Source organism: Komagataeibacter saccharivorans (genome assembly GCF_004348195.1).
Taxonomy (GTDB): Bacteria; Pseudomonadota; Alphaproteobacteria; order Acetobacterales; family Acetobacteraceae; genus Komagataeibacter; species Komagataeibacter saccharivorans.
In genome coordinates, this window is sequence record NZ_CP036404.1 from 1,434,827 (window position 1) to 1,492,497 (window position 57,671).

Consider the following 57,671-nt stretch of genomic DNA (forward strand, 5'->3'; position numbering starts at 1 on the left):
TTGGCAATGTCGGCGTCCTGCGCCTTTTCCATGCCCAGCGCCAGACCGGCGTTGTTGACCAGAACGTCCACATCGCGCCAGCCATCGGGCAGGCTGCCCGGCAGGGCCGCGATGGCCGCCGCGTCATCCATGTCGAGACGGAAGGGAAGCAGGTCCGGGCCAAGCTGCCCTGCCAGTTCATCAAGACGTTCCTGCCTGCGGCCAGTTGCGATCACGCGGTAGCCATCGTGGATAAGGCGTTCCGCAATCGCCTTGCCCAATCCGGCGGTGGCACCGGTTACCAGTGCAATCTGCTTCATCGGGATTCTCCTGCTTGCATGGAAGGTGGAAGCCCAGCCTTGCATATCGCCAGCCTTCCGTCATGGGGCATATCATCGCCACAAGATGCCCGCGATAGTTGCAAATATAAGGCGGATCAGGTTCTATGGTGGGGTATGGCTTCCTTCACAATACCTTCAGGCTGCAGCCTGACCGGCCACCTGCTGGTGGCAACCCCGGCCCTGACCGATCCCGCCTTTGCGCGCAGTGTCGTGTATCTGTGCGCCCACACGCCTGAGGACGGGGCGATGGGCCTTGTCGTAAACCGCCGCCTGTCACAGCCTGTTCTGGACGATGTGCTTGAACAGCTTGGCATCGCCCCCGTACCGCCACGCCGCCGCATCAACCTGTGCGCGGGCGGCCCGATGGATAACGGGCGCGGATTCGTACTTCATACGTCGGACTGGAGCGGGGATGGCAGCCTGCCGGTAGACCGCACCACCACGCTGACCGCCAGCCTTGACGTGCTGCGCGACATAGCCGACGGCAACGGCCCCGCCCACGCGCTTCTGGCCATGGGGCATGCAAGCTGGGAAGCGGGCCAGCTTGAAGACGAGATGCTGCACCACAATGCGTGGATCACCGCGCCGGCGACCGAAAACATCGTGTTCGGTCCCGACCATGACGCCAAATGGCGACAGGCGCTGGCCAGCGTGCGGATTGATCCCGCATGGTTCAGCGGGGCCGCCGGTCACGCCTGAACGACGCGCGCCCTTCCCTACCAGCGTAGGGAAGGCACGCAGGCCACAGGGGCGAGCCCCGCAGACGTCGCTTCGGCCACCGCAAGGTCATAATCGGCGTTACGGCCATGTTCCCAGCTACCGCCCAGCATTTCCTGATGGATGCCGCCCAGTACCCAGCAGCCATCAATGCCCACGGTGGCCGCACCCCGCATATCAGTTGCCAGCGCATCGCCAACCGCCAGCACGCGATCGGGCGGCACATCCAGCAGTGACAGCGCCAGACCATAAACTTCCGGATAGGGTTTGCCGATCCAGCGCACCGCACAGTCCCGGCTTTCATACCAGCTTGCCATGGCCCCGGCGCAGATCAGGCGCACGTTGCCGCGAATGACCTGCTGGTCCGGATTGGCGCAGATCATGGGCAGTTTATGGGCGGCGCACTGTTCCAGAATGGGAAGGTAGGGAGCAATGTCCTCCTCCCCCAGTTCCGCATCCGGCCCGGTGTTAAGAACAAAATCAGCATGGGCGGGATCGGTCACGATATCGAGGTCCAGCCCCGCATAGACATCCACATCCTTATCGGGGCCAAGATGCAGCATGCGCCGCCCAAGCCCCGCGAACCACGCATCCTTGCGGGCCGCCAGCATCCGGTGCGTACACTCGCCACTGGTCATGATCGCATCATACAGATCGGCCGTAACACCCATGCGGCGCAGCCCCGGCTCCACCGTGGCCGTGCGGCGCGGGGCGTTCGACAGCAGCACCACGCGGCGACCCGCCGCACGCAGCCGACCAAGACAGTCCAGCACGCCGGGATAGGGCGCGACACCGTTATGCACCACGCCCCACAGGTCCAGGATGAAGCCGTCATGCCTGTCCGCCAGACCGGCCATCCCGTCATGCCACTTCATGTCAGGGCGGTTCCCTTCGCATCGGCCAGGGTCTCGAACCCTTCAGCACGCAGCGCACGCAGGGTTTCCGCTTTCAGGCGGCGAAGGATACCCGGCCCCTCATAGATATAGGACGTATAGATCTGCACCAGATCCGCCCCGGCCCGCACGCGATCAAGAATATCGGCGCCGGTTTCGATACCGCCGGAGGCGACCAGCGCCACGCGCCCGTTGGCGACCTTTGCCACCCGGGTCAGCATGTCCTGCGCCAGTGCGCGCAGCGGGCGACCGGACAGGCCACCGCTTTCACCCGCATGGGGGCTGAGCAGCCCTGCGGGACGCGAAATGGTGGTATTGGACACGATCAGACCCTGCGCGCCACCTTCAATGGCGGCTTCGACCACGCCCGGCACATCGTCATGCGCGATATCAGGCGAAATCTTGACCAGCAGTGGCGGACGTTCGGGATGGGCGGTGTTGATCGCATCCAGAATGCCCTTCAGCCGCGATGCTTCAAGCAGGTCGCGCAGGCCCGGCGTGTTGGGGGAAGACAGGTTGATTACGATATAATCGGCATAATGCTTAACGCGCCCGACCAGCATGGGGTAATCGCGCTCGGGGTCCGCCCCGGTTTTATTGATGCCCAGATTCGCGCCCACCGGCACCTGCGCACCCGGCACGCGACGCGGGGAGGACACACGGTGCAGGCGCGCCAGACGCACGGCAAAGCGGTCGATGCCCTGATTGTTGAAACCCATGCGATTGATGATGGCGCGGTCTTCCGTCAGGCGGAACAGACGCGGCTGCGGATTGCCCGGCTGCGGACGCGGGGTGACGGTGCCCGCTTCGACAAAGCCGAAACCGGAACGTGTCAGGGGACGGACCACAAGGGCGTTCTTGTCAAAACCGGCCGCCATGCCGATGGGATTGGGAAAACGCAGCCCCATGGCGCGGACCGACAGGGCCGGGTCATCGTTACCGGGGCAGGATACGCCGCCCAGGCCAAGTTGCAGGGCGTCAAGGGCGATACGATGGGCGTCCTCGGGGTCCAGGCGCTGCATCAGGGGCAGGATCATACGCGACATGATATTCATGGGTGGGATTGTTGCCGCAATTCCGCCGCCGGGGAAAGGGGCAACTACTCACGCACCGTCTTTGTCGCGTCCACATGCGCGGGTGGATCGGCAGGAAAGCGGATCAGGTAATAGGGCGGCACGCGCAGGTCATGTCCGCCATTGAAGCTGGCTAACCGGTTCCACTGCCCCAATGTGCAGTAGACCATGCCACCATCGACAAATATGCCATCGGGCGACAGCACGCGCGGGTCATGCACCATGGTGTCAAAGCTGCCATCGACATTACGCCGGAAAATGGCGTCATGTTCAAAATTGGTGGTGTAGATGCGACCCTGCGCATCGGTTGCCAGACCATCGGCCACGCCCTTTTCGCCAAGGTCGCGGATACCGGCGCCAAGCTGTTCGTCGGTTCGGGAAAAATCGGCCAGCAGGCCGGTGGGAATGGCGTATAGCCGCCTGCTGGTCAGCGGGCTGTAATACAGTGTGGCACTGTCGGGTGACAGCGTGATGCCATCCACCCCGCCCGATACGAAACCGGGTGGATGCGCGGGCGGGTCAAACACAAGCGGACGCCCTTCCACCACCGCCATGAAGCTGCGTTCGGCCTGAATGGAAGGATGACTGGCCAGTACACGGCGCTGGCGGCCCGTGGCTACATCCACCACGACAAGGGCGGGCGACATCCCGAACGAAGAATCGGTAACGTAAACCGTGCCCTGCGCGCCATGCGTCAGGTCCACCCGCAGGTCGTTCATGTGACTGTCGGGCAGAAGGACGGGGGCACGCAGGACGATGCGGGCGAAGACACGATCGGTTGCAGGATCGATGCCAACAATCTTGGCGGCGCCGGGCGCAAGAGGCTGCCCCGCCAGCTTGCCATCATCAATCAGCCATAACCGGCCCTGTGTATCGGTGGTCATGCCATGAACGGACATGAGCCGCGTTGCGGGCGGACGATCGGAAGGCAGGCTCTGCGCCGCATCGGGATAGGGATAAAGACGCCCGTCCTTCAGTTCCCCCAGCGTGGCCCCCCGGTGATTGACCGCATGACGGGGGAAGCCCACAAAAATACGCCCGTGCGTCACCGCGATGCCGGACGGACCCGGACCATCGAACCGGGCCACGATCTCGAACGGACCGGACGGGGCCGCGCCATGGTCGTGATTGATGGCGTCACGCGCCGGTTCCGTCGCATGGGCGATGGTCCCCGGCCCCAATGCCAGCGGAAGGGTTGCAAGCAGCAGGCTGCGCCGGTGCATGGACATTCTTACGGCTCCCTTCCTTTACTACGCGCTTCATTCATGCCCCTTCCCCCGGTTCGGGCAACCGCAGGACATGGCAATGGCGCTTCACAATCAGTTCAGGGGCAGTGACGCCGGGGCCGCGCCACCGGTCGTCGTGCGCCTGACCGCCGCGACATCCGATGGACTGACCGGCGGTGCGTTGTTGCCCCATGCCGCGCGGATGAAGGTGACGGTATCGGCCACGGCCTGATCGTTCATGCGGGCGGCAAAACCGGGCATGACAAAGGCGGACGGTGTCTGTCGCGTTGCACGCAGGGTATTGCCAGCCAGCACGATGCGGATAAGCGAATCCGGTGTCGGGTCCATCACCACGGGGTTCCCGGCCAGTGGCGGGAACGTGGTGGGATAGGCCCGCCCGTCGGTCCGGTGGCATGCGGCACAGTTATCGACATACAGCCGCGCGCCACGTGCCGATACATCCCCCCCGCGCAGGGCATCAGCCGCCGCGGGATCGTAAGTCCAGCCTTCCGCCATAGGAGTAAGGGGCGAGAGGGTTTTCAGGTAGCGCGCAATCGCAAGCTGGTCCTGCGGTGTCATATGCTGCGTGCCATGGGCGATGGCGTCCGTCATGCCGCCAAAGGCCGCGCCCAGCGGCATGCGCCCCGTGGCGAGGAAGCGTACGATGTCCTGTTCATTCCACCGCCCCAGCCCCGTGCGGTTGTCGCCCCGCAGGCTGACGGGCCGCCACCCATCCACCGGTCCGCCACCCGACAGGTAGAGCGTGCCGTCCACAGCCGTCAGGGCCTTTTCCTGCATCGTCACGGCACGGGGCGTATGGCAGGCCCCGCAATGCCCCGGCCCTTCGACCAGATAGCTGCCACGCGCCACCAGTGGGTCGGGGAAAGTACGTGCCCCTGACTGCTGCAGTGCATCACGCGGGTTGGGTGCGAACAGCCAGCGCCATACCGCCAGCGGCCAGCGCATGGAAAACGGCCATGTCATGCCATCCTGCACCACCGCATGGGAAACCGGTTTCACGCCCTGCATGAAATAGACATACAGCGCATGCAGGTCCTCATCCGTCATGCGCGCATAGGACGGATAGGGCATGGCCGGGTACAGGGTCGCGCCATCGCGCCGGATGCCCTGCCGGACCGCACGGATAAATTCGGCTTCCGAATACCGACCAATGCCGGTCCGCGCATCAGGAGTGATGTTGGGCGCGTATAACGTGCCGGTGGGCAGGTGGAACTCAAGCCCACCGGCAAAGGGCGCTTGACCGGGCACGGTGTGACAGGCTTCGCAATCCGCCGTCCGGGCTACATACGCGCCGCGTTCGCGCACATCGTCATCCGCCCGCGCGGCCACGATCCCTAGCGCGAGGAACGCGATCATGCCCGCAACAGGCAGCCGCATCCATGACACAGTTACACGCCTCATCCCGCCAGCGGCCCCGGCTGGGCAAGATAGGTGGTGCGGATATGATGGGCCGCCCAGTATGCAAGGGCGGCGACCATGCCCGTGGGGTTATAGCCCGTCCCCTGCGGAAAGGCGTTCGCACCGATCACGAACACATTATGCACATCCCATGACTGCAGGTAGCGGTTGAGCGCGCTGGTCTGCGGATCTTCGCCCATCACGGCCCCCCCGCCCAGATGGGTTGTCTGGTACTGCCGCGTATCGAAGGGCACGCCGAATTCACGCCTGACAAGATGGGTGCGCCGCGCGCCCATGGCCTTCGCCACATCGCCAATCCGGTCAACCACATAACGGTTCATGCGGATGTCGTTGTCCTTCCAGTCGAAGGTCATGCGCAGGAGCGGCTGGCCGTAAGCATCTTTCCATGTCGGATCGAGATCGAGATACACATCCCGATAGGCCATGTTCGCCCCATGGGCATCAATGCGCAGGGAATGGCGGTACGTGTCGATCATCCCCGCCTTCCACGCGCTGCCCCAGCGCGGTGTCCCCGGCGGGCCACCGGCATTGGCGGCGGCGATGGCCCGGACCCCGGCCTGATTGACCCATACGGGCGATCCCCCCACGAAACCCAGTGGCCCGTGGTCGAAATTCTCGCTGTTGAAATCATCGAACGCCACGCCACCGCCGCCCGCGCCGATATACTGGTTGGTCTCGACCTTCGGGTCGAGCCAGACGGTACTGGTCGTCACGTTCTGGTAGACGAAATTACGGCCCACCACCCCTTCATTATGAACCGGGTCGTATGGCCGGCCGATGCCCGACAACAGCATGAGGCGCACGTTATGGAACTGGAACGCGGTCAGGATCACCAGTTCGGCGGGCTGGGTAAACACCTGCCCCTGCGCATCGGTATAGGTCACGCCCGTTGCGCGCCGTCCATCCGCATCCTTTTCCACCCTGAGCACATGACAGCGCGGGCGCAGTTCAAACAGCGGGTGACGCCGCAGCACGGGCAGGATGTTCACATTGGGCGATGCCTTGGAATACATGTAACAGGCATAGCCACTGCAATAACCGCAGAAATTGCATGGTCCCATCTGCACGCCATACGGATTGACATACTGCCGTGACGCATTGGCGGCAGGCAGGGAATAGGGGTGAAACCCCACCTCCGCCGCCGCCTTGCGGAACAGGTGGGCGGTGTAGACATCCTTCAGCGCAGGCAGCGGAAAAGTATCGGAGCGTGAAGGAGAAAAAACATTCCCGTTCCCCACCACCTTTCCGTCAACCATGTAGGCTTCGCCAGAGGTGCCAAACACCTTTTCCGCCTTATCGAAAAAGGGTTCGAGTTCCTCATAGGTAACGCCGTAATCCTGAAGGTTCATCCCTTCGGGAATGAAGCGACGGCCATATTTTTCGATCACGCGCGAACGCAGTCGCAGGTCATCGGGGGGCATACGGAAATGTACGCCCGACCAGTGCAGCCCCGCGCCGCCAACCCCTTCACCGGGCAGGAAGGCGGACATGCGCCGGTAGGGCAGCGCCGTCTGCTGGCTGTTGTTGCGGATCGTGACGGTATTTTTTGAAAGATCCTGAAACAGCCTGTACCGGAAATTGGCTTCAAGTTCGTCCAGCGAAGCAGGATAGGCACCATCCGCCGCCGTGCTGCGGTCCGCGCCGCGTTCAAGCATGACGACCGAACGCCCGGCTTCGGTCATTTCCTTCGCCATGATCGACCCGGCCCAGCCGCCACCCACGATCACCACGTCCACCGGCCTGAGCCTGCGTGCATCCGCGCTCATGCCGTCTCTCCCGAAATGGAAATGCTGCCCAGCGGGTAATGCGCGCCGTAGCGGTCCACCCAGTCCATGAAATCCGCCCGCGCGCCGGGAAAGCCCAGCATGACCCATCCACCCAGCCGGGTATTGCCGCCATGCACGGGATCGGAAAATGCCCCTTCCATCACATTGGCCAGCAACTGATCGAAGAAAACCCGGGACGGGATGTCACCAAACGCCAGCGTGCCTTTTTCCGCCGCCTGCAGCAGTTCATCCTGCACCGATGGCGCAAGGCTGGCGAACGGCCTGCCATGACGGGTTGCCGCATGCGCGTTCATACCCGCGATGCCGCGCCGGTACAGGGTGCGGGGATCATAGGGTAGCTGGTAGCCCAGATTGTCCGGCCCCTGCACGAAAGGCCCGTCCATAAACCACTGCGCGCCGTGGGCGTAGGGGGTATCCATCTGCATGTCGAGAAAACGCGGCACGTCCAGCGCCAGCGCGCCGGGGCCATTTTCATCGGCAGGGATCAGCCTGTCACATGCGGCGAGAAGGAAATCCCATTCCGCGCCATCGAAAAAACGCGGTGTGTAAGCCTTTGCGGGAGGGGTGGCGGCCCGCATGCGTGAACTGAGGAATGTACTGCAGGCCGCAACCCCGGCGACCCCCTGCATGAACCGTCGTCGTGACGAAATATGTCGTAAACCGCTAATACCCAAAAATGCCTTCCCGCCACGCCTTGCGTCTATTGGTATCGTGAACATTCACTATACCCGCATGGAACGGAGGGGTGCCTAGATCATTTTTCCACTATTTCCAGGCCCACAAGAAAATATGATCGGCAAACCGACCATCCTGCTATGACGATGCGGCTTTCTGCGCGGCCAGCCGTTCAAGGCGCGCCTGTTTGCGTGCGGCCCGTGTTTCCCGCCACGCATCCACTGCCGAACGACGGGGACGGGCGGAACCTGCGCTCCCTTTTGCCCCGGCTGCCTTACGGGGGCGTCTGGCTGGCGTATCCGCCCTGGCCGTCTTTGACGCAACGGTTGGGGATTTACGTTTCTTCCCTGCGACCGCCCCGGATTTTGCGGCCGCGCGCTTATTCCGTGCGGGGGATGTGACTTCTTTTTCCATCATGTCGGCTTTGGGAGCCGTGAGCCTGCCTCCGCCTGTTTCTACTGGCGGTGCATCGGCAATGCCTGCGTCAGCCTTTGCGCGCGACGTTCTGCTGACGCTTTTTGTGCCCACAGCCTTTGCGGCGGCGGCGGCTCCGCCCTTTCTCCGCCGCACGGCAGTAGTAGCGGGCGGTTCGGCGGCGACCGACGATCCCGCTTCCGGGCTGGCCTTGCGGCGTGAGGGAGCGGTTACGGGCTTTGCAGGCTTGCTCATGTCATGACCTCAAATACTGCGTTTAAATAAAATATCCTGGCCCGGCTGCCTGCTCTGGCAGACGGAAACACCGGTGCGCCGTGCCGCCCCGAAAGATGGAGTGGAGCGATGGATACACGACAATGTGAACCTTCCGGCAGGCCATCCATTCCTGTCAAGGCCGCACGGGGCGGAACCGGCTTTTTTCCGCCATTTCCCGGTCATGCCGGGTGGACCTGTATCCGTCGGTTATGGTCACGAATGCCACAATGCTGATGGTTATCAGGCTGCATGGCGCTGGCATGTTTCCATCTGACCGGGAAAGGGCGCAATCGGCCTGCAAAGCGCCCATTCCTTGACCCTGCACGGGGCGCGCAATATCCACATCCCATGCGCTTTTCCACTTTCCTGTATCGCAACATCAGCCTTGTCTGCATGGCATCCGTAACCGATGCCGCGATCGGCTATCCGCAGGCGCTGGTACGCCGCATCGGCCATCCGGTCATGTGGATTGGCGCGCTGATCGACAGGCTGGACCGCACGCTCAATACCCCTGACCGCACGCCATCGCAGCGCAGGGCGAACGGTTTTATCGCCACGGGCCTGATCGTTGCGGTCCCGACCGCCACCGCATGTCTGGCCGCACGACTGCTGCACCGCATCCTGCCGCGCTGGCTGGCCTTACCCGTAACCGCCATCATGGCCAGCGCATTCGTTGCGCAGCGTTCGCTGCATGATCATGTCATGATGGTGGCGCGCGACGCCGAAACCAGCCTGCCTGCGGCACGCAGGGCGGTATCGCATATCGTCGGCCGCGATCCTGAACAGCTTGATGAGGCCGGTGTGCTGCGCGCGGCGACCGAGACACTGGCGGAAAACTTTTCCGACGGGATCGTGGCCCCGCTTGCATGGATGGCGGCGGGTGGACTGCCGGGGGTAGTTTTCTACAAGGCCGTCAATACGGCAGACAGCATGATCGGCCACCGCACCCCCCGCCATGACGCTTTTGGTTTTGCCGCGGCTAGGCTGGATGACGTGGTCAACCTGCCTGCATCCCGCCTGTCGGCGCTATGGATCATCCTTGCCGCCGCCACCATGCCCGGCATGCGGGCGGGTGCGGCAGTGCGCATCCTCTGGCGCGATGCCCGCACCCACCGTTCCCCCAACGCGGGCTGGCCGGAAGCGGCAATGGCGGGCGCGCTGGGCATAAGGCTGTCGGGGCCACGCAGCTATAACGGTGTGATTACCCCTGAACCATGGGTGGGCGACGGCTCCGCCGACCTGCGCCCGCGTGACCTGTATCGCGCGCTGGCGCTATACCGTCGCGCCTGCCTGATCCAGACCGTGGCCGCCATGTCAGTTGTGGGTGCATGCGCACGCCGCCTGCGCCGCCGCTGACAGCGGACGTACCGGACGGGCCAGTCGCAGCAGGCCATCGATATCCAGATGGGTTTCCAGATGGTCGGCCAGCGCGTCCAGCGCGGCATCCACCGTCCAGTCATGATCGCAGCCATGCGACTGCGCGCCCAGCCGCGCCAGTAACGCCGCCCGCGCCGTGCCATCCGCCAGCAGGCCGTGGACATAAGTACCCCATACCCGGCCCGAAGGACTGACCGCCCCATCGCGCCTGTTGCCCAGATCAATCAGCGGGCGGCGATCATGGTCAGGGCCGTGCGTGCGGCCGATATGCATCTCATACCCCCGCAGGGCCGCGCCTTCGGGCAGAAGATGGCCGCTCACGTCTTCCAGCCGCTTGCTTCCCCCAAGTTCGGTCGTGACATCCAGCAGTCCCAGCCCGTCCACCGTGCAGGGCGGACCTTCGATCCCATCGGGATCGGCAATGCTGCGACCGAGCATCTGGTAACCACCGCAGATACCCAGCACATGACCGCCCCGACGCATATGGGCCTGAATGTCGATATCCCAGCCTTCCTGTCGCAGCACGGCCAGATCGGCAATCGTGGCCTTGGCCCCCGGCAGGATGATCAGATCGGCTTCCGGCAGCACCGTCCCGCGCGGAACCATGGTCAGTGATACGCCGTCTTCCGCCGCCAGCGGGTCCAGATCATCAAAATTGGCGATCATCGGCAGGCACGGCACCACGATGCGCACACGCCCCTTGGCCATCCTGCCGCCGGGGGCAAGATCGGCTGCGTCCTCCGCTGGCAGGTCACGCACACGGTCGAGGAATGGCACCAGCCCCACGGGCTGCCAGCCGGTCCGCCGGGCGATGGCCTCCATCCCCGCTGCGAACAGGGAAGGATCGCCACGCATACGGTTGACGATAAAACCCCTGATCCGCCGCGCATCATCGGGGGCCACCACCACGTCCGTGCCGACAAGGCTGGCGATCACCCCGCCCCGGTCGATATCGCCCACCAGCACCACGTCAATATCCGCCGCCTGCGCGAAGCCCATATTGGCGATGTCATCGGCACGCAGGTTTACCTCCGACGCCGATCCCGCCCCTTCCACCAGCACGATATCGGCCTGTGCGGCGAGTGTATGGAAACTGTCCAGCACTTCGGGCATGAGACCCCGTTTGAAGCTCTGGAAATCACGGGCGCGGACCTGTCCACGCATCTGCCCGCGCACCACCAGTTGCGATCCGGTCATGCCCTGTGGCTTGAGCAGGACGGGATTCATGTCAACCGACAGCGCCACCCCGCAGGCACGCGCCTGAAGGGCCTGCGCACGCCCGATTTCGCCCCCGTCAGCCGTGACGGCGGCGTTGTTGGACATGTTCTGCGGCTTGAAGGGACGCACGCGCAGGCCACGCCGGGTCAGCGCGCGCGCAAGTCCCGCCACCAGCACCGACTTCCCCACACTGGAGCCGGTGCCCTGAAACATGATGGCGCGCGGTGGCATCAGAACTCGATCCCGGCCTGCGCCTTCACCCCCTTGCGGAAGTGATGGGCAACCTGCGTCATTTCCGTGACCAGATCGGCGGCCTCGATCATGGCGGGACGGGCGTTGCGGCCCGTCACCACCACATGCTGCATGGCGGGACGTGCGGCGATATCAGCCAGCACCGTATCAATGGGCAGGTAGTCGTAACGCAGGGCGATATTGAGTTCGTCCAGTATCACCATCGATACATCCGGGCGCTTCAGCGCGGCGCGGGCCTGTTCCCATGCGATACGGCAGTTTTCGATATCGCGGGCACGGTCCTGCGTGTTCCACGTAAAGCCATCGCCCAGCGCATGCCATTCCACCTGATCGCCAAACAGTTCCAGCGCCTTGCGTTCCCCCGTATTCCACGCCCCCTTGATGAACTGGACCACCACGATCCGGCCGCCATGGGCCAGGGTGCGCAGCGCCATGCCGAAGGCGGCTGTAGATTTGCCCTTGCCCGCGCCGGTATGCACGGCAAGCAGTCCCTTCTCGATCGACTTGCTGCTGACCTCACGGTCCTGCACGGCCTTGCGTTTGGCCATTTTCTCGCGGTGGCGGATTTCTTCTTCGGGGGTAAGGGTCATTTCAGCTCCATCGGCAGGCCAGCTACCACAAAGACAACATGCGCGACCTCCCGCGCAAGGGCCTGATGCAGCAGACCGGCCTCATCACGAAAACGACGCGCCAGCGCATTATCGGGCACGATCCCCTGCCCCACCTCGTTCGATACCAGAACGGTTGGCCCCGTGCGGCGGGCGAGGGCCGCCAGCAGCGCCTGCGTCGCGGCTGCGATATCATGTTCCGCGAGCATGAGATTGGTCAGCCACAGGGTCAGACAGTCCACCAGCACCGGCCGGGCACCGGCGCCGTCAAGGGCTGCGGGCAGGTCCAGCGGCGCTTCGCGCGTATGCCAGCCTTCCCCCCTGCCCGCGCGATGCCGCGCCACGCGACGGGTCATTTCATCATCATGGGGCTGGCAGGTGGCGATATAGGTCCATGGGGTCGGCCAGCGGGTAAACAGCCCCTCCGCAAAGCGGCTCTTGCCCGAACGCGCGCCACCCAGCACCAGCGTGCAGGCCAGCATGCCGGTCGTTCCATCCTGCGGGGGAACCGCCTTCATTTTATTCTCCACCATCTTGCATCGGGACGCATAAGACCACACAACTCCTGCCATGCCATCCCGTCTTTCCTTCCCGTCCGACATGGCCGCGCTGCGTGCGCTGTGTCACGATCTTCCGCCACCCGATGGGGCGGCGCGGAGCGCCATTACCCACCGTGACAGCCAGTTGACCAAGCCCCCCGGCAGCCTTGGCCGGCTGGAGGAACTGGCCTGCTGGGCGGGCGAATGGCAGCATACGGCCCACCCCCGTGCCGAACGGGTGGATATCATCGTTTTCGCCGGGAACCACGGCGTAACCGCGCAGGGTGTGACACCGTGGCCCACCGATGTCACGCGCCAGATGGTGTTCAATTTCCGCAGCGGCGGGGCCGCCATCAACCAGATCGCCCGCGTGGCCGCCGCGCGGCTGCATGTGGTCGAAGTGCAGGAGCTGCGCCCGACCGCCGACCTGACCCATGCCGCCGCCATGGATGAGACCACCTTCATACAGGCCATCCATACCGGCATGCGGGCTGTCCGGCCCGATACCGACCTGCTGTGTCTGGGCGAGATGGGGATTGGCAACACCACCCCTGCCGCCGCCATTGCCGCCGCCCTGTTCGGTGGGGGCGGGATAAAATGGGCCGGGCGCGGCACGGGGCTGGACGACGCGGGCGTGCGCCACAAGGCGGAGGTCATTGATCGCGCCCTGATCCATCACGGCAATACGCTTGATGACCCGCTGGAGGTCGCCCGCCGCCTTGGTGGCCATGAGCTGGCCGCCATACTGGGGGCCACCATCGCCGCGCGGTACATGAACATTCCCGTGCTGGTGGACGGTTACATCTGCACCGCGGCCCTCGCGCCATTGCAGCAGATCAACCCGCAGGGCCTGGCCCATACCCGGCTGTCGCACTGTTCAGCCGAAGGGGGGCATGCACATCTGGCTGCGGCCCTTGGCATGGAACCCCTGCTGGACCTGCGCCTGAGGCTGGGAGAAGGGTCGGGCGCGGGGCTTGCGGTCCCGCTGGTGCGTGCGGCGGTCGCCTGCCTGTGTGGCATGGCCACCTTCGCGCAGGCGCAGGTCAGCGACCGGCGATGAGCACGCTGGCCCGCCTGCGCGCCGATCTGGTCTGCGGCATCGGCCTGCTGACCCGCCTGCCTACCGACTGGCTTGCCCGTGGCAGGCTGCCCTATTCCATGGCGCGCAGCATATGGTGCTGGCCGCTGGTGGGCGCATTACTGGGGGAAGCGGCGGCCATGGTGTACGCCGGCCTGCTGCAACTGGGCATAGCGCACCTGCCCGCCGCCGGGTGGAGCATCGCGCTGCTGCTTCTGGTATGCGGCGGCCTGCATGAAGACGGGCTGGCGGACATGGCCGATGGCTGCGGCGGCGGGTCCAATCGCGCGCGCAAGCTGGAAATCATGCGTGACAGCCGGGTGGGCAGCTATGGGGTCATGGCGCTGGGACTCGCCCTGCTGGTACGTGTCACCGCGCTGGCGGCCATGCCGGAACGCACCGCGCTGCTGGCCATGCCCGTGGCGGGCGCGCTGGCGCGGGCGTGCATGGTGGTGGTCCTGCGTCGCCTGCCCCCGGCCCGATCCGACGGGCTGGCAAGTTCCATGGCCTATCTGCCGGTTCAGGCATTCGTGGCCTGCCTGTGCCTTGCGGGATGCACGGCGGCCCTGCTGCTGCCCGCGCCGCGCATGACCGCAGCCTGCATCGTGGCGGCGCTGGCAGCCGCCCTCATGTGCCGGTTCGCGCGCTGGCAGCTTGACGGACAGACCGGAGATGTTCTTGGTGCAACGGCAGTTGTGGCGGAATGTGCGGTTCTGACAGCCCTGTGCTGAAGCGGGCATCACCCTGTTCGACCACACGTACCGACCCCATTGGGGGTGACGGGGCCAGAAGGCTGCCCGGCAGGCCATACATCATCCCCTGCATGAGCCGCAGCGGCCCGCCATGGGTTATGATCGCGCAGGACTGACCGAACTGCTGCATTTCGGTCCAGAAATGCCGCACGCGGGCACGGAGTTCACGCCCGCTTTCCCCACCCGGGGGCGCAAAGCCGCCCACATCGGCTGCCCATTCATCAAGTGCCGTGCGGGAGATGCCGTTCCACGGACGCCCCTCCCATTCCCCGAAACTGATTTCACGCAGACGTGAATCCACCCGCAGGTCCAGATTCATGAACCGCGCCACCCGTTCCGCCACCATCCGGCAGCGCCGGGCGGGAGAAGAGAACATGACGCGGCACCCCGCCCCCTGCATGACGGTCCGCAGGCCGTCGGCCATGCGCTCCCACCCATCGGCAAGGGCCACGTCCTGCTGGCCATAGCACAGGCCTTCCACGCCGGTTACGGCGGGATGGCGTGCCAGCACAACTGCAAAACGCCCCGTCATACGCACCTGCCTTCCAACATCACCCCATGAACATCCGCGAAGTTCATCAACATCGCCAGAAGATGGATAAAGGGGCAGCTACCCGGTGGGAACATGCCGCCCTTCCCCATCGCCACCGCGCATGCAGTGACGCCAGTACATACAGGACCGGAGAAAGCATGTTTACAAATACAACCGTGTTCTGCATATCGGCGTTCGTAGCGTCATATCTGTGAATCTGCTGATACCCTAGGTCTGCACCAGCGAACTCCAGACCGGAAGGATACAAAGCGCCATGCGCGTATGGGCCTGTGCCTGCCTGCTCCTGTACCTGCCAGCAAGCGCCAGCGCCGCCGGCCTGTACAGCGCGCCCCGTCCCACACTTGCGTGTGAGGATGATGCGGCCCTGCGCACCCTGTCCGACCATACCCAGATGGCAACGCAGTCCCCCGCACAGCGCCAGACGCTGATCCGGCAGGGCAACTGCCATGCCATCACCCCCGATATCCGGTGGGAGAAGATCGCCAACCGCAACGGGCTGCCGCTCATGCGCCGCGTGCCGCCCGAACCGGGGCTGCCGCCGCTCTATTTCATGACGGATGACATAGCCCCGCTGCCTGCCCCGCCCGCCAGCACGCAGCCCCATGCCGCCGGACATGATGCCGATCCCGTAGCCGCCGCTGCCCCACCTGCGGATCAGCCTGCCGCCCCCGATGCGCCCGCCGTTATCGTGCAGCCAATGGAAACGCCGCAGCCGACCGATCTGTTTTTCATGACGCGTGGATTCCAGAAGCTGGGTTCGCTGGTACTGACCCTGATGCTGGCAGGCGGCGCGGGCTGGGTCCTGATCCTGATCCTGCGTGCGGGACGCATCATGATCCAGCGACGCAGGGCGGTACGGATCTGCATGGAACTGGCGGAACGGCACCGCCCCATGCTGGCACGGTGGTACATGCAGGCCCGCACCACCACCACACTGCCGCGCAGCCGGACGCCGTGGAACACGCAGGTCGAACGCTTCATGCGCACCACCACCATTCCCGCGCTGGAAAGTCAGGGTCTCGGCCCGTTATGGCCCGCCATCCGCAAGCGGGTGCATGCCAGCATCACCGCCATGGCGGCAGGTGCCGCCACCAATCCGCCAGACCGCCCCGCGATAACACCCGGCACCTATCACAAGGGCATGAACCAGGCGGAATATGCCGCCTTCTGTTCCCACTGGATCGAGAAGGCCGGGTGGGAAACGCGCCCCCCCGTGGCCACGGGCCTTGGGTCAGATATCCATTGCAGCCGCAACGGCCTGAAAATGCTGGTCCATTGCTGGATTGACCACAAACCCGTGCATGATGACGTGATCTGGCAGGGCATACGGGGCAAGGTCGATGGCAGGACCGATATCGGTATCATCGTCTCCAACGCGCCTTACACGCAGGAGGCGCTGGCGCTGGGCAAGAAGCACCGTGTCTTCCTGCTGCATCATGAGGAAGTATTCAGGTTCGTATCGGGCATAGAAGTGCCCGATGTCGCCTGAGACATAGCCACCGCAGCGTTATTCGCGCGCCTGCGCCGCCGCCAGCGCATTGAAGCACATGGCGGTCGCCTGCGCCTGCGTCGGGCTGGCATCAAAAAAACTGGTGTCATCCACCCGCTTCTGCCCGGTCATGCGCTGGCTGCAGTAATCGAACAGCGAGCGGCTGTCGCGCACGCGCGCGCAGTTGAGCAGATGGGCAAAGCTGACATAACCGGCATGGCTGGCGCGGCCGGTCACATAGGCCGCGCAGTGCTGGAGCACGGGTGATGCGATCCTGCGGGCCATGATATCGGCATAGGCGGCTTCTTCGCGCGCGGTGCATGTGCTGGTACGGGCGGGATCACGGCCCGCTGCACAGTAATGCGCCATCGCCCCGTGCAGGTAGCCGCCCTCGGTCTCCGAATGGGCCCAAGGGGTGTCCGCCACACGCTGATAATGGAACACCGCCGCCGCGCGCCCCGGCAATATGGCGCGGAATGGCACGGGACGCGAACTACAGTACAGCGTCATGTCATAATGCCCGGCATCATCCTGTGGGGTCTGGAAATCCAGATAGAGCGGATTGAGCGGTGCGGGACACAGGCGCTGTCCCGATGGCATGACGGGGTTCTGCCCCTCATCCACGCGGTAGAGCAGATGGCCTTCATTCCCCTGGGCCAGGGTGACCTCGATCCGTTCGCCGTTGGTCAGGTCAATCCCGCTTTCCGACAGACGCAGTTCACCCGTCCCGTCCGCCGCCTGCCTGTCCTGTGGCTGCAGGACGAAATATTGCGGGGCATCCTGTGCCAGTTCGCTGCCTTCAAAACGCTCGTTATCGGCATGGGCGGGAATGGAAAGGCCCATGGCGGAAAGCAGCATCACTCCCGTCATCACGCTGGCGCGCAATGCCGCGTATCCGGAATCCTTTTCAAGCATGGCGACGCGACTCTTTTCATTGACTAAACTATAGGCAATTACTGCTAAAGTTTCAAAAATTTGGATTATTTTTTAGGCATGATACCTTTATTTGAGGCAGTCATGCTTGTCAGTTGCTATTCTGTCTGACAATGTCCGCGGCAAAACAACACCTGTGATGCTGCGTGGTATTTCTTTTTTGTCCCTTCCATATCAGACATTTAGGGCGACAGGCGTGCCAACCTTCCCTCAACTGCGGCAGGGCAGCCAGCATCCGCGACCGGAACCGTCCGGTTCCTGTACATTACTCTCCCCCACCCCGACAATGCCGGTGCCCGTCAGGGCGCGTGCCGCCCACCGTCCGCCGGGAATGGGCAGCGGGGTTTCCATCGTGCAACCGCCGCGCATCCGTGCCGGGGCGGCGCACGCCTTCCTCCCTCTATCTATGACCATCATGGCGGAGACCATAGCATGAGCAAACCGGACCCCGCGCTGGAAGACAGCACCCACATCCTGCCCGAACAGGATGACGACGGCTATCACAAGGCTCTGGGCGGTCGCCAGATCCAGATGATCGCCATTGGCGGGGCGATCGGGACCGGGCTGTTCCTGGGCGCGGGATCGCGGCTGCAGGCGGCGGGGCCGTCGCTTGCGCTGGTTTACCTGATATGCGGCGCCTTCTCGTTCCTCATCATGCGCGCGCTGGGCGAACTGGTGATGTACCGGCCCACATGCGGCAGCTTTGTGTCCTACACGCGGGAATTCCTCGGTGAAAAGGCGGCTTTCGTCGCGGGATGGCTGTCCTTTTTGAACTGGGCCATGACCGGCATTGTCGATATCACGGCGGTCGCGCTGTACATGCATTTCTGGGGCACGTTCGCCAGTGTGCCCCAATGGGTTTTCGCCCTTCTGGCGCTGTGTATCGTCACGACGCTGAACATGGTGGGGGTGAAATGGTTTGGTGAGATCGAATTCTGGTTCTCCCTCATCAAGATCGTGGCGCTGTGCCTGTTCCTTATCGTCGGCAGCATCGTGCTGGGGGTGCGCATGCCTGTTGCTGGTCATCAGACCGGCTTGCATCTGATTGCCGATAATGGCGGGCTGTTTCCACATGGGGCCATAGCCTGCCTGCTGCTGGTGCAGGGGGTGGTCTTTGCCTATTCCGGGATCGAGCTGATCGGCACCGCGGCGGGGGAATGCGCCGATGTCCGCACCGTTCTGCCGCGCAGCATCAACAGCGTCATCTGGCGCATCGGGCTGTTTTACGTGCTGTCCGTCGTGCTGCTGGTCAGCCTTCTGCCGTGGACGGCCTACCATGCGGGCACCAGCCCGTTCGTAACCTTTTTCCAGGCGCTGGGCGTGCCCGGCATAGACACGATCATGAACATCGTCGTGCTGACCGCGGCCCTGTCCAGCCTCAATTCAGGGCTGTATTCCACCGGTCGCGTCCTGCGGGCCATGGCGCTGGGCGGGGCGGCACCTGCCCCCCTGGCACGCATGAACGCAAGCTCGGTCCCGGCCAACGGCATCCTGCTTACGGTTGCGGTCTATCTTGTGGGTGTCGTGCTGAACTACGTGGTGCCGTCGCAGGTGTTCGAGATCGTGCTGAACATGGCGGCACTGGGCATCATCAGCACATGGGCCTTCATCCTGCTCAGCCAGATCCGGCTGCGGCAGGCGGTGCGTAGCGGGCGGATTGCGTCCAGCGGGTTTGAAATGCCGGGCGCGCCCTTCACATCGTGGCTGACGCTGGCCTTCCTTGGCTGCGTGGTCGTGCTGATGATGTTCGACTACCCCAATGGCACATCCACCCTTGCGGGCATGCCGATCGTGGCCCTGCTGCTGATGGTGGGATGGAAATACCTCAACCCCGCGCGCCAAGCGGCTGCCGGGGAGAGCGAACAGCCCGAAATCCCCACCACCTGAAACCGGCGGGAGAACTGCCATTCTCCCGCCCGTTCCCCAGCCATCCGGCCACGGAGTAACAGCAATGTCCTGACACCTTACCTGCCACACAGCATGTAGAAGGGCCGCACACCGCCTGCCCAGCACCAGTAGACCCGGCACGCACTGCCATGCGTGAGGGGACGCCCCGTTTCAGGAAATAACCTTCAGCCATGGTTTCCGTGATACGCGCCCACGCGGCAAAAGGCGTGGGCAATGCATCAGTCCGTACAGTACCTGCCATACAAAAAGATGCCGGTCGCCCCTGTCGGGCAACATTATACATTCCGATACCGGAATCAATATTATTCGTTACCTTTTCCATTCTTCTCTTGCTCGCCAGCATCTCCGCGGGCCGGGCGGAAGATACGGGAAACGGGCCACGTGCCGGATCGCAGGCCCTGCATGAGGAATATGAACAGTGGTATACCGGATCGCTGGTTTCCCCCTCCGGCGCGCTGACGAAAAAGGGCGTTTTCGCGTGGGAGCCGTATTTCTTCTACAACCAGCCCGTTGGCTATCTGGACAGTGCGGGACGGGGCATGCCCCTGTCGGACAAGGCGCATAGTGCCGCCAGCCTGACGCTGTACAAATACTCCATCACCAATTCCATCAGCCTGCAGATGACGCCGACCATAAGCTATGGCTGGCGCAGGGGGCACAGCACGACCAGCGGCCTGAAAATGGGCGACCTGCCGGTCGATGTCATGTGGCGCTATCTTGATGCCGATCCCAAGCGCTACATCCCCGCCCTGAGCCTGTTCGTGGGGGTGGGATTTCCCAGCGGTGACTACAGCAGGCTGGGCCGGTCGGAAGATGGCGTCGGCACAGGCACCTACACATTCCGCCTTGCCCTGACGGAACAGTCCACCTACGTCCTGCCCGGCCATCATGCGTTGCGGCTGCGCACGTGGGGCACCTTCCGCCGCGCGCTGACCAATGCCCATATCGCCGATGTCAGCAGCTACGGTACAAGTGCCGGTTTCCGGGGGCTGGCGCATCCGGGCATGTATGGGGAAAGTGGTTTCTCGCTTGAATATGGCGTCAACCAGCGATGGGTGATCGCCATGGATCTGGCGCGTGACTGGGCCAACGGTTCGGTCGTGCGCGGCCATAACGCGCAGGGCCGGTATCAGGACATACTGGGACAGTCCTCCGGCGACTGGCTGATCGCGCCCGCCATCGAATATAACTGGTCGCCCCGCTTCGGCGTGATCGCGGGCGTTTCGGCCCTGTTCGCGGGGCATAATACCAGTCAGGTCATCTCCCCGCAGGTGGCCTTCAACAGTATTTTCTGACGGGCTGCCCGATTTCAGGGCATGTCATACAGGCTCTGGATCGCGTCGGTATCCGCCCCGCACAGAAGGGCGAGGGCCAGAAGGATACGTGCCTGTTTCGGTCGCATGTGCCCGGCTGCCAGAATCCCGCGCTGCAGCAGTTCCTGCCGCCGCACTACGCCACCGCAATATCCGGCACTGGCCTGCACCACCACGATGCCCTGCGCCACGGCGGCGTCAAACGCGGCATTTTCCGCAGGCGTACACATACCCGGCAGCATGCCCGCCGAAACAAGCCCCCGCGCGCCCGCATGGGCAAAAGCACGGATCGCCACGCCATCCGCACCTGCATGGCTGTAGCAGATATCAACGCGCGGGATCTCTCCCCCCGGCCCATAGCCCTGTGGCCAGCCGATATGCCGACGCGGCCCCATGCCGCGCCCGAAGAAAACCCGGTTGGCCTCGATCATGCCGACTGGCCCGAAATCGGGGGAGCGAAAGGTTTCAAGCTGATAAGTGGACGCCTTTGTCACTTCCTGCGCTGCATGGATTTCGTTGTTGGACACGACCAGAACACCGCGCCCTGCCGCCTGTGGAGCGGAGGCGACCAGAAGGGCGGCATAGAGATTGGCCGGGCCATCGGCGCTGATCGCACTGGCGGGACGCTGCGCGCCCACCACAACGACGGGACAGGGCACATCCAGCACAAGATCGAGGAAACAGGCTGCTTCCTCCAGCGAGGAGGTGCCATGGGTAATCACCACGCCAGCGAGATCGGGCTGCGTTGCCACCGTCTGGCTGACCAGGGATGCCAGATCAAACCAGCGCGACAGGGTCATTTCCACACTATCGCAACTGGAAAACGGAATGCCGCGCACGACAAAGCGTGCCTGCACGTCCTCAGGCAGCGCGGCCAGCAGGTCGCTGCCGCCAAGGCTGGTGCCGATTTCCGCATAATCGACCGTATCGCGCGGGTCCATTGCCTGCCGGGCGATCGTGCCGCCGGTTGAGATGATGGCGATGACAGGACGGTGCATTCAGGCTTCCCCATGGATCAGGACAGGCTCCCGATCAATCACGCATGCAGCGGCCTGTCAAACCGTAACAGAACGGAAAATTACTGGTACAGTCCCGGTTCCGGTGCCCACCCGGTCAGCAGGTGACGACCGATTTCAGCATTTTTCCAGTCCACGGGATCATGCAGCGACAGGGTGCGCGCATCGCGCCAGTACCGGTCCAGCCCATTGACCGCATCCGTCCCCCGCGCGCCTGCCGCCGCCGGTGCATCCCCCGCCGCCCGCAATGCCGCACGCGTGGCCACCGATCGGGCTGCGCTGGCCGCCATCGCCACGGCATTGCGTGTCACGTGTCCCTGTTCATACCCGTCCAGCATCCGCCCCGCCTGCATCACACTGCAATACGCACCGAACAGATCCGCCCCGATTTCGCCCAGCAGGCGGCGGACATAGGGGTCCTGATCCGCGCTATCGACACCGGCGGTTCCCCATGGGCGCGCCCGTTGCGGCACGAACGCACAGACCGCGCGCAACGCGCCAATACCGATACCGGTCAGGATCGCGCTGAACCCGGCCTGAAACCGCAGGCTGACATGCTGCGGCAGGGGCGCATCTGGCGATAGCGCATTCCACCGATCATCCACCTGGACATCCTCCAGCGTGACCGTGCCAGAATCGGTGGCGCGCTGGCCCATCCGGTTCCAGTCATGGTGAAAGACAAGTCCCACCGTATCGTGCGGGATAATATCCATGCGCACGCCATCGCGGATGGAACCTGTCTGCTGGGCGCGAACCGGATCGAAAGACGAAACCGCGACCAGATCCGCACCCGATGCCCCGGTGGCATAAATCTTGCGTCCGGATATGAAATGCGTGCCCTCTGGCCCCGGTCGGGCAAGGGTCTGGAGGAAGCTGTCCGCCGTGCGGCCGTTTTCCGCCACGGCCATGCCGAGGATGGCATGACCATCCACCACCCGGCGCGCCAGCGGGCCACGGAATGCCGCGGGCGCGTAGACAAATATCTCCCGCAGCAGGTCGTCATGCACCTTGTATATCTGTGCCACGGCAGGATCGGCCATGGCGATGCGCAGCATGATTTCGAGGGAGAGTTCCTGCGCAATCCCCATCCCGCCCCATTCGCGCGGCACCGCGAGGGCAAGGATGCCGGTGCGCTTCAGCGCGGCAATGGCCTGATGGGGATAGCCCCCGGTTCGGTCCCGCTGGGCGGCCGTAGGGGCGATTTCGGTATCAAGGACGTGCTGCACATGCAGCAGCACCTCGCCCACCGACCCGGGAACGGACCGTGCGGGAAACAGGTCACGCAGTAAGGGGGGCAGCACGTGCCCTTCAGCCTGTGCGATGGTCATGCCGCACGATAGGAAGGTTGGGCCGACACATCAAGCGCCGTGCCCCCTACCCTTCCGGCGGTGTGTATTTATCAGCCGCCCGCCTGCCTGCGGGCGGCTGCGCGGATATCGCTCAGCGTCAGCAGCCACATCACGAAGCCGCCCATGGCAAGACAGGCCCCGACCCAGCCGACGGATTCCCATCCAAGCCCGAAACTGATCGCCATGCCGCCCAGCATCGGGCCGATGGCGTTGGCCAGGTTGAACGCACTCTGGTTCAGGGCCGCCGCAAGCGCCTGCGCATCAACGGCCACGGTCAGCAGCCGCGACTGGATAACGGTGCCCAGCCCGCCACCACAACCGATCATGAACACGATGGGCATCATGCCCCACACCGAATGCACGGAACCGGGAAAACCCGCCAGCGCCGCCGCATTGACCAGAAGCGTGCCGCCAATGGTCGGCATCATCTTGCGGTCCGCCGCCCACGCACACGCCATGGTGCCCACGGTCATGCCCACACCGAATACCGCCAGCATGACCGGAATCATGTAAGCGGGCGCATGCGTGACTTCCTGCAGGATGGACGCAAGATAGGTATAGACGCAGAAAATGCCGCCGAACCCGATAACGCCAATACCAAGCGTAAGCCAGACCTGACGGTTCCGCAGGGCGCGTATCTCCGTCAGGGCGCTGGCATGGGGACGCGGCGGATCGGTGGGAACGAAACAGATGATGAGCAGCATCGTGCACAGCGCCAGTGCGGCGATAAGGACAAAAGCCCAGCGCCAGCCGACAAGCAGCCCCAGTCCGTTCGCCATTGGTACCCCGCCAATCGTGGCGATGGTAAGCCCCAGCACGACCCGTGCCACGGCCTGCGTGCGCCGGTTCGGCGGCACGAGGGAGGATGCGACGATACCCGCCGTGCCAAAATAGGCGCCATGGGGCAGCCCGCTTATGAAGCGGCACAGCAGCAGCAGCCCGTAATTGGGAACCAGCGCGGTCAGTCCATTACCGATCACATACATCGCCAGCATGCCGATCAGCAGGTATTTACGGCTCTGTCTGGCGCCCAGCATGGCAATAAGCGGCGCGCCCACACATACGCCCGCCGCATAGGCTTCGATAGCATGCCCCGCCTGCGGCACGGTGACATGCATGCCTGCGGAAATCATGGGCACGAGACTCATGGCCGCGAATTCAGCCGTGCCGATGGCAAAGCCACCCATAGCCAGAATGAAAAAGATCAGGCCCGGATGAGGGGACGGACGAACAGGCGCGCTCACCCTTTTCCCGTGATGGGTCAGTGTATCGGTCATGCATTATGCTCTGGACAGAAATAAAAAAGGCGCACCTGAGTACGCCCGATATTTTTGGCCGATACACCCATGTCGGTCAGGCTACAACCCTGTCTGGTGCATTTCTGGTTACATAGAGTCCGTCACGCCAGCCCGAAAACATTTTGATGCGTCGTGACCGGAGGACAGTCATATGTCCACCATCGGTCATGCGGGGGCGGATATCCCTTCTGTCGAAGCGATGTTTCCCATTATCCGGGCATAAAAAAAGACGCCGGAGCGTCTGTCGTTCAACCTTATGTCCTGCTGCCGCCGGCCATTCCCGCATGATCGCGGGAATTCCGGCTGCATGGGTGTCAGGACAGACGCCCCCTGCTTCAGGCAGCGCGATCAGAAACGATCGTGGCAACCATCAGGGCAGCAATCATGGGCAGGAAAGCAACCATGGTCAGCGAGGACATGGTGTTGACGGAGTGAGCGATCATGGCGCTGACGTTTTCAATAAACATGCTTCAGTTCCTTGGGTGTTGTGTTGGTAAGCCGGACAGAACACCAGAACCGAAATACTATCAATAGAAATCCCCGGACAGTTTGGGTCTATTCTTCCTTAATTGCAGTATAAAAATAAAATACCTGATCAATAAGCAATCAGTTCCGGATGGTGACTATCCCTTCACTCTGGAACATCCGAAAAGATGCTGACAAAAACGGCAGAACGCACGCAGGACCACTCAGGCGCTGCCTCAACCTGATTAATCTTCAGGCAAATGCACATTTTTTAATCGGGGTATATCACGTTTTCGTGAACTGCTTTTATGGCTTTCATCCGACCATCAGGGGTGGACAGGCGGCAGGCAGATGGGAGCGATACCGACCCATCTAAAAAACAGTCGTATTTTCAATAGCCTGCACGGATGCTTCCGTCCAGCCTAAAAACACGTCATTGCCCATCGGGCGTAAAATGTGATCTCTCCCCGCCGCAATGCCCCGGTCAGGGCAGATCGGGGATATCGATTCCATAATCGTAGCGGCGCACGGCCTGCCCCATCACGGCCATGCCCGCAGGGGCATCCATGGGCGTAAAGCCGACTTCCACAAAGGTCAGGCCCTGATTCGCGGCAGCCTGATCCAGGGCAGCCTCCAGTTCGGCCGGGTCCTGTACACGCAGGCATAATGGCGCGGCCTCCCCACCCATGGCGGCTGGCAGGGCGACATAGTCCCAGTTGGCAATGTCGTTATATGCCGCCTGTGGACCAAGGATCATGCGTTCGATGGTGTAACCCCCGTTATTGATCAGAAACACCGTAATCGCGCATTTGTGCCGCAGCAGGGTGGACAGTTCCTGCGCCGTCATCTGGAACGAACCATCACCAATGAACAGCACATGCCGCCGGTGCGGTGTCGCCAGACACGCGCCCAGTGCGGCAGGCAGCGAATAACCGATCGCAGCCCAGACAGGCTGCACCAGCAGGCTGCATCCCGCAGGCAGGTGCGCATGCAGCATGGCCACCATGGATGAACCATTATCCGCCAGCACGACATCATGCGGACGCAGGAACTGTTCGACGCGCTGCCAGAATATGGCCTGTGTCCACCCGCCGCCCTGCGCTGACGCAACAGCAGGCGCGGTCTCCTGCTGCGCCCGCCACGGATTGCGGACGGGAGGTGTTACTGGAGTGCGGCCCTGCATTACGGCATCAAACAGGTCCTGCGCCCTTATGCCCTGAATGTTTCCCCCATCGCATGTCATGCTGAAGGGCTGGACATCCACCATCGCCCCCGGCGCGATCCGCTGCGAAAAATAGCCGGAAGTGGAATCAACAAACCGCACGCCCAGACCGATGACACAGTCCGCCCCGTGTACATACGCCGCCACATCGGGTGCGGAAGCTGCACCCCCGTACTGCCCAAGCCATAACGGTCCAGTTTCCGCCAGTTGCGTCCGGGCGGTGGACAGGGCGGCATAGGGAATATTGAAGTGCTGGCAGAACCGTTCGACCTGATCGTTCAATCCATACTGCCGCACCATGCCATCCACCAGCACGACGGGCTGGCGGCTCCGCGCGATCCGTTCCGCCAGCCGCCCTGCCGCGCGGACCAGAAGGGCCGGGTCCGATACCGGCATGGCGGGGGCCAGTGTGGGAATATCCGTTTCAACGTAACAGATGTCGGATGGAAACTGGATATAGACCGGACGTTTTTCCGTGTGCATCCTGTCCAGCACACGATCGGTTTCCACGCGCGCGCTGGCCGGATGCAGGCGCGTGCAGGCAGCGGTAAACTGCTGGTAACAGGTCATGACGTTATCAAAATCGCCATCAGCCAGTGTGTGATGCACCAGCGCGCGCGACTGCACCGCATGCAGCGGGGGCATGCCGGAAATCACTACCAGCGGTACGCCTTCGGCACAGGCCCCTGCTACCGCCGAAAGTGCCGAAAGATCGCCGACCCCATAAGTGACCAGCACGACCCCGACGCCCGAAAGCCGCGCATCCCCATCCGCCGCATAGGCCGCGTTCAGTTCATTGCAGGCGCCAATGAAGCGGATGCCGGGCGTACGTTCGATCAGTTCCAGAAATTCGAGGTTATAGTCCCCCGGCACACCATAAATGCGCGAAACACCGCAATGACGAAGCCTGTCCAGCAGCATTGAGCCGATTGATCCGCGCATGGTCCTGTCTTCCTATCCGTTCGCGCCGCACCAGGTGGTGCGCGCAGGGGAGTCAGTAAATATCAAAATCATTGTTCCCTGTAGAGGAGAACGCCATGCGCCGTTCGGTCATGTTCAGTATCCACGATGACATATCCGAACGTGTGCGGGGAAAGGGCAGACGGTGGAATATCGAGCGCATGCTGTAGAACTTACGATACATGTTCTGGATGCGCTGCTCCATCTGGCCCGGCGTACAGTTCTTGGGCCAGATATGACAGACCTGCCCGGGCCAGCGGTCAATGTCATCGGGATCAATGATCCGGCCCGCTTTCTTCATCCGTTCGAACAGGGCGGTGCCCTTTGTCGGGGTCAGGATATTGAAATAGGCCGCGGGGACCTTGTGCGCCTCAAGAAAGGAAAGGGTCGCGGCATATACATCGGGATGTTCGTCATCATAGCCGAAGATGAAATTGAGCGAGTAACTGATGTCGCGTCGGCGCAGGTTTTCAAACATCTCGCCATAGCGGCTGGATTTGTTCCACCCCTTCTTCATGCCCTGCAACATTTCGGCATCAATACTCTCGATGCCGATATTGACGTGCATCACCCCGCTACGGCGCGCAAGGTCGAGAAAGCCGGTATCAAGGCACAGGTTGGACGACCATAACGTGGACCAGCGGATGCCAAGCGGCACCAGACCTTCCATCAGTTCCATCGCACGGCTTTTCTTGCCGCCAAAATTACTTTCACCGAAGAAGAAATGACTGCCCTTGTTCTTTATCCGCTCCAGTTCAGAGACCATCTGGTCCACGGGCCGCCAGCGATAGCGGCCGCCCAGATAAAACCGTTCCGAACAGAAATCGCACACGAACGGACACCCGCGTGAGGACTGCACCGCAAATGTACGAAAAGGGCCGAACTTCTTCAGGTCCAGCAGATCATAACGGGGCGGTGGCAGGTCATTGAGTTCCTTCAGCGGCACGGCACGATAGATTTTCTGCAGCCGGTCGGCCGCCGCATCTTCCAGCATGGTCCGCCAGATGGGCTCGGCTTCACCCACGCCTACTGCATCGCAGTGTTCGGCGGCTTCATCGGCATAGAAAAAGACATGCGGACCGCCCATGATGACCTTCACGCCGCGCCTGCGGAATTCAGCCGCGATGTCATAGGCCCGGGGGGAATGCAGGGTCCACGCCGCCAGCGCCACGACATCGACCGGAACGTCAAAATCGATATCCTCAAGTTGCTCATCAAGCAGGGTGACCGTCCATTCGCGCGGCGTCAGCGCCGCGAGATAGGGCAGCGCAAGGGGCACCATCTGTCGTCGCTTCGTCTTGAAAATCGTTCTGTCAGTCTTGGATTTGTAATGCGACGGCTGGATGATCAGCAGCTTGAGATCAGTCTTGGACATAGTTCAGCTCTATGGACCCGGATATGAAAATTTTCTGGATAAGTAATCCTTTAAGCATATCGTACAATTCTGACCCCGTATGTCCACCATACGAAAGCACAGACCGCCTATTCATGCATTTTATATAAAGTGCATGTATCGGATATATCGAAAAAACTTATTATTATATATTTAATATATAATATCATTACTGTTTTTATATTATTTATTTACTTATGATCAGACTTTCATTCTCATCAAGAACCATCAAAGAACATATCTGCCTTAAGCCTGTCGCATGTCTTTCCCCTGCTCCAAACACCAGTTGCGGACAGGACTTCAGAAACCGCGACCTTCACGCACCAGAGGCCAATGGTCCCTACGCGGCGCAGGAATCATACGACAGGAGTTCTGATCAGAAAGCCATGTTTGAACATGTAGGCTGGCCCGGATTCCATCGACGTCCGGGAGCGTGAGAGAGGGAACCGACGATGTAAAACCCCATCATCCGGTTTGGCGACCATGGCCGCACCAGCGGCTTACGGCCCCTTATATATCAGGTTCCGCCACTTTGCGCGGAGCGCCGTCATGTTCAAGCATATCGATAATGGCTGCTGAGGTTTCTTCCACCGATCGATGCGTCACGTTGATGACCGGCCATTTATGCCGGGCGCACAGACGGCGCGCCCAATGCAGTTCCTCATGCACGTTTTCAGGATCGATATAGGGTTTGACCGAGGTTTCGGACATGCCGGGCGCGACAATGGACCGCCCCGGCAGCATCATGCCCACGCGGGAACGACGGATTTCAAGCAGTGTATGCGGATCGATCGTAAGCCCTACGACCAGCCCCCTGAAATCCTCAAGTCCGGCCGGCAGCGGCGCATGCGGCACCAGCGGGATATTGGCCGCCCGGATACCCCGGTTGGCCAGATAGAAACACGTGGGAGTTTTGGATGTACGCGAAACACCCACAAGCACCACGTCCGCTTTTGAAAGATCCGTGGTTTTCTGCCCGTCATCATGTGAAATGACGTACTGCATCGCATCAATGCGCCGCCGGTAGCTGTTATCCATCACATACTGGCCGCCGGGGTGACGTTCCGCCACGATACCGGTCTGCTGTTCCAGAAAATGTATGGTGCCATCAAGGATGTTCTTGACCTCCACCCCGACGCGCGCACACCCCTCACGCAGCATGACCTGAAGATCAGGAGAAGTAAGGGAGGACAGGACAGGTCCCGGTTCCGCCTCGATCCCCGCCAGCACGCGCGCCACCTGTACGCGGGTGCGGATCAGGTTCCAGCTACGGGGAGAAAATTCGGCGTCCTGAAACTGCGCGCCACAGGCACGCATAACGGCTTCGAGCGCCTGCCCTGTCGCCTCGGATACAAGATGCAGGATAATCGGCGGCTCACTCATTAGATTCTGCCTGACCGGACGCCCCGGCATGAAACCGGGACGTCCTTTTCACAGCGTTTAAGACCAACAGGCCGTTTCACGCGGCGGAGGAGGCAACCCGCTGCCGCGTGGCCAGTGCCGCCTGTGCCGCGGCAAGACGGGCCACCGGCACACGGAAGGGGGAGCAGGAGACATAATCCAGACCCACTTCGTCGAAGAACGCGATCGAGTCCGGATCACCGCCATGTTCACCGCAGATGCCCAGCTTCAGGTCGGGGCTGGTCTGGCGTCCACGCTCCACGCCAAGGCGGACCAGCGCACCGACCCCGTCGCGGTCAATGGACACGAACGGGTCGCGCGGCAGCAGGCCATGATCGACGTAATACGGCAGGAAGGAGCCTGCATCATCACGCGACAGGCCGAATGTGGTCTGCGTCAGGTCATTCGTGCCGAACGAGAAGAAATCCGCATATTCCGCAATCCGGTCTGCCTGGATTGCGGCACGCGGCAGTTCGATCATGGTGCCGATGTCATAATTGAGGTTTGTCCCCTCTTCCTTCAGCACCTTTGCGATCTCGTCTTCCGCCGCGCGACGGGTGACGGCAAGTTCCGCCTGCGTTGCCACCAGCGGGATCATGATTTCCGGGCGGATGGGCTTGCCCGTCTCCTTTTCCACCATCACGGCGGCCTGAATCAGGGCGCGTACCTGCATGGCGTAGATTTCCGGGCTGGTCAGGCCAAGGCGGCAGCCACGGTGACCCAGCATCGGGTTGGTTTCAGCCAGTGCCGCGCAGCGGGCGCGCACTTCTTCCGCCGTCTTGCCCAGCCCCTGCGCCACTTCCGCAATTTCAGCTTCGGCATGCGGCAGGAATTCATGCAGCGGCGGATCAAGCAGGCGGACCGTAACCGGCAGCCCCGCCATGATGCGGAACAGGCTGGCAAAATCCTCGCGCTGGAACGGCAGCAGGGCGGCAATGGCCTTCTGGCGCACGTCCTCGGCATCGGCGATGATCATCTGGCGCACGAAGCCGATACGGTCGGGACCAAAGAACATGTGTTCGGTCCGCGCCAGTCCGATCCCTTCCGCGCCGAAACGCCGCGCGGTACGGGCATCTTCCGGTGTTTCGGCATTGGCGCGCACGCCAAGGCGGCGCACCGCATCCGCCCAGCCCATAAGCGTGTTGAAATCATCCGACAGGGTCGGCGGGATGGTCGGCACGCGCCCCAGATAGACCGCGCCCGTGCCACCATCGAGCGTGATCCACTCACCCTGCGCCACGGTGTGGGCGCCAACACTCAGCGTGCCTGCGGCGTAGTCCACATGGATGCCACCGGCACCGGCCACGCATACGCGCCCCATGCCACGGGCCACAACCGCAGCGTGCGATGTCATGCCACCACGGGTTGTCAGCACACCCCGCGCCGCGTGCATGCCGTGTACATCCTCCGGCGATGTTTCGATGCGGACGAGGATCACGTCCTCCCCCTTCGCCGCACGGGCTTCGCATTCCTCCGCCGAGAAAACGACCGCGCCAGCCGCCGCACCGGGCGATGCGGGCAGGCCACGGGTCAGTTGCACGCGCTCGGCCTTGGGGTCGAGGGTAGGATGCAGGAGCTGGTCAAGCGAGGACGCGGGCACGCGCCGGATGGCGTCTTCCTGCGTGATCAGGCCCTCGCGCGCCATGTCGATGGCGATTTTCAGCGCGGCGGCGGCAGTACGTTTGCCGTTACGGGTCTGGAGAATGTACAGGACATTACGCTGGACGGTAAATTCGATGTCCTGCATGTCCTTATAATGTGTTTCCAGCACCGAGCGCACGCGCATGAGTTCACTGTAGGCTTCGGGCAGGACGGTTTCCATCGGCTGCTGCCCGGCTTCGGCGCGCACGCTGGCCATGGGCTGTGGCGTGCGGATACCGGCCACAACGTCCTCGCCCTGCGCGTTGATCAGATATTCCCCATAAAACACGTTCTCCCCCGTGGAAGGATCACGTGTAAAACAGACCCCCGTCGCACAGTCATCGCCCATGTTGCCGAACACCATGGACTGCACATTGACCGCCGTGCCCCAGGAAGCCGGGATCTCGTGCAGCTTGCGATAGGTATTGGCGCGCGGGTTCATCCATGAACCAAACACGGCCCCGATCGCACCCCACAACTGGTCATGCGGATCGGTAGGGAAATCGGTGCCCGCATGGGTGCTGATCAGGTGGCGGTAATCCGTAACGATCGTGCGCCACTGATCCGCCGTGATGGCCGTATCGTCCTCTGCACCATGGGCACGCTTGAACTGCTCCAGCACGTCCTCGAAATGGTGATGGGGAACGCCCATCACGACCGAGCCATACATCTGGATGAACCGGCGGTAGCTGTCCCATGCGAAACGCGCATCACCCGATGAACGGGCAAGCCCTTCCACCGTCTCGTCATTGAGGCCGAGGTTCAGCACCGTATCCATCATGCCCGGCATGGACACACGGGCACCCGAACGCACCGAGACAAGCAGCGGGGCTTCGGCATCGCCAAAACGCAGGCCCATCGACTGCTCGACCCGATGCAGGGCTTCGGTCACCTGCGCTTCCAGCGCATCGGGATATTTCCGGCCATTTTCATAAAAGGCCGAACAGACTTCCGTCGTAATGGTAAAGCCCGGCGGTACGGGCAGGCCGATCGAGGCCATCTCCGCCAGGTTGGCACCCTTGCCGCCCAGAAGGTTGCGCATATCCGCGCGCCCTTCGTTCAGGCCATCTCCGAAGCTGTAAACCCATTTGGTCATGTCTGTTCGATCCTACGCACGTCTGTCTGTCATAAATGACGCCTGCTCCGGAACAGGGATAAAACAGACAGCCACGCTTTAATATTGTTGTTGTTGGCAGGTCCGGCAGCTGAATTTAACCGCCACGGACGGGCGCGGGCAATCACTATTTTTTCATGCGGAGGTGCATGCAGTTGCCGCAATGCAGCATGAGGCGCGACATGCGCGGATTTCGATCATCAATTAAAACCGTTTATTTACATTATGTTAATTGAAAAACATGAAGACCAGACACGCTGCTTCCTCCAGAGGATGGCAGATTGTGTAATTTATTTTATTGAAGTTATTTATTTTATTTATGTCATTTTCACTACCGCCAAAGGTGGCATTCATCTGGAAATTAATTGTGCAATGCAGCAAAATCATTGCGCGCTGCACAATAGTTTAAATGAAATAACGGAACTATTTTTCCATTCTGGAATAAAATACTTTACTTTTACCTAAATTATGTTGACACGCGGCCGTACATTCCAGAAACATTCCACCCGGCCACACCAGAAAAACAAGAAGTACGGTCATATGAAAAAAGCCCTCCTCCTCCTGCTGCCCTTTGCCGGGTTGCTGTGGGTTCCGCTCTATAACCACAGTAACCCGGTGCTGTTCGGCTTCCCGTTTTTTTATTGGTACCAGTTCGCGTGGGTACCCGTAACCTCCGTCCTGATCTGGGCGGCATGGAAAACGGAACGGCAGTCATGAATACCACGACACTGCCCGACAACGCCGCCATTGGCGTATTTATCGTCTGTTTCCTCGCAACAATCCTGCTGGGCAGCACCGTGCGGCTGTGGCGGCCGTTCCTGTCACGTCGCAAGGCCGCTTCCCACCATACGGAAGGGGAAGAATGGGGGCTGGGCGGACGGGAATTCGGTGCCTGGGTCACATGGTTTCTGGTAGGCGGGGATTTCTATACCGCCTACACGGTCATCGCCGTGCCCGCACTGGTCTATTCCACCGGGGGCTTTGGCTTTTTCGCGCTGCCCTACACCATCATCGTCTATCCGTTTATCTTTGCCGTCATGCCGAAGCTGTGGACCATCGCGCGTGACGGCGGCCATGCCACGGCTGCTGATATCGTACGGGCACGCTTTGGCAGCCGCACGCTTGAACTGGCCGTGGCACTGAGCGGACTGATTGCCGTACTGCCCTACATCGCATTGCAGCTTATCGGCATCCGCACCGTCATCGAGGCCCTGGGCTTTACCGGCATGCTGCCCCTGCTGATCGCCTTCGTCTCGCTTGCCGCCTATACGTGGCTGGGCGGACTGCATGCCCCGGCGCTGACGGCTTTCATAAAGGATGTCATGATCTACATCGCGGTGCTGGCCGCGGTCATCATCGTGCCGATCCATCTGGGCGGTTATGGCGCCATGTTCCACAGCGCGGCGCAGCACCTGCCCGACACACCTGATGGCCATATCCTGTCACAGGGGCAGATCATGCCCTATGCCACGCTTGCCCTGTCCTCCGCCTTCGCGGCCTTTCTGTATCCACACACGCTTACCGGCATCCTTGCCGCGAAATCCGCCGATACCATCCGACAGAATGCGGTCTTCCTGCCCGCCTACACCATTGTTCTGGGCCTGATTGCGCTACTGGGACTTATGGCGCATGCAGCGGGGATCGTGACCACCTCCTCGTCACAGGTGGTTCCGCAGCTTTTTCTGGCCATTTTCCCATCATGGTTCGCGGGGTTCTGTTTTGCCGCCATTGCGGTGGGGGCGCTGGTGCCTGCTTCCGTCATGGCGATCGGGGCGGCCAACCTTATCATGCACAACATCCTGCCCCGGCAGGCTGAATCGGTCACGGGTTCACGCCTTGCCGGGTTCGGGGTCAAGATGGGGGCGCTGGGCTGCGTTGTGTTCCTGAACGCAAAATTCGCCATCGACCTGCAACTGCTTGGTGGCGTCATTATCCTGCAGACCTTCCCGGCCCTCATCGTAGGACTGCTGCCCGTGCGCCTGCCCGCCCGTGCGCTGATTACCGGATGGGTTGCGGGATCGCTCATCGGGCTGGGCCTATGCTGGATGGATGGCCTGAAGCCTGTTCACCCTGTCGCGTTTGCAGGTTTTTCGGCCTCCGTCTCCACGGGGCTGCTGGCACTGGGCATCAATCTGGCGGTGACGTTTACAATGGCCATGGCGATCCGTCTGGCCCTGGGGGCATCGCCTTCCACCCTCCAGCACCGGCAGGGTGTGCAGCGGTAGGTATGCTGCTTTCAGCACCCCCGATGGGATAAACATCAAGACAGGCTGCGGGGTCGCCTGCCAGCCGCATAAATCATAACGGCATCCTGCGAAGGATGCCGTTTTTTATGGGTCGGCTCACCGGTATGGATTTTATAAAGAGTGATGTTCATCGTCGCCGAACCCACGCCAGTTCAGGACGGCACGCGACAGCGGCATGTTCGGTGTCCGACGCAGCAAATTACGCTCCGCGCCCGCAATAACGGGACCGGAAGATAATCCGGCAACCGCCGTATCAGAAATTCATCGAAACAGCGCAGGCATCGATAAATCTGCGACCTGCGTTCTGAGAGCCGTGGCAGTCCCCGGCCGGACGTCAACGCCCCGGAAAACACATCCATTCCCGGTTATGGCCGGGAATACACGGTGGTCAGGTCGGCTGCAGATGTGATGCCATCTCGGGCATGACCGTGCGCCGCTGGGCGATCATCTGCCGCAGGATACACACCACGCCAGGCACGCAGTTGCCACACTGGGCACGGCATCCTTTGGCTTCATAGACTTCCTTGGGCCTTATGGCGCCGTTACGTGCGGCGGCCTCGATATCTCGGTCAGTCAGCATATTGCAGGAGCAGACAAACATTTATCCATCTCACCCATATAACGTCCCCTCATCATAATCAGGAATGAGAATAAATCGCAATGCAGTAAACGCGTGAAATTTTTGTCATCCCCTCTGGCGGGAAACAGGATGGCGCAGGAGCATCTTCCCATTTCTATTATCATCGCGTGCGATAATTTAATTTCCATCATGGCAGCAACCTATCCCAAGCCCCTTCTCGCCGATGACTGAAACAGGCGATGGGCAGCGAAATGGCATGGACGCATCGCAACCCCTCAATACCGAAGCAGGCGCTCTCTGAGGGAAACATGGCATTCGCTACTGCCGATCCTCCATCCAGGCGGCGGGAGGATGTCATGGCATCCTGAAACGATCAGTCTTCCACCACGCGAGCGTGATGCAGCACAGGTGCCCCATCCCTTCTGCGAATGAGGCCACCAGCCCTCCCCATCCGGCATGCAGTCCGCGCACGGTCTTAAGGAAGTTATCGTATGGTGCGACAGGCAGCGGCGATCTGGCCGCTTTTGACGCTACCGGCTGGATCGAAGACAGGAGCACGACAGACCGTATCCGGCATGCCTTTCCATCCACACCTATGATTTGACGACGTTACCCCTACTCGGGAACATGCACCCTATCCTGCCCGGCGCCCCAGTGCGCATCAGAGCAAGTCCGGTTCATTCCGGTTTAAGGGGCATCCTGACGCATGCCGCTACTCCGGTGATGATATATGGGAACTGGTTTGCAGACGATCGACCGGACCACACAGCAACCTCATATCCCTGCCACAATCAGCGTGTAGGATTGATGAATGGTTACGGTATTCAGATACCCCCGTGGGGAACGCAGTCTCCTTTGTGGGGGCCTACAGCACCACTGCAGAACCTGCCTGCGCCATCCGCAGTTCATGCGGACAAACGACAGGCTACGGACACCGCCCGGGCTACAGGAGTTCCAGCCCAAAATGGATAATATTTTATGATCCGCCGCCCTCCCCTGCCATCAGGATAGAAGAACAGCGGAAAATGGCGTTTTTCCCGATGGGGATGAATTGTCTGTCCGTACCGGTTAAATGAGCTTTTGCACGCTGTCGGGGCTGATGATACCTGAAACGATTCTTGCACGGCGGCTCGTGAAATATATACTTGACGAAACGACATAGGAACAGATTTGCCCATGGCTTATGCAACGACCAACCCCTATACCGGAGAAAAGCTGAAGACTTTCCCCGAAGCGACGGATCAGGAAGTCCAGACCGCCCTTACGGACGCTTACGAGGCCTTCAAGGCATGGCGTCACGTTTCCTTTGCCGAACGCGCGAAGGTCATGACGGAAGCGGCAAAGATCCTGCGTCGTGATATCGACAAATATGCCCGCCTGCTGACGCTGGAAATGGGCAAGCTTTACAGCGAAGCCAAGGCTGAAACGATCCTTTCGGCGGAAATCTTTGAATACTACGCCCAGCATGCCGAAAAGCTGCTGGCCCCCGAAAAGCTGCCCGTTGCCGACCCGAAAGAAGGTGAGGCCGTCCTTATCCACCAGCCGCAGGGGATCGTGTTCGCGATCGAACCCTGGAACTTCCCCTACTACCAGATCGCCCGCATCATCGCGCCGCAGCTTTCCGCCGGTAATACGGTGCTGCTGAAGCACGCATCCAACGTGCCGCAGTGTGCCGCAGCCTTTGACAGCCTGATGCAGGAAGCTGGTCTGCCCAAGGGTGCGTTCCGCAACCTGTACACCGCCCGCCACCATTCCGAAGTGATCCTGAGCGATCCGCGCGTCTGTGGCGTTGCGCTGACCGGGTCGGAAGGTGCTGGTGCAATCATTGCCGGTATCGCGGCCAAGGCGCTCAAGAAATCCACGATGGAACTTGGTGGTTCCGACGCCTTCGTGGTGCTGGAAGATGCCGATCTGGAAAAGACGGTAAAATGGGCCGTATTCGGTCGCCACTGGAACGCCGGACAGGTTTGCGTATCGGCCAAGCGCCTGATCGTGGTGGATGCGATCTACGACAAATTTGTCGAACTGTACAAAAAGGGCGTGGCCGAACTGAAGGCTGGCGACCCGATGGACCCCGCCACCACGCTGGCGCCGCTTTCTTCCCAGAAGGCCGCGGACGAACTGATGGCGCAGGTTGAGGAAGCCAAGAAGCACGGTGCGGTTGTCGAGACCATCGGCGCACCGGTACCTGAACAGGGTGCCTTCTTCCGCCCGATGCTCATGACCAACCTGCACAAGGACAATGAAGCGCGCCTGTGGGAGTTCTTTGGTCCCGTCACGCAGCTTTACCGTGCGAAGGATGAGGCCGATGCAATCCGTATCGCCAATGATTCGCCCTTCGGTCTGGGTGGTTCCGTCTTTACGAAGGACACCAAGCGCGGCGTGAAGGTGGCGGAACAGATCTATACCGGCATGGTTTACGTAAACCATCCGACCATGGTGAAGGCTGACCTGCCCTTCGGCGGTGTGGCACGTTCCGGTTATGGCCGCGAACTGATCGGGCTTGGCATCAAGGAATTCGTCAACCACAAGCTGATTGACGTGGTGGATATCGACGCACCATTCTGATCTGGCAGGGTTCCTGAATCCCGACACCCGGAACGGGAGGTGTCCCCGGTTGATTACCGTAAAGGGTCAATCGGTGGCATAGTCGGGATCAACAGGCCAGAAAGTAAAGAAAGGGGGCGCTTCCTGCGAAGCGCCCTTTTTTTTGGCCAGTTTACTCCTGAACCGAAAATCAGAGATTATGGCGGATTGTCACCGTATCAGGGAAAGAAGGCGATGCCTTCCGAAGCTTTTTGAAAAAAGCTTCACCAAAAACTTTCTTATGATTTCTGGATCAGGATGTTCTGATTACTTAAGATAGGAGCGCCCATGATCCAGAAATAAGACTATTATTTTGTAACCAATACATTATCGACAATATTTATTTATAAATATAAAGAATAATTTCTATATTATGACATGAATTATATATAATTCATTATTCCAGAACATCACCCAATATGGTGATCCACCTTTCTTCCCATCTTTTCAGATATTACCGACTGGACAGTCAGGATAAATAAATACCCGGACCCAAGCCGCATATTCTGGGGCAAAATCTTTGATCAGATATAACTGTCCATAAGGCGATAGCCATCCGTACGGACCGGGCGCGCTCCTGTATAATCCCGGCGCACCCGGCCCAAAAACAGATATGGCCTCCCTGCCGGTTTACGGCACCTTTGTCGCCTCGCCACTGCGCATGGTGCCAACCTGTTCCGCTGTTACGTTATGGTTGCCACTACCAAAGGTGGTCATGACGTAATTGACCACACTGGCGATTTCCGCATTGCTCAACCGCTGCACATCGGACTTCTGGTCAAAGCCGGGCATGAAAGCATGCTCGTTGCCTGCCGTCCGGTCCACCCCATGCAGCACCGTCATGATCAGGTTGTCCGGACGGGCCGAACCGACAACGCCATTATGGAACAGGGAGGGCGCATAATGGTCATCAGTGCCCGCGCCGTTATCCCCGTGGCAGGCAGCGCAGTTGGCGTCATAGACATGCTGTCCGTCCATTTCATCAAGCCTGTCGATACGGGTCAGTTCGCCGGTACGTATATCCGGCGTGTTCAGAACCTGCCCGAACTGCTCACGCGGGGTATGGTCCACATCGTCATCCATGGCCGGAACCTGAAGGATGTAGGCGGCCAGAGCGTGCAGGTCGGCATCGGTCAGGTGACTGGTGCTATGTTCCACCACCTCGCCCATCGGGCCCGCAGCCTGGCTCAGGCCGTTGACATGACCTGTGCGCAGGTAGGCGACAAGATTATCCTCGGTCCAGTTACCGATACCGCCCGTTTTGCTGGGCGTAATGTCAGGCGCGTACCACCCGAGCAGGGACGCACCGGCAAGGTAACTGCCCTCCTTCTCGGTCAGCATCATGTTGCGGGGCGTGTGGCACGTGCCGCAATGCTCAAGCGCGTGAGCCAGATACCGCCCCCGGCGCAGCTTGTCGAAAGTGGCGGAATCCCCTGTCTCCGGCGTTGTACTGCCTGCGACAAGGTTCCAGACCGCCATGGTGATGCGCAGGTTGGCCGGGAAATTGAGTTCCGTCGCTGGCGGTGTTTCCGCCACGGGCTTCACATCATGCATCAGCCACGCATACAGCGCTTTGACATCCTCATCCGTCATGCCGGAATAGGAGACATAGGGCATGGCCGGATAGAGACGGCTACCATCACGGCGGATGCCATGACGCACGCTCTGTTCGAATTCCTGCTCGGTATATTTGCCGATACCGTGGTCAGGATCGGGCGTGATGTTGGTGGAAATCACGTTGCCCATGGGCGTGGTCATGCTCAGGCCACCGGCAAACGGCTTTCCGCCCGGCCGGGTGTGGCAGGCGATACAGTCCCCTGCCGTGGCAACATATTCACCACGGGCCAGAAGCTCGGCAGAGGGTTCATCCGCCCGGGCCGACGCCATGGACAGGGTGGCGAGAGCAGTCCCCGCGGTCAGGACCGAGCACAGGATCTTGCGGGCTAGGTCAGGCATGGGCGAGTTCTTTTTTAAGCGTGTCGGCCACGCGCAGGGCAAGCGCTGCGACCGTCAGGGTGATATTACCGGTTCCGACCGAAGAGAAGACGGCGGAACTCGCGATAAACAGGTTTTCATGGTCATGCGTGCGGCAGAAGCCATCCACCACGGAATCCCTGGGGTCGGTTCCCATGATGGTGCTGCCTGCGGGATGGTCCTGCGGGAAGTAGCCGGGCGTCCACTGCTCATCCGTGCCATGCATGAGGCCGATAAGTTCCCGGAACAGGCCACGGGTATGCTCACAGCTTTTGACCGTATATTCCGGCAGCTTGTAATAGACTTCCGGATGCGGGATGCCGAGGACATCCTTATGCGTCTGGCTCAGCGTCAGGCGGTTGTCCGGATCGGCCAGCCCTTCGTTATGGCTGAACAGCCGCACGGTATGGGACGCAAGGTAGCGGATCTGTTCTTCCAGTTCCCGCCCGACATACCCCTTGGAAATGGCAAGGGATGTAGCAAGGTCCACCTGATTGTCATCGACCATGTGAACGAGATAGGCACCGCGTTCGTTACGCCATGTCCCATCGCGGAAATTGTCGATCACGTTGGTTTCCAGCGGACCACGACCGGGCCACAGGGCCTTGTCGCCGCTGATGAACGTTACCTGCACACCGGTATGGTCCATCATGTTCCGGCCCACATGACCTGAACTGTTGGCGATGCCGTCCGGACTCTGCTCATCGGCGGAAACAAGCAGAAGCTTCGCGGTTTCGATGCAGTGCGCGGCAATGACGAAGTATTTGCCGGTTACGCGATGCGATCCCTTGTCCGGGTCATAATAATGCACGGCCGTGACACGCTTGTTCGCGCTGTCGCGTTCAATTTTATAGACTACGGCATTGGGCACGAAATGCGCGCCCGCCGCTTCGGCATGATAGACCGAATAGCTGCCATTATACATTGCCCCGATGGGACAGATCGGCATGCAGTTGTTATGCCCCTCACAGGTGGGGCGGTTATCGTATGGGCGGGTATTGCGCGCCTGCGGTTCATGGACCACGCGATAGGGCGTCTTTTCGCTGACAAGCTTGCGGAACTGCTGTGCCGCGTAGGAAATGGGCAGCGCTTCCATGGGATAGGGCTGTCGACGGGGGGAGCCCAGATCCTCGACTGCCGGGTCAGGACCACAGACGCCCATCATGACCTCGGCCTGATAGTAGAACGGTTCCAGATCCTCGTATTTGACTGCCCAGTCCCGGCCCTGACCATAGCGGGTTTTCAGTTCGAAGTCCGATGGCAGGTAACGCCATGCACAGCCCGCCCAATGCCATGTCGTGCCGCCCATCATGCGCAGATAGACCTGCTGATAGGCTTCGGCATCCGGGCCGGTCGTATGCAGGTAATCGTTTGGCGTCATCTGGTTGGGCGGGTGGATTGCCCATGGCACGGACGGAAACGGCCCCTGATAGGACGGCTTGTTTTCCAGATTGCGGAAGTTTTCTACAAAATGCTGACGGTCGACACGCGGCCCCGCCTCCAGCACGATGACGGAAATACCGGCACGCGCCAGTTCGTTGGCAATGGAGCTACCCGCAACGCCGGAGCCTACAATGACAACGTCGGCTGAAAGGTCTTGTTCGGAAGGCATGAAAAGGATGCTCCGGCTATCAGGTGGGTTCTACAACAAATTTGGACGGCGAAAGGGCGGGTTCGCCGGTTGGAACGGCCACCTCCGGCGGGGTCTGGGTCCAGTAGAACGGACCACCCGCCGCATAGGTCTTGGGATAGACCGCGTCCTTGGTGATGTCGAACATCAGCGCCGAACGATAGACCACGACCTTCTGGTCCGCGACGCCGCGGTACCAACCGGTCATGATTTCATGGATGACATCCTTGAAAACCGGATCGCTATGTTCGGCGGCGCTGGCCAGCGCCCGGGCGCTGGCGAAACTGCCGGACGCCATCAGGTCATGCAGTTTGTGTATCTGCTCGCGCCGTTCGGGATTGGCATGAATGATGCCCGCGTAAAGGGCGTGACTGATCTGCGGGTCCAACACGTCACGATCGGTCAGGCGCTGCGACACGGCAAGGAACAGGGGAACAACGGGGTCCGCCTCCTCCGTCGCGGCAAAGCCCGGCCTGCTGGCACCAAGAGCCACCACGGCCGCCCCCATGGCCCCAAGCAGCATGTCACGGCGCGACATGCGCAGGGCACGACGCATCCGCATGGCGTTTGGGGACGCAAGATGGATGTTGGTGGGGAAACATGACCGGTCCGCAGCCATATGGTGCCTCTCATGCATGCTGATCCAGCCGGAATGCCGGAAAACAGGCATGGCTGCGCGGGGTGAATAATGCCCCATCGATACCGCCCCGGGACGTAACACCGCAAGCTCTGTGCCCCCACATTAACGAATGGCAGCTTCACGTACACCAGAAATGCTGCCTGAACGGGCGGTCCAGACATGATTTGCAATACCATATGGCCAGCATTTCGTGCTGCTGGCGGGTATTAAGGGGCTGAAACAGCAGCATCGCAGGGGCTTCCCCGCCAGGTTGACATGCGTTTCACCTGCACGTCACCCAGACTGCCGCGATGGATGCTAATTTTTATTTTACAATCTGGAATAACACTCTTTCTGTCGTCCGGTCATTTCGCTCTCCGATTCAGGAAATGACCAGATAGGCAGATGGTGCGGCTAACGAAGAATATCCTGATTCTGGCTACCCTCCCGCCAGCACCATCCAGCCCTGACTGTCAGCAGGCTGCCCGATAGGGCCGACGGCATTCGCGGGCAGCCATCAATCACAATCTGCTGTCTGTAGCGTGATTTCATGGACTAGCCATCAGTTCCGCCGGGTCGGCCTGTCAATCAAACGTACCGCCGCGTGGGCGCACGATCGGCAGGATATGGCCTGTTACGGCATAATATACGCGTTCCGAAATGTTGGTGGCATGGTCGCCAATACGTTCAAGGTTCTTGGCAATGAACAGAAGATGCGTGCAGGGCCCGATATTGCGGGGATCTTCCATCATATAGGTGACCAGTTCACGGAACATGGCGGTATAGAGTTCATCCACCGCCGTATCGGACTGCCAGACGATGCGCGCCAGTTCGGGATCGCGCTGGTCCATCGCATCAATCGTACGACGCAGGTTGTCCTGCACCAGCCGTCCCATGCTACGCAGACCGGTAACAGAGATGGGACAGGATAGCAGTTCGCTGCGCATGGCCCGGCGCGCAATGCTGGCGGCACAGTCACCGATCCGCTCCAGATCGCCCGATATCTTCAGGGCCGCGACAACCTCACGCAGGTCACCCGCCATGGGCGCGCGCAGCGCCAGCAGGCGGATTACCAGCGCTTCCGTCTCACGTTCCAGTTCGTCTACCTGCGGGTCCATTTCGGGGGCATCAAGGGCCGCGGCCTCATCATGATCGACCACGGCGATGATGGCCTGGGCCACCTGCCGTTCCGCCAGACCGCCCATCTTGTTGACCAGCAGGCGCAGGTGTTCGAGTTCCTGTTCGTAGCTATGGACGGTGTGTAGCGTTTCATTGGGCATCGTCACGACTTTCGCTCTCAGCCAAAGCGGCCGGTAATATAATCCTGGGTGCGTTTGGCCTGGGGGGCGGTAAACATGCGGTCGGCCGTATCGACCTCCACCAGTTCGCCCATGTAGAAAAACGCCACACGATCGGCACAGCGCGCAGCCTGCTGAAGGTTGTGGGTCACGATCGCGATTGAAAACTCCTGCTTGAGTTCATCAAGCAGTTCCTCGATCCGGGCGGTGGAGATCGGGTCCAGCGCGCTGGTCGGCTCATCCAGCAGGATCACCTCCGGCCGGGTTGCGATCGTCCGCGCGATGCACAGGCGCTGCTGCTGCCCGCCCGACAGGGCGGCGGCGGATGTATTGAGCCTGTCCTTGACCTCGTTCCACAGGGCGACACGCCTGAGCACGCTCTCCACGCGCTGGTCCAGATCGGCACGCGAAATACGTTCGTGCAGATGCACGCCAAAGGCAATGTTGTCATAAATGGACATGGGAAATGGCGTCGGCTTCTGGAACACCATGCCAATGCGTGAGCGCAGCACGTTCACATCCACGCCGGGGGAAAGGATGTTGCGGCCATCAAACAGCACCTGCCCCGTCGCGCGCTGGCCCGGATACAGGTCGTACATGCGGTTGAGTACGCGCAGTAGCGTCGACTTGCCACACCCCGATGGCCCGATCATGCCCGTTACCTGCCGCAGGGGGAAATCGAGCGATATGTTCTTCAGCGCGTGGTTGGTACCGTACCAGAAATCGAGATTGCTGATAGCCAGCGCCGATACGGCGGTATTGCCGACCATACTGTCATCCATGATGATTTTATTCATTGTTGTGCAGATCCGTTGCGCGTGAGCCACCAGCGGGCGACGATGTTTGTTGCCAGAACCGCGACCGTAATCAGCAACGCGCCCGTCCATGCCAGCCGCACCCAGTCATCATATGCCGAACCGGCATACTGGTAGATCGTGACCGGCAGGCTCGCCATCGGCTCGTTAAGGCTGGTGGACCAATTCAGGTTACCAAGGGATGTGAAAAGAAGCGGCGCCGTCTCACCCGATATGCGTGCCAGCGCCAGAAGAACACCGGTCATGATGCCGCCACGCGCCGAACGCAGGCATATGCTCAGGATCACCCGCCAGCCGGGGGCACCCAGCGCGTAAGCCGCTTCACGCATGGCGCGGGGTACAAGGCGCAGCATGTCCTCGGTCGTGCGCACCACGATCGGTACAAACAGGACGGCAAGCGCCAGCGTACCCGCCATGCCTGAAAAATGCCCCGCCGGTTCCACCACGATCAGGTAGATGAACAGGCCGACCAGAATGGACGGCACCGACAGCAGCATGTCCGACACGAAGCGAACGAGGGAGACAATCCGCCCGTCCTGATCGAATTCCGACAGGTAGATGCCGATCATCATGCCAACGGGCGTGCCGATCAGGGCTGCAAGGCCGGTCTGTTCGCAACTGCCCATGATGGCATTGGCCAGCCCACCGCCGCTGCCCGGCGCTGCCGTGCTGTGGATGAAGGTGGAAAGCGACAGCCCTGCCCCACCCCGGACCACCAGTGTCCATAAAATGGAAAACAGCAGGAACAGCACAACCATCGTCGCCACGTAACACAGCACGCTGACCAGCCGTTCCACCACCCTGCGTCGCACGGCCTGCGCCCCGCCACGTTGCCACCCATCCCCCACGGCGGGTGACGTTTTCTGGACTGACATTCTGCGCCCTTCCCTTAACCCGGAATGCCGCGCCGCAGGAAAATGCGCGAACAGGCCAGGGTGATGAATGAAATGACCATCAGGATCGCGCCGAGCGCCAGCAGTGCGGACAGCTTGAGACTGCCGGCAGCGCTTTCGGGAAATTCAAGGGCGATCAGGGATGCGATGGTGTTGCCTGGCGCGAAAAGCGACCAGCCGAGATGGTTGCTGTTACCGATCACGAAGGTTACGGCCATCGTCTCGCCCAGTGCGCGGCCCGTACCCAGCATGATGCCGCCCATCACCGCCTGACGCGACCATGGCAGCACGATCTTGCGCATGACTTCCCACCGCGTGGCGCCAAGTCCGAAAGCGCTTTCCTTCAGCACGGCAGGGATGGAAACGAACACGTCCGTCATGACCGAACAGATGAAGGGCGTGACCATGATCGCCAGGATCAGCCCGCCGCTCAGCAGGCCGGTGCCATAGGGCGCGCCATGGAACAGCAGGCCGATACCGGGCACATGGCCCAGATAATGTGTCAGCACGGGTTCCACGTAATGCGCCATGAAAGGCACGACGATAAAGAAACCCCACATACCAAAAATGATGGACGGCACGGCCGCAAGTAGCTGCACGGCGGTTTCGATAAACCGGGCAAGCGTTGCAGGGGCCAGTTCCACCAGCCAGAAAGCCACGCCAAAGGCGAAGGGCACGGCAAAGGCAAGGGCAACCACGGTGGTGGCCAGCGTACCGAATATGGACGTCGCGGCCCCAAAGTTATGTGAAATGGGATTCCACGCCGTACTGGTGATGAAGCCAGGGCCAAAAGTGGAGAAAGCGCTCCATCCCCCCCGGACAAGGACAATGACAATTCCCGCCATGACAAGAAGGATCGACCACCCGGCCAGACGCGCGATCATGCCAAAGATGATATCGCCGTACTGTCCGCGTGCATTCCTGTCCAATGCGGTTCCGTCCCGGGCCGTAAGGGTTGACGGAAGTTCCATCATGTAATTCCTGATATGCGTAACACAGAAGCAGGATTAGGCTTTCCGGTTCAGCACTGGCAATAATAACAGATATGATTTTGTATGAATTTTTTATGACAGACCGAAGTAGAAATGTTCAGTATTTAACGTATTGCTTCATGTCATATAAAGTTCATCTATTTCCTGTTGCAACACCGCCCGTAACTGCTGCATAGCGCCTGCATGGAGCGCGCCGCCAAAGCACGCGCCCCTGTTGAAACAGGCAGGAAGCAGCCTCATGTTTGAATCCAGTGTCATTGAAGTCGATGGTGTTTTTGTTGGTATCGTTTTCCAGAACGGTCCCGATGAACCCTATAACTTCCGCGCCATGCACGAACGCGTAACCCAGATGGACGGCGACATGCTGCCCACTTTCGAAGCCGCCGTAGCACAGGCCCGCGCCCGCTTCCGGATCGGTCGCTGCAAGGCGCCACGCGTAATGGAAATGGCAAGGCTTCGGGCCTGACAGACAGGTCCGTATCCCCCCACTTTTACGACCGCATCAGTTGGTGCCGGCCTGCACTGTGGGAACCGGGAAAGAACCGTCCGGTTTCCCTGCATCATGCATATGCACCGTCTATTCACAATACTGGTGGAACGGCGATCGTATTATTGCCGATGCTCACAAAAACAGATAGGCCGCCTTCAATAATAATACCGCATCTGTTTGCGTAAATCGCGCCAGTTCATACCAGCAGGACGTGGGGCATGGTCATCACATCCCTTCCCTGTTCAATATCCCATGCCCGATTGGCAAGGAAAGTTACGCGCCCATATGATCCACGCAGCATCGAGCCGTGACATAATACTGCGTGCGTATTACAAAAGAATGAGCGGGTGGCTTGTGGCCAGCATACCGGAACAGGCACGAACGTCCCTTCGGCCTCGCCCCACCTTTAGCGGTCAGTCCTGAAATACGGGGCTTGTTGTTTCAGGTGCGGGCGGTTGCTAGTATGGGCGCATGACGACACACCCGCCAGAAGACACAGGATGGAGAGGCTCGCCAGAAATCTGGCTCGATACAGCCTATGACGCCCTGATTGAATCCGGCGTCGATGCCGTGCGCATCCTGCCGCTTGCCCGTAAGCTCAACCTGTCACGCACCAGTTTTTACTGGTATTTCAAGGATCGTGACCATCTGCTTTCGGCACTGATCGAACGCTGGCGCACCAAGAATACGGGTGCGCTGGCGGCGCGGGCGCAGGCTTATGCGGAAACCATTGTTGAAGCCACACTGAATGTGTGTGACTGCTGGATCGACAATAATCTGTTCGATGCGCAGTTTGAATTCGCCATCCGTAGCTGGGGCCTGCAAAGCGCGGCCCTTGCACAGGAAATCAGCCAGACCGATGCGACAAGGATCGACATGCTGGCTGATATGTTCATCCGCTTCGGCTATGGTCAGGGGGAAGCAGAAACCCGCGCACGGACGATTTACCTGCTACAGATCGGCTATATTTCATGCCGCACGCATGAAAGCCTGGATACGCGCATGCGCCGCATGTCCGATTATATCGAGATATTTACGGGACGCACGCCGCAGAAGCGCGATCTGGAGCGCTTTTTCGCCCGTCACAATTATACGCCTGCCGCGGCAGAACACGCGCAGGCCCCAACGGCATGAACCCTGACAGGCCATGACATCGGCAGGCTTATAACCGGCATTGCGTTCCCGGTGGGGTGGGGCACGCCCCACCCGCCCAGTGATCAGATATCCTTGACCAGACGCAGCGCATCGTAAATCGCGGCATGCGTATTCCGCGCGGCGACCGCGTCCCCGATGCGATAGAGGGCGAAGATCCCGTCAGGATTGGCAACATCCTGCTGCGGCTGGCCATCAATCAGCCGCTCGTAATCCACGGCGCCAAGGTTGGTGGATTGCGGCTTGAGCGCAAAATACAGTTCATCCAGCGGAATGGTGCCGTGATTAATGACAACCTGATCCACATGCCGTTCCTGCGATACGCCACCGTAATCGCTGCCTACCGTGGCAATCAGGCCATTCCCGTCACGCCGCACGGAGTCCAGCCGATAGGTTACGGTAAAGGTCGTATCCAGCTTCTGCAGGCTGCGCATGTAGGGCACCAGATTCATGGCCATGACTTCCGGCGCAAAACTGCGGTCGGGGGTCATGATTTCGACATGCGCGCCCGTAGCGGCAATCACCTCCGCCGCCTGCAAGCCCGCATGGTCCCCGGCATCGTCAAAAACCAGAACATTGCTGCCGGGCTTTACATCACCTGAAATAATATCCCATGACGAGACCACCAGATCATTACCGGTAGACAGTACTTCCGTATGCGGCAGCCCCCCGGTCGCGATAATCACCACATCGGGCTTTTCCGCCATGATGGTTTCATCTTCCGCCCATGTAGCAAAGCGGAACGCGACCCCCATGGATTCACACTGCGCCATGCGCCAGTCGATGATGCTGATCATCTCATGCCGCCGTGGACTTTGCGCGGTCAGGCGGATCTGGCCACCGGGATTTTCGGCAGCCTCGAACACCACCACATCGTGCCCGCGCGCACCAGCGACACGGGCGGCTTCCATCCCGGCCGGACCGGCACCCACGATCACCACCTTGCGCCGCTGTGGCGCGGGGGCGATATCGTGCGGCATCGTTTCCTCACGCCCCGTCGCGGCGTTGTGGATACAGAAGGCCGCCCCGCCCTGATAGATACGGTCGAGACAGTAATTGGCCCCCACACACGGGCGGATGGTATCTTCCTGCCGGGCCATGATCTTGCGCACGATGTGCGGATCGGTCATGTGCGCGCGCGTCATGCCCACCATATCCACCTTGCCTGCGGCAATGGCGTAGCGCGCGGTCGCGACATCGGGAATCTTGGCGGCATGGAAAGTGGGGAAATCGGTCGCCGCACGGACTTCGCCCGCCAGATCAAGATAGGGCGAATTCTTCATGCCCTGAATGGGAATGACATCCGTCAGGCCGGGATCGGTATCGATATGCCCGCGAATGATATTCTGGAAATCGACCAGACCGCTGGCTTTCAGGCGACGGCCAATTTCGATCCCTTCCGCCTTGTCCACGCCACCGGGCAGGTCCTCATCCACCGTGTAGCGGATACCGATAATGAATTCGTTCCCCACGCGCTGGCGCATGCCCTGCACCACTTCCATGAGCATACGCATGCGGTTATCGAGTTCAGGGCCACCATATGGGGCTTCCAGCGTATTGGTCAGGGGCGATATGAACTGGTCCAGCAGATGACCGTATGTCTCCAGTTCGATACCATCGACACCGGCGGCCTGCATGCGTTCGGCAGCATCGGAAAAATCGCGGATGATGCGCGAGATGTCCCAGTCCTCGATCTGTTTGGGAAAGGCGCGGTGAGCCGCTTCGCGGCTGTGGGACGGCGCAACGACAGGCAGCCAGTCCCCCTTGTCCCACCGTGTGCGTCGGCCCAGATGCGTAAGCTGGATCATCACCGCCGCGCCATGTTCATGGCATTCGTCGGTCAGCTTCTTCATCCACGGCACGACCTCATCCTTATAGGCAAGGATGTTGTTAAAAACGGGCGGGCTGTCACGTGACACGGCGGCTGAGCCTGCGGTCATGGTCAGGGCGACGCCGGCCTTCGCGCGTTCGACATGATAGAGGCGGTAGCGATCCTTCGGCATGCCGTCTTCGGGATACGCCGGTTCATGGGAAGTAATCATGATCCTGTTGCGCAGGGTCAGATGCTTTAACTTGTATGGCTGAAGAAGCGGATCGGTCGACATGGGCCAGGCTCCAGACAGATGTATCTGTCTATTTGACTTATCCCCACCGTACACATGTGTCAACAACCCGTACTGTCATGTTTATTTTGCGGGAAGCAACCCGGAAAATCTTAATAATTTACTGAAAACAAATATAATTTTTATAAAAATATGACCGGACTTTTCCAGTCACGACACTGATTGCGCTCAAAAAACGAATTTTTATGATTGTCCCCTTTTGGCATACCGTGCCCCACAGCAGCATCGGCTGACGAAAGGATCACCATAATGCGGACGCGATAGCGTGATCCCGCCTTGCCGCTTCCCACCGCCCATGCTGCATTACCGCTACGCGCTGATGCGTATCGAAAGAGAGCAGAGATGGCGGACATGACTGACACAACCAGTAACTCCCTTACGGGACTCATCAACCGGCGTACATTCCTGATCGCAGGCGCGGCGGCCATGCCGCTGGTCGGATCTGGCGCACGCTTCGCCCATGCCGCGACGACATATGACGATGCCGTTCTGCGCGACTGTATCGCAGCACCTTACCGGCCAGCCGAACAGGTGCATCGTGACCCATGGCGTCACCCATATCAGTCCCTGCTGTTCTGGGGTCTGAAACCGGGCATGACGGTCATCGACCTGCAACCGGCAGGCGGATACTGGACCTATATCCTTGCTCCCTATCTGGCCCGCACGGGTGGACGCTATATCGCCGGACTGCCGGATACCGGTCCTGATGCGGGAAAGCAGGCACGCGACAAGTTTGCCCGGACGTTTGCCGACAGTACGCGGTTTGGCCATATCGCGATGGCGCCATTCAGTCCCGGCAAGGCACCTTTAGGCGCACCTGATACGGCGGACATGGTCATCAGTGCGCGGGAAATCCATAACTGGATCAGACATGGCTATACCGCAGAAGCGATGCACGCTGTTGCCACAGTACTGAAAGCCAACGGTATCTTTGCCGTCGAAGACCATCGCGCCGATCCCCATGCCCAGAAACCGGATGCTTCGGACGGCTATGTTGCCGTCGCAACCATTGTGCAGGCAGCAGCAAAGGCAGGGCTGATGCTTGAGGCCAGTTCCGAAATCAATGCGAACCCCAAGGATACGAAAGATTATCCCTTCGGTGTATGGTCGCTTCGGCCCACGCGAAAAAGGGATGCTGCCACAGCGCCACAGCGGACAGCCTATGATGCAATAGGCGAAAGCGACCGCATGACGCTGAAATTCCGCAAACCGTAACGGCAGGGTGCCTGCATGCTACTGTAGTGCTTATGAACCGGGCTGATACTGTGGGCAGCGCCGCCCATGGTATCAGCGGTGCATCTTCGACTGCGGTTTCCACCGGTTGAGCAACAGCGAATTACTGACGACCGATACGGAACTCATGGCCATGGCAGCCCCCGCCACAATGGGATTGAGCATGCCGAATGCAGCCAATGGCAGGCCCAGAATATTGTATATGAAAGCAAAAAACAGGTTCTGCCGTATCTTGGCCAACGTGGCGCGGGACAGGGAAATGGCGTCCAGCACGCTGGTCAGTTCACTTTTCATCAGCACGACATCCGCCGTGTCCAGGGCAATGGCCGCACCAGCCCCAATAGCAAAACCCACATCGGCCGCAGCCAGGGCGGGCGCATCGTTAATACCGTCCCCCACCATACCGACCACCTGCCCTGCGGCACGGTATTTTTCCACAGCCTGCGCCTTGTTCTGGGGCAGCACGCCCGCCTGATATGCGTCCACCCCCACCTGCGCGGCCACAACCGCTGCCGCACGCTGGTTATCGCCCGTCAGCATTACGACCCTGATCCCTGCTTTATGCAGCGCCGCCACAGTTGCAACCGCATCCGGGCGCAGGCGGTCGGACAGACCGACATAGCCAAGCGGACGACTATCCGCCGCAACGGCGATTACAGTTTTCCCTTCACGCTCCATGCGGTCGATTACGGTATCGTCCAGCGTAATACCTGCTTCGGTCAGGAAACGGGGGGCACCAAGGCGGACCAGCCTGTTATCCACCTGCCCACTGACTCCCATGCCCGGAATGGCCTGAAATCCCGTCACCGTCCGTTCGCCCGCACCTGCCGCCAGGGCATATTCCACAATAGCGCGCGCCAGTGGGTGCTCGGAATCCTTCTCCAGCGCATAGGCGATGGACAGGAAGCCAGCAGTCTCCACCCCGGCAGCCGTTTCCGCATCACTGACCGTTGGTCTGCCTTCGGTAAGGGTGCCCGTTTTGTCCATGATGATGGTCGTAAGCTTTTCCGCCCGCTCCAGCGCATTGGCGTTACGAAACAGGATACCTGAACGTGCCCCCAGCCCTGTGCCGACCATGATTGCGGTAGGTGTCGCAAGCCCCAGCGAACAGGGGCAGGCAATAACCAGAACGGAAACTGATGAAACAAGGCTCCATGTCGCATTACCCGTCAGCAGCCATCCGACAACGAATGTCAGCAGCGCAAGCATGACGACCGTAGGCACGAAAATACCCGATACCCTGTCCGCCAGACGCTGCACGCTGGCTTTTGAGCCCTGCGCCAGCTCCACCATCCGGACGATATGGGCAAGGGCGGTATCCGCGCCCACGCCCGTCGCCTTTATCCTTAATGCGCCATTGGTGTTCAGGGTGCCGCCGAAGACCTCATCCGCGGTCTTTTTCAGCACGGGCACGCTTTCCCCCGTCAGCATGGCTTCATTGACATCCGACATCCCGCTGACAACCACGCCATCGACAGGAATGCTTTCACCGGGGCGGACAACGAAAATATCGTTGGTCCTTACATCCGCAACCAGACGGTCCACCACCGCATCCCCATTTTCCACATGTGCTATCTGGGGCTGCAGTCGCAGCAGGCTTTCGATACCTGCGCTGGTCTGGTTACGGGCGCGGGTTTCCAGAAGCTTTCCAAGAGAAATCAGCGTGATGATGGAAACGCTGGCTTCAAAATAAATCGGCTGGTGCAGATGGAATGCCGTAACTATGGCACTAAAGAAATAGGCAATACTGGTGCCCAGAACGACCAGCACATCCATATTGGCCGAACCACCCCGAACGGCATTCCACGCACGCTGATACAGGTGGCGCGCGCAGTAGAACTGCACCGGCGTCGCCAGAACAAACTGTAGCCAGCCGGGCATCATGTGCATGGAGCCAAAGGCCATTGCTACCATTTCCACAAAAAAAGGCAGCGACAGGACAAGGGTAAGCGCAAACTGATTACGCTCGGCACGCCATGCTTTTGCCCGCAGGGCGGCTTCATCCCGTTCCATGCCGTTTTCAAGCAGCTTCGCCCCGAAACCGGCTTTTTCAATGCGGGCGATGAAGGTTTCAGGCTGCACGAGACCCGGAATAAAAACAACATGTGCCCGTTCCGCCGCGAAATTCACGCTCGCCTGCACCAGGGGAAGCCGGTTCAGTATCTTCTCGATACGGGCGGCACAGGCGGTACAGCTCATGCCCGTAAGGGACAGGTCCACACTTCTTTCCGGTACCGTAAACCCGGCCTTGCGTACGGCGGCGACAATATTGGAAATGGACGCGGCAGGGCTGTCCAGTTGCACCTGCACCCGTGCGGCAGCAAAATTGACGCCTGCCGTCACCCCCTCCTGACGATTTAGAATCTTCTCGATACGCGCGGCGCAGGCGGTACAGGACATGCCACCAACGGGGAAACTGAAGGTCTGTGACACTGCTTCTCTCCTTACGCGCCGGTTTTTGATTTTATACCCCCTACCGGTATTTTCAAGAATGCCAGGACGTCATTTCACGAGGATGTTTATCCTGAAACCTGGCGGCAACTGATGCTCTGGCATGCGCATGGGGCAAAATATTACAAACGAACCACAGCGCCGGATTTATCTGCAGATTCTACCGCTCCTACGGGTCGTTCATTAGACGCAGGACACATGGCCAGAACATAACGATAGCAACGAAGCAGATCGCGCAGAAGAAAAGGGCTGGATATCCGCCACAACGTAAAGGAAACCGGCCGTCAGTTTTGACCTGCCGGACATGATCCCCATCCGGTTTTCGGGTCTGTACCGGATGGATTTTTTCGGGTTTGTTATCCCGAATATATGGCTTGATCCTTCGGACTTCCGGCGCATCCCGGAACCAGTTGGCGTCATAACCATTGTCTGGCAGCAGCCGTCGCGCTTTTTGAAAGTTGTCCAGAAAAATGACAGCAGCAGTCTGATCAGAAATTCGGGGGACATCCCATTCATGTCCATCACAGCATGCAGCTTTAGGTTCATGCGATCTGTGGTGCATCACGTCAGCGCAGGCCATTGCGCTTAACCAACATGATGCTTCAACACCCGACGACCATCCATGCGGAGCCTGAATCAGATATATGCCTTCAGATCCGCGCGTCCCGAACCTAGAGGGTGTTATGTACTTTTTTGTGTAATTGTTGCAGAATATGTGGATGAATACTGCTCGCAAACCGTATCCGTCTGATATCAGTGACGAAGAGTGGTCTCTGATTGTTCCCTATCTCCTTCTGATGAAAGAGGATGCAGAGCAGCGACATCATGATCTGAGAGAGTTGTTCAACGGCCTGCGGTATGTGATCCGTTACGGTATAGCATGGCGCGCGATGCCGAACGATCTGCCACCGTGGACTGCGGTTTATCAGCAATCCCGGCGCTGGATGGACGCAGGATGTTTCGAGGTTGTCGTCCACGATCTCCGGGCCGTGCTGCGTCTGGCTGCAGGAAAGCAGGCCGAGCCGACAACGGCGATTATCGACAGCCGGACACTGCGCTCAACCCCTGAGAGTGGTTCACGCGCCGGGTATGATGGCGCGAAAAGAAAAAAGGGATCGAAGCTGCACATGGCGGTCGACACCCTAGGGCATCTTCTGGCCCTGCACGTCACCCCGGCAGACAGAGATGATCGGGCAGAAGTCGCTCCGCTCGCGCAAGCCATTCAGCAGGCAACAGACGGTAGCGTTGAACTGGCATGGGCTGATCAGGGCTATACCGGATCAAAACCGGCGAAAGCTGCCAGAGAGCAGGATATCACCCTCGAAATCGTCAGGCTGCCTCAGGCAAAGCGGGGTTTTGTGCTGCTGCCCCGACGATGGATCGTGGAGAGATCGTTCGCATGGGCGACACGGTGCAGAAGGCTCGTAAAAGACTACGAGCGCTGCGCCTCAACCCTCGCCGCAATGCACACCATCGCCTTCGCTGGCTTCATGCTCAGAAATGCCGCTCAACTGCTCGCCCAAAGTGCATAACACCCTCTAGCGGATCAGTTTCCGTATGATCCCGAGCAGTTCACCAATAACATCCTCGCCCCCGTCTTCCATTACGGCTTTGCGCACACACCCCTGGGCGTGGTTTGAAAGTATCTTGACCGCGACCCCGTCCAGCGCCGATTTTACTGCCGATATCTGCGTAAGGATATCGACGCAATAGCGGTCTTCCTCAATCATGTTCAGAACGCCGCCGACCTGACCTTCAATCCGGCGTACACGATTGACCAGCGCTTTTTTATGGGGCTGTTCGACTTTTTTGGTTTCGGGCTGCACATCGCACTGCAAGCAGGCTGCTGCGGCTTTTTTTGCCTGCCGTTTTTTCTTTGCCATATGATTTACCCCATACTGCTTCGCCACTGGCGCCATCATACCTGAACGGATGCGCCATGATAGCCCGCAGCGACCTGCTACATCTCCACCATGAATGCGATGTCGGATAGATGTACATAATAAAGCGATATGGTTATTGATAAGGGGTTAAATGACGGCTCACTGCATATGCTATGGAAATATAATAATCGGGAAAGTTTCTATTCCATATCCGGTATAATGGTTAATCCTGCACCTTCACGTCTGGTGACGCCTCAATACACAACCGTTTCATGCAGGGCGGTGCCGGAACGGATGCGTTTCATTCCCAACGGAGACAGATCAAGTGTCTGATATTTCCCCCACAGAATACACTCCGCGATACCACGCCCGGCGGCGGGGGCGTGCATGACGCCATGACCGGAAAACCCGTTCATGAAAAACAGATTACCGATTTCATCATGCGGTCCGATAATAGCGTTATGGTCCAGCGTATTGACTTCATAATGCCCGGCCCATGCCCGTTCCATCCGCAGGTTTTCAAGGGCGGGAACACGATGGGCAAGGGCTGGCCAGAGTATATCTTCCAGCAGGTCATAGGACGGCTCAAAGTCACCCGTCGCATCCGGGTCCGCCGCCGTATCCGGTGCAATTCCGGCTATGAAGCCCTGCCCTTCCGGCCTGATCCATGCGCCGGAATCATCAAACAGCATTGGAAAATTATCGGCCGCCAAAGGCGCCTTTATTGAAAAGGCCGTCCTTTTTCGGGGTTCAACAGGTAAAGGCGGCAATACATCACGAACGATATGGGCTGCCGTCGCCCCCGTGGCATTGATGCACCACTGCCCAGGCAGGACCGTGCCATCATCCATTCTGACGCCTGTTGCCCGCGCGCCGTGGACCATAACCGCATCGACCCGCCCCGTGACATAGGTTACACCGAGGCGACGGGCAGCCGAGCGCACCAGTTGCAGCAGGGACCAGGCGTCGAACCAGCCCTCATTGGCAAGACCGTAGGTGGCAATGCCAATATTGCTTACGTTCAGCCACGGAAACTGTTTTTGGGCCATATCGGGGTTCAGGGCGGCAACCTGTGCCCCTTCGGCATTCTGCATCGCCACACCGGCGCTTCGTGCCGCTTTCTGCGCTTCCGACCCGATAATCAGATAGCCACGTTCCACGAACCCGATATCGGCATCGGGACCGAATTCCTTTGTGATATTCCTGAACAGGTCCGCCCCGAACAGGCTCATATGGATATTGATGGGACAGCCAAACTGCGTGCGGATGGAGGCAGCCGATAATGCGGTAGAGGATCTGACATAGGTTGGATCGGCTTCGATAACGGTAATATCGCCCTCGAAACCCAGCCTGCGCAGATAATAGGCGGCGAAGCTGCCCATGATGGCACCACCGGCAATCAGTACCCGCTCTTTATCCGTCGACATATAGCCCTCCACCCTGCATGGCCCTGACTGGCAATATGAACCTGTCAGGCGTCGGCAACGGGCACTGTATAGTTAAGGACCATCCGCCCACCATCAGGATAGATGGTCTGCCCGGTGATGTAAGATGCGTCATCGCTGGCAAGGAAGGAGGCTACGGATGCAACCTCCGACGGCAGGCCACACCGACCGGCGGGCGTGCGCGACATGACGGAACGGCGCGCTGCATCGCTGCTGAATACGGCCTTGGCCGCCAGTTCCGTCAGGATCGTGCCCGGCCCGATGGCTACGACACGTATGTTATGTGGTGCCAGCGCAACCGCCGCGACGGAGGTCAACTGCTTCATCCCGCCCTTGGACATGGCATAGGTCGCAAGGGTGGGAATGGCCAGATGCGCGTTGACCGAGGACATGTTGATGATGACCCCGCCCTCACCCTGTGCGATCATCTGGCGCGCTGCGATCTGTGCGCCGAAAAACGCCCCCTTCAGATTGATGTCCATGACCGTGTTGTAATCGGCCTCGGTAATATCAAGGAAATCCTGTGCGCGGGCGATGCCTGCATTATTGAGCATGATGTCC

Annotated in this window: 50 protein-coding genes (2 of these 50 running past the window's edge); 15 read left to right on the plus strand and 35 right to left on the minus strand. The window is 60.4% G+C overall.

Features of this window, described 5'->3' with window-relative positions; translation table 11 throughout:
• Positions 1-299 carry the start of an SDR family NAD(P)-dependent oxidoreductase gene (locus KSAC_RS06575; protein WP_110546631.1) on the minus strand. The gene continues 460 nt to the left of window position 1, outside the view, so only the first 299 of its 759 coding nucleotides appear in the window; it begins with the start codon at positions 297-299; its stop codon lies beyond the left edge, outside the window.
• A gap of 135 nt (positions 300-434) precedes the next feature.
• Between KSAC_RS06575 and KSAC_RS06580 the strand changes: the two genes are divergently transcribed.
• Positions 435-1,019 (plus strand): YqgE/AlgH family protein, encoded by a 585-nt coding sequence (locus KSAC_RS06580; protein WP_102323114.1) that lies wholly within the window; start codon positions 435-437, stop codon positions 1,017-1,019.
• 17 nt (positions 1,020-1,036) lie between these two features.
• On the opposite strand, the gene KSAC_RS06585 is transcribed toward KSAC_RS06580, so the two are convergent.
• The 6 genes from KSAC_RS06585 to KSAC_RS06610 all read right to left on the minus strand — a co-directional run bounded on the left by KSAC_RS06585 (position 1,037) and on the right by KSAC_RS06610 (position 8,085).
• Positions 1,037-1,912, minus strand: coding sequence for a TIGR01459 family HAD-type hydrolase (locus KSAC_RS06585; protein ID WP_132304773.1), 876 nt, complete (start codon positions 1,910-1,912; stop codon positions 1,037-1,039).
• Complete coding sequence (locus KSAC_RS06590) at positions 1,909-2,985, minus strand: quinone-dependent dihydroorotate dehydrogenase (protein ID WP_132304775.1); 1,077 nt, start codon at positions 2,983-2,985, stop codon at positions 1,909-1,911. Before KSAC_RS06590 ends, KSAC_RS06585 begins: the two co-directional genes overlap by 4 nt.
• 44 nt (positions 2,986-3,029) lie before the next feature.
• Positions 3,030-4,226 (minus strand): L-dopachrome tautomerase-related protein, encoded by a 1,197-nt coding sequence (locus tag KSAC_RS06595; protein WP_165927344.1) that lies wholly within the window; start codon positions 4,224-4,226, stop codon positions 3,030-3,032.
• Between the two features lie 96 nt (positions 4,227-4,322).
• The gene (locus KSAC_RS06600; protein WP_165927345.1) at positions 4,323-5,627 is read right to left on the minus strand and encodes a c-type cytochrome; all 1,305 of its coding nucleotides are present in this window, start codon (positions 5,625-5,627) and stop codon (positions 4,323-4,325) included.
• A gap of 20 nt (positions 5,628-5,647) precedes the next feature.
• A complete protein-coding gene (locus tag KSAC_RS06605) occupies positions 5,648-7,435 on the minus strand; it encodes a GMC family oxidoreductase (RefSeq protein WP_102323110.1) in 1,788 nt (595 codons plus the stop codon).
• On the minus strand, positions 7,432-8,085 hold the full coding sequence (locus KSAC_RS06610; RefSeq protein WP_174234102.1) for a gluconate 2-dehydrogenase subunit 3 family protein: 654 nt from the start codon (positions 8,083-8,085) through the stop codon (positions 7,432-7,434). The genes KSAC_RS06605 and KSAC_RS06610 overlap by 4 nt, the downstream gene beginning before the upstream one ends.
• A gap of 521 nt (positions 8,086-8,606) precedes the next feature.
• Between KSAC_RS06610 and KSAC_RS06615 the strand changes: the two genes are divergently transcribed.
• Both KSAC_RS06615 and cbiB read left to right on the plus strand, forming a co-directional pair.
• Positions 8,607-8,807 (plus strand): hypothetical protein, encoded by a 201-nt coding sequence (locus KSAC_RS06615; RefSeq protein WP_132304781.1) that lies wholly within the window; start codon positions 8,607-8,609, stop codon positions 8,805-8,807.
• Between the two features lie 362 nt (positions 8,808-9,169).
• Entirely contained in the window at positions 9,170-10,177 is a 1,008-nt protein-coding gene (cbiB, locus tag KSAC_RS06620; protein WP_132304783.1) for an adenosylcobinamide-phosphate synthase CbiB, read from the plus strand.
• Here cbiB and KSAC_RS06625 read toward each other — a convergent pair.
• Genes KSAC_RS06625 through cobU form a run of 3 tightly spaced genes read right to left on the minus strand, consistent with a single transcriptional unit; the run spans position 10,136 to position 12,848 of the window.
• Positions 10,136-11,647, minus strand: a complete 1,512-nt coding sequence (locus KSAC_RS06625; protein WP_132304785.1) for a cobyric acid synthase — start codon at positions 11,645-11,647, stop codon at positions 10,136-10,138. The two genes, cbiB and KSAC_RS06625, sit on opposite strands and share 42 nt — an antisense overlap.
• Positions 11,647-12,258: a cob(I)yrinic acid a,c-diamide adenosyltransferase gene (gene cobO, locus KSAC_RS06630; RefSeq protein WP_132304788.1), complete on the minus strand. Its 612-nt coding sequence runs from the start codon at positions 12,256-12,258 to the stop codon at positions 11,647-11,649. The genes KSAC_RS06625 and cobO overlap by 1 nt, the downstream gene beginning before the upstream one ends.
• Positions 12,255-12,848, minus strand: a complete 594-nt coding sequence (gene cobU / locus KSAC_RS06635; protein ID WP_110546652.1) for a bifunctional adenosylcobinamide kinase/adenosylcobinamide-phosphate guanylyltransferase — start codon at positions 12,846-12,848, stop codon at positions 12,255-12,257. Before cobU ends, cobO begins: the two co-directional genes overlap by 4 nt.
• Between cobU and cobT the strand changes: the two genes are divergently transcribed.
• Positions 12,847-13,875: a nicotinate-nucleotide--dimethylbenzimidazole phosphoribosyltransferase gene (gene cobT, locus KSAC_RS06640; protein WP_132304790.1), complete on the plus strand. Its 1,029-nt coding sequence runs from the start codon at positions 12,847-12,849 to the stop codon at positions 13,873-13,875. The two genes, cobU and cobT, sit on opposite strands and share 2 nt — an antisense overlap.
• Positions 13,872-14,624, plus strand: a complete 753-nt coding sequence (gene cobS / locus KSAC_RS06645) for an adenosylcobinamide-GDP ribazoletransferase (protein ID WP_132304792.1) — start codon at positions 13,872-13,874, stop codon at positions 14,622-14,624. The genes cobT and cobS overlap by 4 nt, the downstream gene beginning before the upstream one ends.
• Here the strand turns inward: cobS and KSAC_RS06650 are convergent.
• Positions 14,521-15,177, minus strand: a complete 657-nt coding sequence (locus KSAC_RS06650) for a histidine phosphatase family protein (protein WP_132304794.1) — start codon at positions 15,175-15,177, stop codon at positions 14,521-14,523. The genes cobS and KSAC_RS06650 overlap by 104 nt on opposite strands.
• A gap of 274 nt (positions 15,178-15,451) precedes the next feature.
• Here KSAC_RS06650 and KSAC_RS06655 point away from each other — a divergent pair, with 274 nt between their 5' ends.
• Complete coding sequence (locus KSAC_RS06655; protein ID WP_102323101.1) at positions 15,452-16,687, plus strand: restriction endonuclease; 1,236 nt, start codon at positions 15,452-15,454, stop codon at positions 16,685-16,687.
• An 18-nt stretch (positions 16,688-16,705) separates the two neighbouring features.
• On the opposite strand, the gene KSAC_RS06660 is transcribed toward KSAC_RS06655, so the two are convergent.
• On the minus strand, positions 16,706-17,602 hold the full coding sequence (locus tag KSAC_RS06660) for a hypothetical protein (protein ID WP_132304796.1): 897 nt from the start codon (positions 17,600-17,602) through the stop codon (positions 16,706-16,708).
• A gap of 228 nt (positions 17,603-17,830) precedes the next feature.
• Complete coding sequence (locus tag KSAC_RS06665) at positions 17,831-17,971, minus strand: hypothetical protein (protein ID WP_165927292.1); 141 nt, start codon at positions 17,969-17,971, stop codon at positions 17,831-17,833.
• 81 nt (positions 17,972-18,052) lie between these two features.
• On the opposite strand from KSAC_RS06665, the gene KSAC_RS06670 reads away from it, so the two are divergent.
• Positions 18,053-19,507 carry an amino acid permease gene (locus tag KSAC_RS06670; RefSeq protein WP_102323099.1) on the plus strand — a complete coding sequence of 485 codons (1,455 nt, stop codon included), beginning with the start codon at positions 18,053-18,055 and terminating at the stop codon, positions 19,505-19,507.
• 191 nt (positions 19,508-19,698) lie between these two features.
• Positions 19,699-20,823 (plus strand): hypothetical protein, encoded by a 1,125-nt coding sequence (locus tag KSAC_RS06675; RefSeq protein ID WP_132304800.1) that lies wholly within the window; start codon positions 19,699-19,701, stop codon positions 20,821-20,823.
• Positions 20,824-20,837: 14 nt separating this feature from the next.
• On the opposite strand, the gene KSAC_RS06680 is transcribed toward KSAC_RS06675, so the two are convergent.
• The 8 genes from KSAC_RS06680 to ppdK form a co-directional block, all read right to left on the minus strand.
• Positions 20,838-21,839 (minus strand): asparaginase, encoded by a 1,002-nt coding sequence (locus tag KSAC_RS06680; protein ID WP_132304802.1) that lies wholly within the window; start codon positions 21,837-21,839, stop codon positions 20,838-20,840.
• An 80-nt stretch (positions 21,840-21,919) separates the two neighbouring features.
• Positions 21,920-23,185 carry an acyl-CoA dehydrogenase family protein gene (locus tag KSAC_RS06685; RefSeq protein WP_132304804.1) on the minus strand — a complete coding sequence of 422 codons (1,266 nt, stop codon included), beginning with the start codon at positions 23,183-23,185 and terminating at the stop codon, positions 21,920-21,922.
• 71 nt (positions 23,186-23,256) lie between these two features.
• The gene (locus tag KSAC_RS06690) at positions 23,257-24,483 is read right to left on the minus strand and encodes an MFS transporter (protein ID WP_102323095.1); all 1,227 of its coding nucleotides are present in this window, start codon (positions 24,481-24,483) and stop codon (positions 23,257-23,259) included.
• A gap of 356 nt (positions 24,484-24,839) precedes the next feature.
• Complete coding sequence (locus KSAC_RS17715) at positions 24,840-24,971, minus strand: hypothetical protein (protein WP_257997475.1); 132 nt, start codon at positions 24,969-24,971, stop codon at positions 24,840-24,842.
• A 482-nt stretch (positions 24,972-25,453) separates the two neighbouring features.
• Complete coding sequence (locus KSAC_RS06695; protein ID WP_132304806.1) at positions 25,454-27,133, minus strand: alpha-keto acid decarboxylase family protein; 1,680 nt, start codon at positions 27,131-27,133, stop codon at positions 25,454-25,456.
• A gap of 52 nt (positions 27,134-27,185) precedes the next feature.
• Positions 27,186-28,526, minus strand: a complete 1,341-nt coding sequence (locus tag KSAC_RS06700) for a B12-binding domain-containing radical SAM protein (RefSeq protein ID WP_132304808.1) — start codon at positions 28,524-28,526, stop codon at positions 27,186-27,188.
• Positions 28,527-29,054: 528 nt separating this feature from the next.
• A complete protein-coding gene (locus KSAC_RS06705) occupies positions 29,055-29,927 on the minus strand; it encodes a pyruvate, water dikinase regulatory protein (protein ID WP_102323092.1) in 873 nt (290 codons plus the stop codon).
• 76 nt (positions 29,928-30,003) lie between these two features.
• Positions 30,004-32,682, minus strand: a complete 2,679-nt coding sequence (gene ppdK / locus KSAC_RS06710) for a pyruvate, phosphate dikinase (RefSeq protein ID WP_118962906.1) — start codon at positions 32,680-32,682, stop codon at positions 30,004-30,006.
• Between the two features lie 558 nt (positions 32,683-33,240).
• Between ppdK and KSAC_RS06715 the strand changes: the two genes are divergently transcribed.
• Together KSAC_RS06715 and KSAC_RS06720 are read left to right on the plus strand one after the other, a co-directional pair.
• Complete coding sequence (locus KSAC_RS06715; protein ID WP_110546754.1) at positions 33,241-33,417, plus strand: DUF3311 domain-containing protein; 177 nt, start codon at positions 33,241-33,243, stop codon at positions 33,415-33,417.
• On the plus strand, positions 33,414-34,925 hold the full coding sequence (locus tag KSAC_RS06720) for a sodium:solute symporter family protein (RefSeq protein WP_132304810.1): 1,512 nt from the start codon (positions 33,414-33,416) through the stop codon (positions 34,923-34,925). Before KSAC_RS06715 ends, KSAC_RS06720 begins: the two co-directional genes overlap by 4 nt.
• 409 nt (positions 34,926-35,334) lie before the next feature.
• Here KSAC_RS06720 and KSAC_RS06725 read toward each other — a convergent pair whose 3' ends face one another.
• On the minus strand, positions 35,335-35,547 hold the full coding sequence (locus tag KSAC_RS06725) for a (2Fe-2S)-binding protein (protein ID WP_165927293.1): 213 nt from the start codon (positions 35,545-35,547) through the stop codon (positions 35,335-35,337).
• Positions 35,548-36,702: 1,155 nt separating this feature from the next.
• Here KSAC_RS06725 and KSAC_RS06730 point away from each other — a divergent pair.
• The gene (locus KSAC_RS06730; RefSeq protein ID WP_132304812.1) at positions 36,703-38,094 is read left to right on the plus strand and encodes an NAD-dependent succinate-semialdehyde dehydrogenase; all 1,392 of its coding nucleotides are present in this window, start codon (positions 36,703-36,705) and stop codon (positions 38,092-38,094) included.
• A 648-nt stretch (positions 38,095-38,742) separates the two neighbouring features.
• On the opposite strand, the gene KSAC_RS06735 is transcribed toward KSAC_RS06730, so the two are convergent.
• The 7 genes from KSAC_RS06735 to pstC form a co-directional block, all read right to left on the minus strand.
• Entirely contained in the window at positions 38,743-40,068 is a 1,326-nt protein-coding gene (locus KSAC_RS06735; RefSeq protein WP_132304814.1) for a cytochrome c, read from the minus strand.
• A complete protein-coding gene (locus KSAC_RS06740; protein WP_102323087.1) occupies positions 40,061-41,698 on the minus strand; it encodes a GMC family oxidoreductase in 1,638 nt (545 codons plus the stop codon). Before KSAC_RS06740 ends, KSAC_RS06735 begins: the two co-directional genes overlap by 8 nt.
• A 19-nt stretch (positions 41,699-41,717) precedes the next feature.
• A complete protein-coding gene (locus tag KSAC_RS06745; RefSeq protein WP_174234101.1) occupies positions 41,718-42,335 on the minus strand; it encodes a sorbitol dehydrogenase family protein in 618 nt (205 codons plus the stop codon).
• Between the two features lie 584 nt (positions 42,336-42,919).
• Entirely contained in the window at positions 42,920-43,615 is a 696-nt protein-coding gene (phoU, locus tag KSAC_RS06750) for a phosphate signaling complex protein PhoU (protein ID WP_102323086.1), read from the minus strand.
• 17 nt (positions 43,616-43,632) lie between these two features.
• Positions 43,633-44,430, minus strand: a complete 798-nt coding sequence (pstB, locus tag KSAC_RS06755; protein WP_102323085.1) for a phosphate ABC transporter ATP-binding protein PstB — start codon at positions 44,428-44,430, stop codon at positions 43,633-43,635.
• Positions 44,427-45,323: a phosphate ABC transporter permease PstA gene (gene pstA, locus KSAC_RS06760; protein ID WP_102323084.1), complete on the minus strand. Its 897-nt coding sequence runs from the start codon at positions 45,321-45,323 to the stop codon at positions 44,427-44,429. The genes pstB and pstA overlap by 4 nt, the downstream gene beginning before the upstream one ends.
• Positions 45,324-45,337: 14 nt before the next feature.
• Positions 45,338-46,315: a phosphate ABC transporter permease subunit PstC gene (pstC, locus tag KSAC_RS06765; RefSeq protein WP_132304816.1), complete on the minus strand. Its 978-nt coding sequence runs from the start codon at positions 46,313-46,315 to the stop codon at positions 45,338-45,340.
• A gap of 256 nt (positions 46,316-46,571) precedes the next feature.
• Between pstC and KSAC_RS06770 the strand changes: the two genes are divergently transcribed.
• Positions 46,572-46,799, plus strand: coding sequence for a hypothetical protein (locus KSAC_RS06770; RefSeq protein ID WP_102323082.1), 228 nt, complete (start codon positions 46,572-46,574; stop codon positions 46,797-46,799).
• A gap of 495 nt (positions 46,800-47,294) precedes the next feature.
• Positions 47,295-47,957 (plus strand): TetR/AcrR family transcriptional regulator, encoded by a 663-nt coding sequence (locus KSAC_RS06775; RefSeq protein WP_132304818.1) that lies wholly within the window; start codon positions 47,295-47,297, stop codon positions 47,955-47,957.
• Between the two features lie 83 nt (positions 47,958-48,040).
• On the opposite strand, the gene KSAC_RS06780 is transcribed toward KSAC_RS06775, so the two are convergent.
• Complete coding sequence (locus KSAC_RS06780) at positions 48,041-50,080, minus strand: NADH:flavin oxidoreductase (protein ID WP_132304820.1); 2,040 nt, start codon at positions 50,078-50,080, stop codon at positions 48,041-48,043.
• 369 nt (positions 50,081-50,449) lie between these two features.
• On the opposite strand from KSAC_RS06780, the gene KSAC_RS06785 reads away from it, so the two are divergent.
• Positions 50,450-51,313: a class I SAM-dependent methyltransferase gene (locus tag KSAC_RS06785; protein WP_207918777.1), complete on the plus strand. Its 864-nt coding sequence runs from the start codon at positions 50,450-50,452 to the stop codon at positions 51,311-51,313.
• 72 nt (positions 51,314-51,385) lie between these two features.
• Here KSAC_RS06785 and KSAC_RS06790 read toward each other — a convergent pair whose 3' ends face one another.
• Both KSAC_RS06790 and KSAC_RS17245 read right to left on the minus strand, forming a co-directional pair.
• The gene (locus KSAC_RS06790) at positions 51,386-53,764 is read right to left on the minus strand and encodes a heavy metal translocating P-type ATPase (protein WP_132304822.1); all 2,379 of its coding nucleotides are present in this window, start codon (positions 53,762-53,764) and stop codon (positions 51,386-51,388) included.
• Between the two features lie 187 nt (positions 53,765-53,951).
• Positions 53,952-54,362, minus strand: a complete 411-nt coding sequence (locus tag KSAC_RS17245; protein WP_165927294.1) for a hypothetical protein — start codon at positions 54,360-54,362, stop codon at positions 53,952-53,954.
• Between the two features lie 139 nt (positions 54,363-54,501).
• On the opposite strand from KSAC_RS17245, the gene KSAC_RS06795 reads away from it, so the two are divergent.
• The gene (locus KSAC_RS06795; RefSeq protein ID WP_132303502.1) at positions 54,502-55,314 is read left to right on the plus strand and encodes an IS5 family transposase; all 813 of its coding nucleotides are present in this window, start codon (positions 54,502-54,504) and stop codon (positions 55,312-55,314) included.
• Positions 55,315-55,320: 6 nt separating this feature from the next.
• Here the strand turns inward: KSAC_RS06795 and KSAC_RS06800 are convergent, their stop codons facing one another.
• The 3 genes from KSAC_RS06800 to KSAC_RS06810 all read right to left on the minus strand — a co-directional run.
• The gene (locus KSAC_RS06800) at positions 55,321-55,665 is read right to left on the minus strand and encodes a metal-sensitive transcriptional regulator (RefSeq protein WP_132306146.1); all 345 of its coding nucleotides are present in this window, start codon (positions 55,663-55,665) and stop codon (positions 55,321-55,323) included.
• A gap of 254 nt (positions 55,666-55,919) precedes the next feature.
• Positions 55,920-57,092, minus strand: a complete 1,173-nt coding sequence (locus KSAC_RS06805) for an NAD(P)/FAD-dependent oxidoreductase (RefSeq protein ID WP_132304824.1) — start codon at positions 57,090-57,092, stop codon at positions 55,920-55,922.
• Between the two features lie 44 nt (positions 57,093-57,136).
• Positions 57,137-57,671, minus strand: partial view of an SDR family NAD(P)-dependent oxidoreductase gene (locus tag KSAC_RS06810; RefSeq protein WP_118963618.1) — the 3' portion only. The gene runs 245 nt beyond the window's last position; 535 of the gene's 780 nt are visible here — the last part of the coding sequence; the start codon falls outside the window, past its right edge — the gene reads right to left on this strand; it ends in the stop codon at positions 57,137-57,139.

Coding starts and splice junctions, on each gene's coding strand:
- KSAC_RS06700 (WP_132304808.1), bottom strand. CDS start 28,526: ATGTCCAAGACTGATCTCAAGCTGCTGATCATCCAGCCGTCGCATTAC.
- KSAC_RS17245 (WP_165927294.1), bottom strand. CDS start 54,362: ATGGCCTGCGCTGACGTGATGCACCACAGATCGCATGAACCTAAAGCT.
- KSAC_RS06590 (WP_132304775.1), bottom strand. CDS start 2,985: ATGAATATCATGTCGCGTATGATCCTGCCCCTGATGCAGCGCCTGGAC.
- KSAC_RS06670 (WP_102323099.1), top strand. CDS start 18,053: ATGAGCAAACCGGACCCCGCGCTGGAAGACAGCACCCACATCCTGCCC.
- KSAC_RS06690 (WP_102323095.1), bottom strand. CDS start 24,483: ATGACCGATACACTGACCCATCACGGGAAAAGGGTGAGCGCGCCTGTT.
- KSAC_RS06775 (WP_132304818.1), top strand. CDS start 47,295: ATGACGACACACCCGCCAGAAGACACAGGATGGAGAGGCTCGCCAGAA.
- KSAC_RS06695 (WP_132304806.1), bottom strand. CDS start 27,133: ATGCGCGGATCAATCGGCTCAATGCTGCTGGACAGGCTTCGTCATTGC.
- pstB (WP_102323085.1), bottom strand. CDS start 44,430: ATGAATAAAATCATCATGGATGACAGTATGGTCGGCAATACCGCCGTA.
- KSAC_RS06715 (WP_110546754.1), top strand. CDS start 33,241: ATGAAAAAAGCCCTCCTCCTCCTGCTGCCCTTTGCCGGGTTGCTGTGG.
- KSAC_RS06595 (WP_165927344.1), bottom strand. CDS start 4,226: ATGCACCGGCGCAGCCTGCTGCTTGCAACCCTTCCGCTGGCATTGGGG.
- KSAC_RS06735 (WP_132304814.1), bottom strand. CDS start 40,068: ATGCCTGACCTAGCCCGCAAGATCCTGTGCTCGGTCCTGACCGCGGGG.
- KSAC_RS06685 (WP_132304804.1), bottom strand. CDS start 23,185: ATGACCATCGCACAGGCTGAAGGGCACGTGCTGCCCCCCTTACTGCGT.
- ppdK (WP_118962906.1), bottom strand. CDS start 32,682: ATGACCAAATGGGTTTACAGCTTCGGAGATGGCCTGAACGAAGGGCGC.
- KSAC_RS06770 (WP_102323082.1), top strand. CDS start 46,572: ATGTTTGAATCCAGTGTCATTGAAGTCGATGGTGTTTTTGTTGGTATC.
- KSAC_RS06805 (WP_132304824.1), bottom strand. CDS start 57,092: ATGTCGACGGATAAAGAGCGGGTACTGATTGCCGGTGGTGCCATCATG.
- KSAC_RS06795 (WP_132303502.1), top strand. CDS start 54,502: ATGAATACTGCTCGCAAACCGTATCCGTCTGATATCAGTGACGAAGAG.
- cobU (WP_110546652.1), bottom strand. CDS start 12,848: ATGGCAGGAGTTGTGTGGTCTTATGCGTCCCGATGCAAGATGGTGGAG.
- KSAC_RS06625 (WP_132304785.1), bottom strand. CDS start 11,647: ATGCCACCGCGCGCCATCATGTTTCAGGGCACCGGCTCCAGTGTGGGG.
- KSAC_RS06800 (WP_132306146.1), bottom strand. CDS start 55,665: ATGGCAAAGAAAAAACGGCAGGCAAAAAAAGCCGCAGCAGCCTGCTTG.
- pstA (WP_102323084.1), bottom strand. CDS start 45,323: ATGTCAGTCCAGAAAACGTCACCCGCCGTGGGGGATGGGTGGCAACGT.
- KSAC_RS06705 (WP_102323092.1), bottom strand. CDS start 29,927: ATGAGTGAGCCGCCGATTATCCTGCATCTTGTATCCGAGGCGACAGGG.
- KSAC_RS06665 (WP_165927292.1), bottom strand. CDS start 17,971: ATGGAAACCCCGCTGCCCATTCCCGGCGGACGGTGGGCGGCACGCGCC.
- KSAC_RS06780 (WP_132304820.1), bottom strand. CDS start 50,080: ATGTCGACCGATCCGCTTCTTCAGCCATACAAGTTAAAGCATCTGACC.
- KSAC_RS06605 (WP_102323110.1), bottom strand. CDS start 7,435: ATGAGCGCGGATGCACGCAGGCTCAGGCCGGTGGACGTGGTGATCGTG.
- cobO (WP_132304788.1), bottom strand. CDS start 12,258: ATGACCCTTACCCCCGAAGAAGAAATCCGCCACCGCGAGAAAATGGCC.
- cobS (WP_132304792.1), top strand. CDS start 13,872: ATGAGCACGCTGGCCCGCCTGCGCGCCGATCTGGTCTGCGGCATCGGC.
- cbiB (WP_132304783.1), top strand. CDS start 9,170: ATGCGCTTTTCCACTTTCCTGTATCGCAACATCAGCCTTGTCTGCATG.
- KSAC_RS06600 (WP_165927345.1), bottom strand. CDS start 5,627: ATGCGGCTGCCTGTTGCGGGCATGATCGCGTTCCTCGCGCTAGGGATC.
- KSAC_RS06660 (WP_132304796.1), bottom strand. CDS start 17,602: ATGCTTGAAAAGGATTCCGGATACGCGGCATTGCGCGCCAGCGTGATG.
- KSAC_RS17715 (WP_257997475.1), bottom strand. CDS start 24,971: ATGTTTATTGAAAACGTCAGCGCCATGATCGCTCACTCCGTCAACACC.
- KSAC_RS06675 (WP_132304800.1), top strand. CDS start 19,699: ATGGTTTCCGTGATACGCGCCCACGCGGCAAAAGGCGTGGGCAATGCA.
- cobT (WP_132304790.1), top strand. CDS start 12,847: ATGCCATCCCGTCTTTCCTTCCCGTCCGACATGGCCGCGCTGCGTGCG.
- KSAC_RS06680 (WP_132304802.1), bottom strand. CDS start 21,839: ATGCACCGTCCTGTCATCGCCATCATCTCAACCGGCGGCACGATCGCC.
- KSAC_RS06725 (WP_165927293.1), bottom strand. CDS start 35,547: ATGTTTGTCTGCTCCTGCAATATGCTGACTGACCGAGATATCGAGGCC.
- KSAC_RS06610 (WP_174234102.1), bottom strand. CDS start 8,085: ATGCAGGGGGTCGCCGGGGTTGCGGCCTGCAGTACATTCCTCAGTTCA.
- KSAC_RS06615 (WP_132304781.1), top strand. CDS start 8,607: ATGCCTGCGTCAGCCTTTGCGCGCGACGTTCTGCTGACGCTTTTTGTG.
- KSAC_RS06740 (WP_102323087.1), bottom strand. CDS start 41,698: ATGCCTTCCGAACAAGACCTTTCAGCCGACGTTGTCATTGTAGGCTCC.
- KSAC_RS06785 (WP_207918777.1), top strand. CDS start 50,450: ATGACTGACACAACCAGTAACTCCCTTACGGGACTCATCAACCGGCGT.
- pstC (WP_132304816.1), bottom strand. CDS start 46,315: ATGATGGAACTTCCGTCAACCCTTACGGCCCGGGACGGAACCGCATTG.
- KSAC_RS06720 (WP_132304810.1), top strand. CDS start 33,414: ATGAATACCACGACACTGCCCGACAACGCCGCCATTGGCGTATTTATC.
- KSAC_RS06730 (WP_132304812.1), top strand. CDS start 36,703: ATGGCTTATGCAACGACCAACCCCTATACCGGAGAAAAGCTGAAGACT.
- KSAC_RS06580 (WP_102323114.1), top strand. CDS start 435: ATGGCTTCCTTCACAATACCTTCAGGCTGCAGCCTGACCGGCCACCTG.
- phoU (WP_102323086.1), bottom strand. CDS start 43,615: ATGCCCAATGAAACGCTACACACCGTCCATAGCTACGAACAGGAACTC.
- KSAC_RS06655 (WP_102323101.1), top strand. CDS start 15,452: ATGCGCGTATGGGCCTGTGCCTGCCTGCTCCTGTACCTGCCAGCAAGC.
- KSAC_RS06585 (WP_132304773.1), bottom strand. CDS start 1,912: ATGAAGTGGCATGACGGGATGGCCGGTCTGGCGGACAGGCATGACGGC.
- KSAC_RS06745 (WP_174234101.1), bottom strand. CDS start 42,335: ATGGCTGCGGACCGGTCATGTTTCCCCACCAACATCCATCTTGCGTCC.
- KSAC_RS06650 (WP_132304794.1), bottom strand. CDS start 15,177: ATGACGGGGCGTTTTGCAGTTGTGCTGGCACGCCATCCCGCCGTAACC.